This window comes from Clostridium sp. DFI.1.208 (assembly GCF_024463855.1).
Lineage (GTDB): Bacteria > Bacillota_I > Bacilli_A > Erysipelotrichales > Erysipelotrichaceae > Clostridium_AQ.
In genome coordinates, this window is record NZ_JANGCA010000010.1 from 57,672 (window position 1) to 115,342 (window position 57,671).

General features: G+C 42.4%; 57 protein-coding genes, 1 other RNA gene, 1 pseudogene and 1 riboswitch (2 of these 60 cut by a window edge). Of the genes and pseudogenes, 26 read left to right on the top strand and 33 right to left on the bottom strand.

Annotated features, from left to right (window positions below; translation table 11 throughout):
* On the top strand, positions 1-25 hold the final stretch of the coding sequence (locus NE665_RS07205) for a cytidylate kinase family protein (protein ID WP_117443335.1). It extends 1,985 nt beyond the left edge of the window; 25 of the gene's 2,010 nt are visible here — the last part of the coding sequence; its start codon lies off the left edge, out of view; the stop codon is at positions 23-25.
* A gap of 676 nt (positions 26-701) precedes the next feature.
* Here the strand turns inward: NE665_RS07205 and NE665_RS07210 are convergent.
* From NE665_RS07210 to NE665_RS07220, 3 genes are all read right to left on the bottom strand, one after another.
* The gene (locus NE665_RS07210; RefSeq protein ID WP_117443334.1) at positions 702-3,326 is read right to left on the bottom strand and encodes a cation-translocating P-type ATPase; all 2,625 of its coding nucleotides are present in this window, start codon (positions 3,324-3,326) and stop codon (positions 702-704) included.
* A gap of 217 nt (positions 3,327-3,543) precedes the next feature.
* A complete protein-coding gene (locus NE665_RS07215; RefSeq protein WP_117443333.1) occupies positions 3,544-4,644 on the bottom strand; it encodes a helix-turn-helix transcriptional regulator in 1,101 nt (366 codons plus the stop codon).
* A gap of 106 nt (positions 4,645-4,750) precedes the next feature.
* On the bottom strand, positions 4,751-5,551 hold the full coding sequence (locus NE665_RS07220) for a MerR family transcriptional regulator (protein WP_117443332.1): 801 nt from the start codon (positions 5,549-5,551) through the stop codon (positions 4,751-4,753).
* A gap of 471 nt (positions 5,552-6,022) precedes the next feature.
* Between NE665_RS07220 and NE665_RS07225 the strand changes: the two genes are divergently transcribed.
* Entirely contained in the window at positions 6,023-6,391 is a 369-nt protein-coding gene (locus NE665_RS07225) for a PH domain-containing protein (RefSeq protein WP_002605898.1), read from the top strand.
* Positions 6,392-6,571: 180 nt separating this feature from the next.
* Here the strand turns inward: NE665_RS07225 and NE665_RS07230 are convergent, their stop codons facing one another.
* From NE665_RS07230 to NE665_RS07245, 4 genes are all read right to left on the bottom strand, one after another.
* Positions 6,572-7,165 (bottom strand): manganese catalase family protein, encoded by a 594-nt coding sequence (locus NE665_RS07230; RefSeq protein ID WP_008816617.1) that lies wholly within the window; start codon positions 7,163-7,165, stop codon positions 6,572-6,574.
* 3 nt (positions 7,166-7,168) lie between these two features.
* Entirely contained in the window at positions 7,169-7,414 is a 246-nt protein-coding gene (locus NE665_RS07235) for a spore coat protein CotJB (protein ID WP_233104567.1), read from the bottom strand.
* Between the two features lie 2 nt (positions 7,415-7,416).
* Positions 7,417-7,671: a spore coat associated protein CotJA gene (locus NE665_RS07240; RefSeq protein WP_117443331.1), complete on the bottom strand. Its 255-nt coding sequence runs from the start codon at positions 7,669-7,671 to the stop codon at positions 7,417-7,419.
* A 226-nt stretch (positions 7,672-7,897) separates the two neighbouring features.
* On the bottom strand, positions 7,898-10,456 hold the full coding sequence (locus NE665_RS07245; protein ID WP_117443330.1) for a YhgE/Pip domain-containing protein: 2,559 nt from the start codon (positions 10,454-10,456) through the stop codon (positions 7,898-7,900).
* A gap of 135 nt (positions 10,457-10,591) precedes the next feature.
* On the opposite strand from NE665_RS07245, the gene NE665_RS07250 reads away from it, so the two are divergent.
* Complete coding sequence (locus NE665_RS07250; RefSeq protein ID WP_233104568.1) at positions 10,592-11,083, top strand: Rrf2 family transcriptional regulator; 492 nt, start codon at positions 10,592-10,594, stop codon at positions 11,081-11,083.
* Between the two features lie 250 nt (positions 11,084-11,333).
* Here the strand turns inward: NE665_RS07250 and NE665_RS07255 are convergent, their stop codons facing one another.
* The 7 genes from NE665_RS07255 to NE665_RS07285 all read right to left on the bottom strand — a co-directional run bounded on the left by NE665_RS07255 (position 11,334) and on the right by NE665_RS07285 (position 17,626).
* Positions 11,334-11,486, bottom strand: a complete 153-nt coding sequence (locus tag NE665_RS07255; protein ID WP_178759741.1) for a hypothetical protein — start codon at positions 11,484-11,486, stop codon at positions 11,334-11,336.
* Positions 11,487-11,529: 43 nt separating this feature from the next.
* Positions 11,530-11,976, bottom strand: a complete 447-nt coding sequence (locus tag NE665_RS07260) for a VOC family protein (protein ID WP_117443329.1) — start codon at positions 11,974-11,976, stop codon at positions 11,530-11,532.
* Entirely contained in the window at positions 11,973-12,257 is a 285-nt protein-coding gene (locus NE665_RS07265; RefSeq protein ID WP_117443328.1) for a GNAT family N-acetyltransferase, read from the bottom strand. Before NE665_RS07265 ends, NE665_RS07260 begins: the two co-directional genes overlap by 4 nt.
* 345 nt (positions 12,258-12,602) lie before the next feature.
* Positions 12,603-14,375, bottom strand: a complete 1,773-nt coding sequence (gene ade / locus NE665_RS07270) for an adenine deaminase (protein WP_117443327.1) — start codon at positions 14,373-14,375, stop codon at positions 12,603-12,605.
* 49 nt (positions 14,376-14,424) lie between these two features.
* On the bottom strand, positions 14,425-15,759 hold the full coding sequence (locus tag NE665_RS07275; protein ID WP_117443379.1) for an NCS2 family permease: 1,335 nt from the start codon (positions 15,757-15,759) through the stop codon (positions 14,425-14,427).
* Between the two features lie 41 nt (positions 15,760-15,800).
* A riboswitch (purine riboswitch) is annotated at positions 15,801-15,898 on the bottom strand.
* A gap of 59 nt (positions 15,899-15,957) precedes the next feature.
* Positions 15,958-17,178: a Zn-dependent hydrolase gene (locus tag NE665_RS07280; protein ID WP_117443326.1), complete on the bottom strand. Its 1,221-nt coding sequence runs from the start codon at positions 17,176-17,178 to the stop codon at positions 15,958-15,960.
* 97 nt (positions 17,179-17,275) lie between these two features.
* The gene (locus NE665_RS07285; protein ID WP_117443325.1) at positions 17,276-17,626 is read right to left on the bottom strand and encodes a helix-turn-helix transcriptional regulator; all 351 of its coding nucleotides are present in this window, start codon (positions 17,624-17,626) and stop codon (positions 17,276-17,278) included.
* Between the two features lie 358 nt (positions 17,627-17,984).
* On the opposite strand from NE665_RS07285, the gene NE665_RS07290 reads away from it, so the two are divergent.
* Positions 17,985-18,494 carry a membrane lipoprotein lipid attachment site-containing protein gene (locus tag NE665_RS07290; RefSeq protein WP_117443324.1) on the top strand — a complete coding sequence of 170 codons (510 nt, stop codon included), beginning with the start codon at positions 17,985-17,987 and terminating at the stop codon, positions 18,492-18,494.
* Positions 18,495-18,908: 414 nt separating this feature from the next.
* Here the strand turns inward: NE665_RS07290 and NE665_RS07295 are convergent, their stop codons facing one another.
* From NE665_RS07295 to NE665_RS07310, 4 genes are all read right to left on the bottom strand, one after another.
* Complete coding sequence (locus NE665_RS07295; protein ID WP_117443323.1) at positions 18,909-19,748, bottom strand: helix-turn-helix domain-containing protein; 840 nt, start codon at positions 19,746-19,748, stop codon at positions 18,909-18,911.
* Between the two features lie 91 nt (positions 19,749-19,839).
* Positions 19,840-20,343 carry a GNAT family N-acetyltransferase gene (locus NE665_RS07300; RefSeq protein ID WP_117443322.1) on the bottom strand — a complete coding sequence of 168 codons (504 nt, stop codon included), beginning with the start codon at positions 20,341-20,343 and terminating at the stop codon, positions 19,840-19,842.
* Positions 20,344-20,367: 24 nt separating this feature from the next.
* Complete coding sequence (locus tag NE665_RS07305; RefSeq protein WP_117443321.1) at positions 20,368-20,853, bottom strand: GNAT family N-acetyltransferase; 486 nt, start codon at positions 20,851-20,853, stop codon at positions 20,368-20,370.
* Positions 20,854-21,276: 423 nt separating this feature from the next.
* Positions 21,277-21,930 carry a hypothetical protein gene (locus NE665_RS07310; RefSeq protein ID WP_117443320.1) on the bottom strand — a complete coding sequence of 218 codons (654 nt, stop codon included), beginning with the start codon at positions 21,928-21,930 and terminating at the stop codon, positions 21,277-21,279.
* A 288-nt stretch (positions 21,931-22,218) separates the two neighbouring features.
* Between NE665_RS07310 and NE665_RS07315 the strand changes: the two genes are divergently transcribed.
* The 18 genes and pseudogenes from NE665_RS07315 (at position 22,219) to NE665_RS07400 (ending at position 41,443) form a co-directional block, all read left to right on the top strand.
* Entirely contained in the window at positions 22,219-25,992 is a 3,774-nt protein-coding gene (locus NE665_RS07315; protein ID WP_152331228.1) for a VaFE repeat-containing surface-anchored protein, read from the top strand.
* 209 nt (positions 25,993-26,201) lie between these two features.
* On the top strand, positions 26,202-26,525 hold the full coding sequence (locus NE665_RS07320) for a YdcP family protein (protein WP_117443319.1): 324 nt from the start codon (positions 26,202-26,204) through the stop codon (positions 26,523-26,525).
* Positions 26,526-26,540: 15 nt separating this feature from the next.
* Positions 26,541-26,930 (top strand): YdcP family protein, encoded by a 390-nt coding sequence (locus NE665_RS07325; protein ID WP_117443318.1) that lies wholly within the window; start codon positions 26,541-26,543, stop codon positions 26,928-26,930.
* 5 nt (positions 26,931-26,935) lie between these two features.
* Positions 26,936-27,748 carry a hypothetical protein gene (locus NE665_RS07330; RefSeq protein WP_117443317.1) on the top strand — a complete coding sequence of 271 codons (813 nt, stop codon included), beginning with the start codon at positions 26,936-26,938 and terminating at the stop codon, positions 27,746-27,748.
* Positions 27,736-29,130, top strand: coding sequence for an ATP-binding protein (locus tag NE665_RS07335; protein ID WP_117443316.1), 1,395 nt, complete (start codon positions 27,736-27,738; stop codon positions 29,128-29,130). The genes NE665_RS07330 and NE665_RS07335 overlap by 13 nt, the downstream gene beginning before the upstream one ends.
* A gap of 4 nt (positions 29,131-29,134) precedes the next feature.
* Positions 29,135-29,533, top strand: a complete 399-nt coding sequence (locus tag NE665_RS07340) for a hypothetical protein (protein ID WP_117443315.1) — start codon at positions 29,135-29,137, stop codon at positions 29,531-29,533.
* Between the two features lie 53 nt (positions 29,534-29,586).
* Positions 29,587-29,733: pseudogene (locus tag NE665_RS07345) on the top strand (conjugal transfer protein).
* A 22-nt stretch (positions 29,734-29,755) separates the two neighbouring features.
* Positions 29,756-30,961: a MobT family relaxase gene (gene mobT / locus NE665_RS07350; protein ID WP_000398284.1), complete on the top strand. Its 1,206-nt coding sequence runs from the start codon at positions 29,756-29,758 to the stop codon at positions 30,959-30,961.
* A gap of 42 nt (positions 30,962-31,003) precedes the next feature.
* A complete protein-coding gene (locus NE665_RS07355) occupies positions 31,004-31,225 on the top strand; it encodes a hypothetical protein (protein ID WP_001009056.1) in 222 nt (73 codons plus the stop codon).
* Positions 31,226-31,341: 116 nt separating this feature from the next.
* A complete protein-coding gene (locus NE665_RS07360) occupies positions 31,342-31,839 on the top strand; it encodes an antirestriction protein ArdA (RefSeq protein ID WP_000342539.1) in 498 nt (165 codons plus the stop codon).
* A gap of 88 nt (positions 31,840-31,927) precedes the next feature.
* Positions 31,928-32,320, top strand: a complete 393-nt coding sequence (locus tag NE665_RS07365) for a conjugal transfer protein (RefSeq protein WP_000723888.1) — start codon at positions 31,928-31,930, stop codon at positions 32,318-32,320.
* Positions 32,304-34,751 (top strand): ATP-binding protein, encoded by a 2,448-nt coding sequence (locus tag NE665_RS07370; RefSeq protein WP_000331160.1) that lies wholly within the window; start codon positions 32,304-32,306, stop codon positions 34,749-34,751. Before NE665_RS07365 ends, NE665_RS07370 begins: the two co-directional genes overlap by 17 nt.
* Positions 34,752-34,753: 2 nt before the next feature.
* A complete protein-coding gene (locus NE665_RS07375; protein ID WP_000804748.1) occupies positions 34,754-36,931 on the top strand; it encodes a membrane protein in 2,178 nt (725 codons plus the stop codon).
* Positions 36,928-37,929: a bifunctional lysozyme/C40 family peptidase gene (locus tag NE665_RS07380; protein WP_000769868.1), complete on the top strand. Its 1,002-nt coding sequence runs from the start codon at positions 36,928-36,930 to the stop codon at positions 37,927-37,929. Before NE665_RS07375 ends, NE665_RS07380 begins: the two co-directional genes overlap by 4 nt.
* A complete protein-coding gene (locus NE665_RS07385; RefSeq protein WP_001224320.1) occupies positions 37,926-38,861 on the top strand; it encodes a conjugal transfer protein in 936 nt (311 codons plus the stop codon). The genes NE665_RS07380 and NE665_RS07385 overlap by 4 nt, the downstream gene beginning before the upstream one ends.
* A 244-nt stretch (positions 38,862-39,105) precedes the next feature.
* Positions 39,106-39,222 (top strand): tetracycline resistance determinant leader peptide, encoded by a 117-nt coding sequence (locus NE665_RS07390; protein WP_001814923.1) that lies wholly within the window; start codon positions 39,106-39,108, stop codon positions 39,220-39,222.
* Between the two features lie 15 nt (positions 39,223-39,237).
* Positions 39,238-41,157, top strand: a complete 1,920-nt coding sequence (gene tet(M) / locus NE665_RS07395; protein WP_000691751.1) for a tetracycline resistance ribosomal protection protein Tet(M) — start codon at positions 39,238-39,240, stop codon at positions 41,155-41,157.
* 118 nt (positions 41,158-41,275) lie between these two features.
* Positions 41,276-41,443 (top strand): cysteine-rich KTR domain-containing protein, encoded by a 168-nt coding sequence (locus NE665_RS07400; RefSeq protein ID WP_000336323.1) that lies wholly within the window; start codon positions 41,276-41,278, stop codon positions 41,441-41,443.
* Between the two features lie 59 nt (positions 41,444-41,502).
* On the opposite strand, the gene NE665_RS07405 is transcribed toward NE665_RS07400, so the two are convergent.
* Positions 41,503-41,856: a helix-turn-helix transcriptional regulator gene (locus NE665_RS07405; RefSeq protein WP_001227347.1), complete on the bottom strand. Its 354-nt coding sequence runs from the start codon at positions 41,854-41,856 to the stop codon at positions 41,503-41,505.
* 504 nt (positions 41,857-42,360) lie between these two features.
* Between NE665_RS07405 and NE665_RS07410 the strand changes: the two genes are divergently transcribed.
* Positions 42,361-42,783, top strand: coding sequence for a sigma-70 family RNA polymerase sigma factor (locus NE665_RS07410; RefSeq protein WP_000804885.1), 423 nt, complete (start codon positions 42,361-42,363; stop codon positions 42,781-42,783).
* On the top strand, positions 42,780-43,010 hold the full coding sequence (locus NE665_RS07415) for a helix-turn-helix domain-containing protein (RefSeq protein WP_000857133.1): 231 nt from the start codon (positions 42,780-42,782) through the stop codon (positions 43,008-43,010). The genes NE665_RS07410 and NE665_RS07415 overlap by 4 nt, the downstream gene beginning before the upstream one ends.
* A 225-nt stretch (positions 43,011-43,235) precedes the next feature.
* Here NE665_RS07415 and NE665_RS07420 read toward each other — a convergent pair whose 3' ends face one another.
* Entirely contained in the window at positions 43,236-43,487 is a 252-nt protein-coding gene (locus NE665_RS07420) for a hypothetical protein (RefSeq protein ID WP_001845478.1), read from the bottom strand.
* Between NE665_RS07420 and NE665_RS07425 the strand changes: the two genes are divergently transcribed.
* Both NE665_RS07425 and NE665_RS07430 read left to right on the top strand, forming a co-directional pair.
* Entirely contained in the window at positions 43,471-43,674 is a 204-nt protein-coding gene (locus NE665_RS07425) for an excisionase (protein ID WP_000814511.1), read from the top strand. The two genes, NE665_RS07420 and NE665_RS07425, sit on opposite strands and share 17 nt — an antisense overlap.
* Positions 43,675-43,755: 81 nt before the next feature.
* Positions 43,756-44,973 carry a tyrosine-type recombinase/integrase gene (locus NE665_RS07430; RefSeq protein WP_001291561.1) on the top strand — a complete coding sequence of 406 codons (1,218 nt, stop codon included), beginning with the start codon at positions 43,756-43,758 and terminating at the stop codon, positions 44,971-44,973.
* 153 nt (positions 44,974-45,126) lie between these two features.
* Here the strand turns inward: NE665_RS07430 and NE665_RS07435 are convergent, their stop codons facing one another.
* The 13 genes from NE665_RS07435 to secE all read right to left on the bottom strand — a co-directional run.
* Positions 45,127-46,374 (bottom strand): hypothetical protein, encoded by a 1,248-nt coding sequence (locus NE665_RS07435; RefSeq protein ID WP_118654560.1) that lies wholly within the window; start codon positions 46,372-46,374, stop codon positions 45,127-45,129.
* A complete protein-coding gene (locus NE665_RS07440) occupies positions 46,335-46,796 on the bottom strand; it encodes a hypothetical protein (RefSeq protein ID WP_117442244.1) in 462 nt (153 codons plus the stop codon). Before NE665_RS07440 ends, NE665_RS07435 begins: the two co-directional genes overlap by 40 nt.
* Before the next feature lie 280 nt (positions 46,797-47,076).
* Positions 47,077-47,458: a transfer-messenger RNA gene (gene ssrA / locus NE665_RS07445) on the bottom strand.
* 77 nt (positions 47,459-47,535) lie between these two features.
* Positions 47,536-47,991 (bottom strand): SsrA-binding protein SmpB, encoded by a 456-nt coding sequence (gene smpB / locus NE665_RS07450; protein ID WP_117442243.1) that lies wholly within the window; start codon positions 47,989-47,991, stop codon positions 47,536-47,538.
* A 14-nt stretch (positions 47,992-48,005) separates the two neighbouring features.
* Positions 48,006-49,169, bottom strand: a complete 1,164-nt coding sequence (locus NE665_RS07455) for a CapA family protein (protein WP_117442242.1) — start codon at positions 49,167-49,169, stop codon at positions 48,006-48,008.
* Positions 49,170-49,187: 18 nt separating this feature from the next.
* Positions 49,188-51,320: a ribonuclease R gene (gene rnr, locus NE665_RS07460; RefSeq protein ID WP_117442241.1), complete on the bottom strand. Its 2,133-nt coding sequence runs from the start codon at positions 51,318-51,320 to the stop codon at positions 49,188-49,190.
* A 73-nt stretch (positions 51,321-51,393) separates the two neighbouring features.
* Positions 51,394-51,624 (bottom strand): preprotein translocase subunit SecG, encoded by a 231-nt coding sequence (gene secG, locus NE665_RS07465; protein WP_002605970.1) that lies wholly within the window; start codon positions 51,622-51,624, stop codon positions 51,394-51,396.
* A gap of 585 nt (positions 51,625-52,209) precedes the next feature.
* Positions 52,210-54,045, bottom strand: coding sequence for an APC family permease (locus NE665_RS07470; protein WP_117442240.1), 1,836 nt, complete (start codon positions 54,043-54,045; stop codon positions 52,210-52,212).
* Between the two features lie 322 nt (positions 54,046-54,367).
* Complete coding sequence (gene eno / locus NE665_RS07475) at positions 54,368-55,666, bottom strand: phosphopyruvate hydratase (RefSeq protein ID WP_117442239.1); 1,299 nt, start codon at positions 55,664-55,666, stop codon at positions 54,368-54,370.
* A gap of 102 nt (positions 55,667-55,768) precedes the next feature.
* Entirely contained in the window at positions 55,769-56,533 is a 765-nt protein-coding gene (locus NE665_RS07480) for an HAD-IIA family hydrolase (RefSeq protein WP_117442238.1), read from the bottom strand.
* A gap of 60 nt (positions 56,534-56,593) precedes the next feature.
* Positions 56,594-56,785 (bottom strand): hypothetical protein, encoded by a 192-nt coding sequence (locus NE665_RS07485; RefSeq protein WP_117442237.1) that lies wholly within the window; start codon positions 56,783-56,785, stop codon positions 56,594-56,596.
* A 282-nt stretch (positions 56,786-57,067) separates the two neighbouring features.
* Positions 57,068-57,619 carry a transcription termination/antitermination protein NusG gene (gene nusG / locus NE665_RS07490; RefSeq protein ID WP_008816599.1) on the bottom strand — a complete coding sequence of 184 codons (552 nt, stop codon included), beginning with the start codon at positions 57,617-57,619 and terminating at the stop codon, positions 57,068-57,070.
* 10 nt (positions 57,620-57,629) lie between these two features.
* Positions 57,630-57,671, bottom strand: partial view of a preprotein translocase subunit SecE gene (secE, locus tag NE665_RS07495; protein WP_002605976.1) — the end only. The gene runs 138 nt beyond the window's last position; 42 of the gene's 180 nt are visible here — the last part of the coding sequence; its start codon lies beyond the right edge, outside the window; it ends in the stop codon at positions 57,630-57,632.

Genomic DNA, 57,671 nt, shown 5'->3' on the forward strand with positions numbered 1-57,671 from the left:
CATAAAAAAACGCAAAGTTCTATAGATCCTTTTGAATGATTATTTAGAAGTAAGATGTGTATGTTGAAGTGTCATTCTTCAGCAAATCATTGAATGGTTATCCAATAAACCGATATGTATAATACAAGTTACTGGATATCAGCTTTCCCTTATACCAGAGCCTTCTGCTTTGAGCATGGAGAAAACATATAATATTTCTCATAAAGGGCAAGGGTTCACTAAAATATAATGGTACGTAATGTGTAGGAATATGGTTCTGAATAGATACATATTCTCATTCGTCCGAAATTTAAGAAAGAAAATATTCCTACTACATTCTGACTTCAGAAATGACGATTTTAAATTCAGCGAAGAAAAAGCGTAGGCTGCATATCACTGTTCAGTGAGCTACATCTCCTACGCTTTTTTACTTACATAATTTTAATCGTTGCTTCCTATTAAGACTCATTCCTATGTGCTAAATCAAGCTCTCAAAACCAATGCTATAATTTATTCCTAGTAATTAAGCAATATTCAGTATTTCTATGAATGCTGCACAGGCTCTCAGACTTTTCATCACCAAAGCAGGAAAACTGAATCATACTGCAACCATACAGCAGAATGTTCCAACACAGCATTGGCTAATAACAGCTTTTCCATAGCTTTGTACATCCTGTTGAGGACCGCAGGTTTTCTTATGCTCGCTTCCCCCTGCTCTCAACTTATCCTTGCTTTCGCTGTGCGGCTCTGTGCACCCATTTCTCAATTTCCACGATTGGAATTATAGAGGCAGACATGATAAGCGCAACTGCAAATTCGATGATGGAGATATGTTCAAATTCAAACAGCCTTGATAATACAGGGATATAAATGACAGCAATCGTCAGCATAAGTGCACATGCGACAGAAGCCATGAGATACCAATTTTGCTTTTTCATATGCACCACGGACTGCCGCAGGGAACGCATATTGAATGCATGAAACATTTCCGTCATTGACATTGTCAGAAAAGCCATTGTCATACCGTCTGCACTCTGTGTGATTTCCCAGACACCGGCTTCCATATAATGACCAACGATGTAGGAAAGGAAGGTGATCAGTGTAATAACACAGCCCTGAAATATGATTTGTATATGCAGCCCATTGGCAAACAGCCCCTCACTGCTTGGACGTGGAGGCCTTCGCATCAGATCTGCATCGCCCTCCTCCATGCCCAGCGCAAGAGCAGGGAACGTATCCGTCAACAGATTGACCCAAAGTATATGCACCGGCTTTAATATCGTAAAGCCCATCATGGTAGCCAGAAAGATAGAGAGTACCTCACTGATATTGCTGGACAGCAGAAACTGAATGGCCTTACGTATATTATCATAAATCTTACGACCTTCCTTTACTGCCGATACAATGGTCGCAAAGTTATCATCCGCAAGCACCATATCTGCCACATTTTTTGTAACATCTGTTCCTGTGATTCCCATGCCGACTCCGATACTAGCCCGTTTGATGGCTGGTGCATCATTGACACCATCCCCACTCATCGCAACAACATATCCCCTGGACTTCCATGCATCCACAATACGTACCTTATGCTCCGGCTTTACACGGGCATATACAAATGTCTGTTCAACCCGGTCAATCAATTCCTCCTGTGACAGTGTATCCAGCGTACTGCCGCTCATCGCCTGCGAGCTATCCGTTATGATATGCAGAGATTTCGCAATCGCCGCCGCAGTATCAATGTGATCACCGGTAATCATAACCGGACGGATGCCTGCCTTTCGGCACTGAGCAATCGCCGGCTTCACCTCTTCACGTACCGGATCCATCATACCGCACAGACCGAGAAATACCAGATCGGATTCTGCTGTTTCCATGTCCAATTCCATATGATCACTCCATTTGCAGGCAGCACAGAGTACACGCAAAGCTTGATCGGCCATTTGCTTATTCATCTGCCGCAGTGCTTCGCGATCCTCTTCCCGCATCGGTTCTATTTTCTTATTTCGCCATATTCCCGTGCAGCGCTGCAAGACCACATCCATTGCCCCCTTGGTAAATTGCAGAACAACACCGTCAGACTCCCTGTGCATCGTGGTCATCATCTTCCGCTGCGAATCAAACGGATATTCATGGATACGCGGATACTTCCGTATTTCCTCATTGACATGTAACAGGGTTTCCCCATAAGCACTCAGCGCCATTTCTGTAGGCTCTCCCTGCAGGGTACCATCCGCATGCACCTGCGTATCATTACAAAGACTCATCGCCAGTGCAAGCAGATACTCATCATCACCGGCATGCTCCACCACACGCATACAGTTCTGTGTCAGGGTGCCGGTTTTATCCGAGCAGATCACCTGTGTGCAGCCCAAGGTTTCCACAGCGGTCAGCTGTCGTATGACTGCATTGCGCCTTGCCATACGAGTAACACCGATTGCCAGCTGCACAGTTACTACAGCAGCAAGCCCCTCCGGGATAGCCGCAACAGCCAGCGATACAGCCAGCATAAAGGTGTCCAATAGGGCTTCCGGACGCAGATCACTGCTATTCAGCAGTTCAAATAGAAACATAAAAACGCAGATCGCCAAAACCAGAAAGCTCAGTATTTTGGAAAGCCGATTCAGCTTCTGCTGCAGAGGTGTTGCTTCCTCCCTGCTTACGAGAATAGCATCCGCAATCTTTCCCATCTCCGTATGCATACCGGTTGCAGTTATCAGTACACGCCCTCTGCCATATACCACACTGCTTCCCATATAGACCATATTTCTTCGATCGCCAAGTGGCGGATTATCTTCCTGTAAAGTATCTGTTTGCTTTTCCACCGGAAGGGATTCACCCGTTAATGCAGACTCCTCCACCTTTAAACTGGCACATTCCAAAACCCTGCCGTCTGCCGGCACAGCGTCTCCGGCCTCCAAAACAACAACATCCCCGGGAACAAGGTCTTCACTTGCTGTAACTCGTATTTCGCCATTACGCATGACCTTGCAGGCAGGCGCATTCATATCCTTTAAAGCTTCAATCGCCGCCTCTGCTTTCCCCTCCTGATATAAGCCGAGTATCGCATTCACCATAACGACAAACAGGATAATAAAGGTATCCGCATAGGACTCATGCGCATATGCAGAGGTGATTCCGGAAATGAGTGCAGCTCCAAGCAGCACGATGATCATCGGATCGGAAAGCTGCTTTGCCAGGCGTTTCAAGAGGGATGCCTTTTTCTCCTCCTGCAATTTATTCAAACCATATACACGGCTTCGCTCCTGTACCTGTGTTTCACACAATCCGCTCCTGCTGCTGTGCTGTTCCTGCAATGCTTCATCCACTGTTCTCTGATGAGCTTCCATAATGCCTGCCTCCCTTTAAAAAATTCCTATACAGCTGCTCTGTATAGGAATCGTACGTTTATGCAGCCAGCCTGTGACTTCATATTATGCAGATATTCACAAATTGCGACAGACCTTCTGCATTTATTTTTCATGGTTATCTCTACCTGTATTGTAAAGCATAAGGCTTCTTCTGTAAACAGCCGTCTTTGCAATTCAGACAAAGTCCCGGGATTGTCTAGCGAAGCAGCGTCCCCTCCTCACGTATTCCCCACACAGCCTGTGGATCTGTCTGTGTTTTCTGAATGGAAAATACGACCTGTGTATCCTGAAAGGTAAAGGTTCCTGTTCCCTGCGTGCCATATCCATCATCCGTAAAGCTGAACGATGCCGTATCACCGTTGCGCTGTGCCGTGCCGGATATGGAGGCAACCTGCTGTGCATCCAGCGGGTTCAGACTTGTCAGCGTATAGGTAAAGGTGGTATCCGTCACATCGGATACGACAAGAGTACTATGACTGCCACTGTAAGTTCCGGCGATATCCTCTTGCTTCTGCGGTTCCTCTTCCTGCTGGAAAGGTTGTCCGCCGGCAGCTCCACGAATAAAGACATCGCTGTTGTATGGACCACAGCCAATCGTTTCCCCCTCATACTTCAGCTGATTGCTGCTGCGAATCGCAAAGGTATAGGTTCCCTGCGCACTGCTCGCTTTTATGCTTTGATCCGCAATGCTCCACGTTCCACGCACATCCTGCATACCCTCACAGCTGTTTTGTGTGAATACAAACGATCCATCGCTTTTCAGTGCAAGTGCTGCTGCAGCACCATTGCGCGTGTTTTCATCTGTAAAGGTACCGGCCATATCTTCCATACGGTATGTCTTCTTCTGTGAAAACAGCGCATCTCCATACTTCCAATACAGATATCCGCCTCCAGCAGCAAGACCAGCCACTAGCAGCAACAGTATCAGAAGCAGCGGCCATATTCTGCGCTTTTTGACAACGGTTTGCTTCTTCGTCTTATGATTGGTTTTATGCTTTGTTTTTCGTCTGGTTTTCTTTTTGGTTTTTCCTTTTTTCGCTTTCTGCTTCTTATTCTTTTTATCAGAAGTATTCGGCTGTCGCTGCTTTTTTTCGACTGTTTGCTTTTGCATACCACACAGCTCACTTACATCGACTTGAAACAGCTTTGAAAGTCGCTGCAGCTGTTTCTCATCAGGAACACGAATTCCCGCTTCCCAATCGCGTAATTCCTCCTCCTCGATGCGCATATATTCTGCCAGCCGCTGTGTGCTGATTTCGTATTCCATGCGCAGCGTTTTGATATGTTTACCCAGCATATGGTTTCACTTCCTATCGTATGCCAATATTATCCCCGAGACGGAAGAAGAAAGTCAAGAAAACCGACAGAATCGTAAGAATCTGCCATGAGAAAAAAGACTCCTTTTATTCACGAATATAAGGAATCATAAGCATTTCTACAAGGTTTGCGTCCTTGTGGTCTTCAAAGGTGCGGTATACAAGACGCTGGAAGACAGGTCCCTTCTGAATGAGATGCTCTCTTTGAAAAAAGGCACAGATACGTTCCCGTGTCAAGGAGGAACGCTTGTCACTATGCTCAAACGCATAGATAACCGCAGCACCTCCGGGAAGAAATGAGAAGCCGAATTCCTCACTCACACCGATTTCGGCGGCGCAGTCCTCATAGATTCCAAACCCGTTCATTCTTATGCAGTCATCGCCATCCTCTATTGTTATGAGCGTACATTGGAAAAACATATCCGCATTTTTTTGAAACAGATTAAACTGGATGGAGTCGTGCGCGTCCTCTTTGATATTCAGACAGTCCTCCTGTGAGATGAAGAAAATTCCGGGTCTCTGGATATAAATACAGTTGTATAGACAATAGGCTGTCATTTTCAATATGCTGATATAGTGATCCATGTTCATCAGCTTTTGCTGCAGTCGCTGAATCTCCTGTACATAGTCATTGCGTTTCTGCTGTACCATTTCCCGATGCGTTTGTACATTGCCGCGAAGAATATTTTCACGGATATTGGATAGTGAGATTCCCATATGGGAAAACCGCTGAATATATAGCAGCTGATCGATTTGCTCACTTGTATAATAGCGATAATTTGTTTCCGGATCTTTAAAAGGAACAATCAAGCCCAGTCGTTCATAGTGCCGGATCGCCTCCGGTGTAACCCCCATGATTTTCGCAATCTTGCCGATTTTATATTGCATATCATCACCCCGCCCTTTGTATTATACTATACAAAAAGAATTTGTAAAACAGAGATTTAAAGAATACGAAAATGGCATACGCTTTTCTGTTTTGTCATACTGTTTCTGTTATGAGTTTCCATATATTTCTAAATTCTGATTGAGAATTGCATTCCTGCTAAACTTTATTTGAATATTTTTAATTTTATATATAATTTGGAATCCAATACTGTTATAATCAAACCGTAGGGGTCTCATACTTGTAAGGCTGTGTTCATCTGAAAGCATGGAAACTGATTTTTCACAGCATTTATGATAAAGTAATAGAGAATACAGAAGGATTGCAGCAATATGTAGTTCCAGTTTGTGTTCTGCAAGGTGGCATTTCATCATACAATGCTACATACAGCTATTGTATATGCAGATGGTGCAAAAAAGATAAGATATAAATACCGAAGGGTACTTATATAGATACTTAGGAGGAAAAAAATTATGGCAGAAGAATTTAGAAGAATATGGTCCTTCATTGAAAAGGCGGAGCCTGCACAGGAGATGCTGTCCGTTCTGGTGCCTGGTGAGGAGATTCTGCAGTGCTATAAGACAAACCGAGATATGTCTGCACTGACGAACAAAAGAATTATCATTTTTGACAGACAGGGACTGACAGGCAAGAAAATCGAGATTTATTCCATCCCTTATCGTTCTATTGACATGTGGTCTACTGAGAATGCAGGTAAGCTATTTGATATCGATGCTGAGCTGGAGCTGTGGACAAAAGCAGGGCATTTTAAAATCAATGTGGATAAAAAATGCAATATCCGTGAATTTGATACCATATTGGGAAATGCGATACTGGATTAGCCTTGCATACCCCTTTTATTTCGCAAAAAGAATTAGCTATCCTTTGATATTGTCTAACTGGCAATATCTTTTTTATTGCTTCTGTCGATGTCGCTTTGTGTGAAGGCAGCAGGACGTTTGACAGGTCTGAAAAGGATGAAGTAGATTTTTATGTAACGGATGGAAGACCATCCGCTGGTATTAGTCGAAGGCAGGGTTGCACTGATAATAGTTTTCAGCATCCAACTGACTTTGCACGTAGGCAAGGGCTTCCCCAAATCTCTGGAAATGCACGATTTCACGTTCTCTTAAAAAGCGCAGAGGCGCAATGACATCGGGATCGCTTGCGGCACGTATCAGATTTTCATAGGTTGTACGTGCCTTCTGTTCTGCGGCCATGTCCTCAAACAAATCGGTGAGGGGATCGCCTTTGGATTGGTAATATGCAGCTGTAAACGGTGCTCCGCTGGCTGCCTGTGTCCATATGCCGGTTGTATGGTCGACATAATACGCGTCAAAGCCGCCTGCTTTGATTTCCTCAACACTGAGATTTCTGGTCAGCTGGTACAGAATCGCGGATACCATTTCCAGATGAGCGAGCTCCTCCGTCCCGATATCCGTGAGCATCGCACGCACACTGTCATACGGCATTGCATAGCGCTGGTTCAGATAACGCATAGAAGCAGCCAATTCTCCATCCGGACCACCAATCTGCGAGATTACAATTTTTGCAAAAGCAGGATCCGGCTTTCTGATATTTACCGGAAACTGCAGCTTCTTTTCATATGTCCACATAGGTCAATCCTCCCTTTCCCATGGCCAGGGGCCCTTGCTATACTCCCAGCTATCCGATAAATTCTGCCGATTTGTCAATGGCCCGCAAAGCTGTTCATATTCCTTTGCGACCATCTCGCGTTCCTTTACTGCCGTCTGATAATACTGCATCGCCTGCTGGTCATCGGGATGTGAATTTAAAAATAATGCTGTTTCCTGAATCGCGAAATCCAGCACTTGAAGCCTTCTAAGCAGTTGTTTTCTGTTCATTATCAACACGCCCCCTCATCATTGAGAAACGGTTTATCAAGAGCATGAAAAATCGTTCCTCTTTGAAACCCTATCTCCTTTTCATACGGCTTTTTCCATACCTGCATCGGTACATACGCCATACCGGGTGTCTGCATTTGCTGCTGCCGGTGTTTGGGCTTCAGTTCCATAAAATCCACATCATCATAGCAGTATTCATCATCATTGACCCGCTCTTCGGGAATCCATGGACAGCACGCTCCATTTGCATACTTCATATAAGTTCCTCCTAACCTGAGGTATTCACCTCACTGCATAATATGAGAGAACTGATAACACGCATAGGGCAGACATATAGGAAGCCGCTATATGAGATGAAAATCCTCTTTTCTAAACACAGGAAAGACAGAAAAAAGACCTATCAGCCGCAATGGAAAGATTACATTGCTTTGATAAGCCTTTTTCAACCTGCTTATGAATTCGTTTACCACTTCATGCAAGCACTTAATGAAATTGCGCCAATACCGTCTTTTCAAAATGCTCGTCACTGACACTCACTTTCCAACGATAAAACAAAATGGAAAGGGCAGAGAAAACCAGAAGCATTCCTGCAAAAACAAGGGCATCCGCACCTATAGATCCGCCAATCGCCAAGGTATTACGGAACGCATGCACGCTGTAGCTGAATGGCATAAACGGATGAATCGCATTGTAGAAGCCGGAGGAGGTCTCGATCGGATAGGTACCTGCCGCTCCTCCCAGCTGCAAGACCATGAAAATCAAAACGATGAAGCTTCCGATTTTCCCACAGGTGATGTTGAAGAAAACAATCATCGCCATAAAGCCTGCGGAAACCAGTGCCGCCATGGCAAAGGTAAGCAGCGTCTGATAAGGCGACAAGCCATTGACCAGCATCAGCACACCAATCATAACAATCGCCATCAATGTGGAAACCGTATACATAACGGAAGCCTTGCAAGCCCACATTCGCAAGCCGGATGTTGTTTTGCTTGTATTTTTCAAAAGCGGGTACATAAGGGTAAAGGCCATGCAGGCAACATACAGCCCGACAGACATCATATAAGGTGCCATCGCCGTACCGTTGTTTTCCACATTGCTCAGCTCCTGATGGTTGGTGACAATCGGCTGTGCCAGCATTTCCTTTGTTTTTTGCGTTGCTGACACAGAGCTTTCATCAGCCCCCTTATGCAGCGAGCTTGTCAACGTGTAGGAACCATCCTTCAGCTGCAGTAATCCGCTTCCCAGCGTCCCGGAGCCCTGTGCAAGCTGCTGAGCACCGCTGCTGATTTGTGAAGCGCCGGTATACAGCTGAGCAGAACCATTTAACAGTGCAGGGCTGTTACTGCTTAACGCTGAGGCTCCCTGATAAAGTGTATCACTACCCGTGAGAAGCTGCGTAATGCCGTCCTGCAAAGCCGGGATGGAGGAATTCAGCTGTTCTGTTCCCGTCTGCAGCTGCTTCGCTCCGTCTGTTAAGGCAGTGGATTTCTGAGCCAAGGTGGAAAGGCCGCTTCCCAGCGTATCCGCTCCCTCTGTATATGCGTGTATCCCAGAAGCCAGACCCTGCTCCCCGGATATTGCAGTATCAGCACTTGCAAGTCCATCTTCAATCTGCTGCATACCCTGAATCAGTCCCATGGTATCCGGTGTGGACCTCTGCGCATCCAGTGAACGCTGTACAGTGGAAAGTCCCTGCTGCAGCTGCGTTAGAGCCTGATCATTTCCATTGAGAAGAGCAGTCATATCCCCGGTTCCCTTGGAAAGCTGTGAAAGACCTGTCCCAAGCTCTGCATATTGCTGGTTCGCATCATGCAGATCCGCTGCCGCTGCAAGAACCTGATTCACAGTTTCCTCGGGAGCATTCACATCCTTCAATTTCTGTGCGGCTGCATACAGCTTTTGGCTTGCAGCTGTATTCTTCGTAATAATCGCTTGCAGCTGTGCGTTCAGTGCCGAAGCACCCTGTGATAGCTGCTGCAAGCTATTTGCACTGCCGGAATTTTCTGCATGCAAATACGCAAGCATACTGGCATGATCACGCGTACTTGATGTCAACGCGGAGGATAGCTTTTGCAGTCCGGACAAAACGTCGGAGCTTCCCGTATGCAATGCAGCAGTTCCCTGCGCCAGAGTATCGATTCCCTGATTCAATGCCGCTGAGCTGTGCATCAGCTGCTCGCTCCCCTGTTGCAAAGCAGCTACTCCGGCTGTGTACGTCTGCACCCCCTGCTGCAGTGCCGCACTCCCTGTGTGCAGCGTGGAAGCACCATTGACAAGCTGTACACTTTTTCCATTCATCGTTCGTATACCGGTACGCAGCTGAGCGCTTCCCTGCTGCAGCTGTGCTACTCCGTCGGTATAGTCCCGCAATCCCTGTTTCAGTGTTTCGCTGCCGCTTTGAAAGGTTAATGTGCTGGAAGCAAGGGTGTTCAGATTATCTGTAATTGTCCGGTTTCCCGCAATACTGTCAGATAGTCCATTCTGGATTTTCTGACTTCCCTTCCCTGCTGTTTTCAAACCACTGCTCAGCACCTGAACGTTGGAGAACAATGTATCGGCATAGGTTTTCGTCACGGTAGCGGAAATCTGTTCCCGTATCTTTGCTATCGCTGTCTCATCCATTTTTGAGGCGATATAATTGGTACCCGGATTCGTCGTATACATCAGCTCCATTTTCCTTGGATTCTGATCCATGAGAGTCGTTGCATTTGATGAGAAATTTTCAGGAATCGTTATGATCATATAATAAGAGCCATCCGTTAAACCCTGCTGAGCTTTTTCGGCATTCACAAAGCGAAAATCCATCTCCTTCGCCTTTTTCAAATTCGCAACCAGATCCTCTCCGATATGAAGGCTGGAGCCGTTATAGGAAACCTTATGGTCTTCGTTTACCACAGCAACCGGTATCTTATCCGCATTTCCGTAAGGGTCCCACATAGAACCCAGAAAAATACCTGAATACAGCATAGGAATCACAATAATTGCTGCCAGTACAACCTTAATCCATGTACTGCCTGCTATATTCTTCCATTCTTCCTTCATAATATCCTCTTCTTTCTTTTTATATCCATGGATACCAAATATCCACGGAACACTGGAATTATAGTACATTATATGCGCATGTCAACGCTATTTACAGAAAGTTTAGAATTGTTATGAAAAATTCAGGAGGAAAAGATGGATGGATTCAAAGAAAAGGCTTGCAAAGGAAAAGAAGAAACAGCTATACTATACATGATAGAAGGTGAGATTATGAGAATACGCGGCAGTCTGGAGCAGGCAATCTGTATTGTACTGCTGATTAGCACAAGCAGTCGGCCTGTGAAAAGCAGCGAGCTTAGCAAAAAGCTGCATGTGTCGGATTCCTACTTAAAAAAAATCATGCGGCAGCTGGTTAAAGCGGACATCGTTTCCTCGATCGCCAGCAAAAACGGCGGTTTTGTATTGCTGCGAACACCTTCTCACATAACCTTTCTTGACCTGTTCAATGCCATTGAGGGACAGGAGGAATTCGCCGTGAGTACAAGCCTTGTTGATCGGGTTTTTGATTCCAGAAAGCAGGTTAAAGAAAAAGAAGAAAAAATCATGCGGTATCTGCATGAAGCCGAGCTGGAATATCGAAAAAAGCTAAAAGAAATTACGATTCAGCAAATTCTATCCGATGTTTAAGCATCGCAGCCACAGGACTTTTATGCCGACTGGCTGCACAGCGAGGGCTGTCATATCGCTTCTTGCATCAATGATTTTTAACGCAATTTAAAACGCCGGTCAGCCTCTTAGCTGTGTGAAAATAAGCATCTTATTTTCTGATCAGGTATAAGAAAATAGCCGATTTCTATAATGAAAAGGTTGGATTTCCTTTGAACAGGCATAAGAAAAAAACGATTCCTCCAATGGAAGAGTCGGCCTTTTTCTTTTCTCAGTTTCCTCCGGGACCATCCTGACGATCTCTTTCGTCCGGATAATACTTTAGGTTATTGTTTGTCCACTGATTGTTTCCAGCTGTTTTCTTTTCTTCCTTTTGATGCAGCAGCTCTTCGCTGTCATGGCAGGATTTTTTCTTCTGTTCCATATTCATCACACTCCATTTCTAGTATGTGTGTTGATTGGACAGGCTATACCGTTTCTTTACTCGGATCATACGGTCCGGTTATTTCCAATACATTTCCCTCGGGATCACTGATATTGAAATACCAGTAGGGCATCGTGATCGAAACATAATAAAGGGGGGACAGCGAAGAAACCTGCAGGCTCTTCAAACGCTCATATTCCATATGCAAATCCTCACACACATAATTTTGAACCATGATATCATTTCCCTGATTCACCGTCTGTATGCAATCTCTGACGTATGCGTCATTATAGTGTTCCTTCACATTCTGCTTTTGCTTTGCAAATTCCGCATCATATTCCGCATGCAGGACAGCAAGAGTATGCCCGCACGAAAATTCCACCCATCGCTGCGGCGTAATTTCTCTCCCCTTTTGCTGGAGCAGTTGTTCATAGAAGTCTACCGTGTCATGAAAATGCTGTGCATTGATATATACACACTCCAGTCTCATAACGTTTCCTCCATCGTCCAGATATCCTGTTCCTTGATATGCTTTTTCATCCAGCTATATGCATAGGGACAGGTTGTAACGCATTTCCAGCCCTGCGCTCTTATTGCGATGACTGCTTCCTTCATAAGTACGCCTGCAATCCCTTGTCCACGCAGTGATACGTCAACAAATGTGTGATCGATATCCACAAGCTGTTCATCTACAAAAGGAAATGTAATCTCAGCAAGCAGTTGTCCCTGCTTATCTATAAATATACGGTGTTCCTCTCTGCTTATGTCCATGATAGCCTCCTTCTCCATGCCATACGCACGGCTATTACAGCTTCATTGTACCATAAATCATTTCCTGCATACCTGTAATTGCAGTCATTTATAACACCGTATTCACACAGCTTTCGTTATACAGAAAACCTTTATAAAATAAAGGCTGATCCGCTTTATTTATCATAAACAAAGGAATCAGACGCATCAGCTTTATGCGATGCTCCTGATTCCTTATTTCTCAAGCTGTTTTGATTTCGCTGCTTCAACATACGAAGTGGCAAGCTACCCCCTATAGCCTGCTTCCTCTGTGTGTAACAGCGCGATCGTTATTACAAAGCTAAGTGTATTTCCATACTTCTTGCTTTATGCAAACAGCGGTACGATTTCTTTCTTCAAAACATCAATCAAACCAAGGTCAGACATTTTGGCCTCAGGAATTACCGGCAATGCCAGGGTGACGATTCTCAGCAGTGGATTTTCCATATCCACAAGACCAAGCGCGCGATTCGCATCCTTCATCAATGCATTATCAACCGCCAGCTCTTCCGCAGGCTTCAGCGATATCAGTCCGGCAAGCGGCAGCTGCAATGTATGCAGAACTGCACCATCCTTTACTGCACACATGCCGCCTCCGCAGGCAATCAATTCATTTGCGGCAAGCAGCGCATTCTCTGCATTATCGTATACGATTGTCAAGTTATGAGAATCATGGGAAACCGTCGATGCCAGAGCTCCTGTTGTCGTACCAAAGCCACGCACTACGCCCAAAGCCACGGTATCATGCCCTGCATGACGGTTGACAACAGCTACGAATTTCAAGTCATCATCGTTCAGCTTCAGATACCCGTTCTCCACCGGAAGCTCCTCACAGGAAACCAGCGTACTGGATAACAGCAAATCCTTGTACTCCATCAAATGCACCTTAACAGTACCGTTTTCCACCGGTGCCTTGATACGGAAATCCTCTGCGCACAAGCTTTTTACATGCATGGAATTGCGATGCTCGATCGCATAGCTTTCCTCCTTGATATCGGCCAGCAGCTTTCCGTTTTTCGCGACCAGCTCTCCATCAAAGAACACATGACTCGGCTTCAATTCCTCCAGGCTTTCAACAATCAGCATATCTGCCACAAAGCCCGGAGCGATCGCACCCAGATTTTCAATCTTGATTTCACGTGCCGTATTATAGGTAGCACTCTTAATTGCTGTTACCGGGTCCATACCACAGCGAATGGCGTTACGCACTACATCATTCATATGTCCGTTATTCAAAATATCATCCGCTTCGCGATCATCCGTACAGAAGCACAGGTGATCGAAGAATTTCACCTGCTTAACACCCTCCCAGATGTCCTTTACATTCTTTGTGATAGAGCTGTCTCTGGCATCCACATACATTGCACTGCGCAGCTTTTCCAGCCCTTCCGCAGATGCCCGTGTTTCATGGCAGGTATTCGGACCACCGCACAGATAGGCTGACAGCATTCGTCCGCTAACATATGGCGCATGCCCCTGCATATACAGACCGCGCTCTTCCGCAACCTTCAGAATATCCATCATGCGATCTTCTCCATGAATCACGGCAAGAAAATCCATAACCTCTGCAAGACCGATTACCCGCTTTAAACCGCAAAGCTCTTCAATCTGTTCAGCCAGAAAATCCGCACCGGCATTCTCCAGTCCCGGAACCGCAGGCACACAGCTTGGAATATCGATCAGCTGACGCATGGGAAGATTTTCTCCGCTGTCATGCATATAGCGGACACCCTCCATCCCCCATACATTGGCAATTTCATGCGGATCGGTAATTACAGTTGTCGTCCCATGCGGAATGACTGCCTTTGCGAAATTGCGCGGTGTCATCATAGAGCTTTCGATATGCTCATGCGCATCCAGAAAGCCGGGAATCAGATAGTGTCCCTGTCCATCCACAACGGTAGCTGCCTTGTCCAGATCTGCATTCAAATCCTTATATTCCACATGTGCAATCATACCATCATAAACAAATACATTGGCCGGATAGATTTCTCCGGTAATCACATTGACCAGCTGAACGTTTTTGATCAGCAGATCGCTTGGAATTTCACCAAGAGCCGCCTTCAGCAGCTGTTTTTTATCCTTTGGCTGTAGCTTCATATACAACACTTCCTTTCTCAAAAAGATGCACTCTCATGCATCTTTTGCTTTACCCGTATATAAAATAGCAAATTAAAGGGATCGCCATTACATACATGATCGGATGTACTTCTCTGAATTTTCCGGTCGCTGTTTTAATAAGTACAAATGCCAGAATACCGGCAGATATCCCGCTGGCAATAGAGCCTGTAAACACGGTAAACATAATCATAACAAACGGTCCGAAGGATTCTGTGAAATCTGCGAAATCAATATCCTTAAAACCGCTGATCATCAAGAAGCCCACGAAAATCAGAGCCGGTCCGGTTGCCGCATTTGGAATCATCAGAACCAGTGGGGAGAGAAATACCATAATCATAAAGATAACGGATACCACAACACTGGTAAAGCCGGTGCGTCCGCCAGCTTCCACACCTGCACTGGATTCCACAAAGGTCGTAATGACCGTATTACCGGTTAGTGCACCGATACAGGTTCCGATGGCATCTACCAGAAACGGCTGTTGAATATTCGGCAAATCCCCATTTTCATCCAGCATGCCGGCTTTTGCACTGACACCGAGAATTGTCCCCAGCGTAGAGAAGAAATCCCCGCAGAACGCCGTAAAAATCAGAATAACGGATGAAAAGCTGAATACGGATTTGAAATCAAGATTAAACATGACATTGCCCAGTCCGGTGAAATCAGGAACCTTGGCAAATGTTGACGGGACTGTGGTAACCCCTGCCGGTATTCCCAGCAGGGTAACGATAATGATACCGATCAAAATTGCGCCGTTTACCTTATACGCTGTCAGAATAGCAATGATGACAAGCCCCAGAACGGCCAGCATAACAGCAGGGTCGGTAAAGTTTCCCATGCCCATACCGCTTTCCGTAAAGGACGCAATGCCTGTATTTTTAAATCCCAGATATGCGATAAAGAAGCCGATTGCGGTACCGATGGATATTTTAATGTTCTTTGGTATCGCCTTGACAATCAGATCACGGATACCGAATATTGTCAGCAACAGAAAAATCAGACCGGAAATCAGGGTCATTGCCATAGCGCCTCCAAAGGAAAGCTGCTGGCTCTGAATCAGTGCGCCAAACATGAAATTGCTTCCCATACCGGTTGCCAATGCAAATGGCAGATTTGCATATAACGCCATCAGCAGGGTAATGAGTCCGCTGATAATAGCACAGGTGACAACGATCGCCTCCTTGGTGATCATAACACCGTTGGCATCAATGATAAATGCGGCATCCCCATAGCCGACGATTGCCCCGGGCTGTACGACCAGCACATATGCCATTGTCATAAACGTGGTGATTCCGGCGATAAGCTCTTTTTTATAGCTGGTATTGCGTTCCTTGAATTTGAAAAAATCTGCGATTTTGCTCATATTTTCCTCCTTAACCATGTCCTCACCATATTCCATGATATCCATGAAAGAAGAAGCACCATAGTATCTCATTTACGGTGAGATGTAGAGACTGTCGGCCATATCCCGACATTATATGGTGAGCACAACAGAGTTCATTATACCAAAGTGAAAGCAAAATTGTAAACGTCTATGCATAGGTAATTGTTTCCTGAATGTTTACAAATACTTCCGCAATGCCTCCAGCAAAAGCTGACACCCGTCTGCGCAATCCTTTTGTGTACTGTATTCCTCTTTACAGTGGGAGGCACCTTCATGCTGAGAACGAACGAAGATCATCGCCATAGGACAGACGTCCTGAAAGTTCATGCAGTCGTGTCCTGCACCGCTGGCAAGTCGCAGGATGGGCAGCTGCAGTGTTTCACAGCAGCTCTCCAGCTCCTGCTTCAGCTGTTCATCGCACATTGCCGCCGGCAGCTGCTGTTTTAAGCAGCGTTTCACCCGTACTCCCTGTTCCCGCTCAAGCGTCTTTTCAAACTCCTGCATTGTATGCAGTATATGTGAAAGAATGGAATCATCAAGAGAGCGAAGATCCAGAGAAAAGCTCACATGATCACAGATAATATTGCAGGCCCCGGGATAGGTATGAATTTCCCCAATCGTCGCTACCGTATGCGGCTGCTGCTGTGCAAGCTCTGTCATACGCAAAATCCAGCGGGACATCGCGGTCACCGGATCATGACGCCGATGCATCGGTGTTGCCCCCGCATGTGCGCTCCTGCCATGGATCGTGATTGTATATCGCACCAATCCGGCAATCCCCTCAACGATTCCTACAGAGAGCCCTTGTGCTGCCAGAACATCGGCCTGCTCGATATGCACTTCATAGTAAGCCTTTAGTGGTGTTATGCGACAGGCAGCATACTGCTCGGGATGATAGCCTGCCTGTTTCATTGCCTGTGCAAGTGTGATTCCATCCTGATCCAGAGTCTGAAGTCCTTCAGCATCCACTTTCCCGCAAATGGAGCGGCTGCCGATCATACCATAGCCGAATCGGTTTCCCTCTTCATCCCGAAAGCCGATGACCATCAGGGAACGCTGCGGCTGCATTCCTGCTTCCCGTATGGTCTGCAATACCTCAATACCTGCCAGTACCCCCAGACAGCCATCGAATATCCCACCTTCCTTTACCGTATCAAAATGGGAACCGCAGACAACAGGCGGCAGGGCTGGATCAGCTCCCTTTAACGTCCCGATGATATTACCGCAGGCATCTGCAGCAACGCTTAGACCGGCATCCTGCATCCATTTCTTCAGCTGGACAGCGGCAGCCTCATCCTCTTTTGTGAACGGAAAGCGTGTTACACTTCCATCGCTTGCTTTTCCTATCTGCCCCAGTTTCTGTATATGATTCCATAAACGCTTCTCATTGATTTTCATAGGCTACCTCCCGATTATGAACATTATAGCCGATTGCATCAAAAAAGCCAAGAAAGCAGAAAAGACACCATCAAAACGGTGTCTGCTTTTTTCTGTACTAACGATGACTGGAGTTGAAGGATTTTGTTATACTGATGAAATCCAGCGTCAGACGCACCTGCGAGGTTTCATCTTGGATACTGCGCAGCTCCCGCATCAGATTCAGTTCAATCGGCATCAGCACCTGCTCTGTCTGAATCCCGCATATTCTGCTGATATCCATATTCAGATAATTCGCTATTTTCAAAGCGACATGCAAGGGCATCGTTCTCTCTTTCTTCAGATATTTGGTCACTGAATTTTTATCCAGTCCGACACTTCTTGCGAGTGAGGATTTTGTCATATCCAAATCCTCAATTCTGTCATTTACATAATCGATAAATTTATCAGTCATAACGTCATTTTGCATACTATCACCACTTATATGTTCATTATAGTATAAGTGTTACCATAACATTTGAATTTAAACTTATATTATGCCATATGTAATCTTTATCCACCATTTTAGAATCTTTTTCGTTACTATATTATAAATAAATAATTGCATTTTATGCAAAATTCGTTTATAATAACGATACCGTCATCAGAATACCTGACATTTAACTTCATTCTCACAAATCAGTTATCTGATGACGGCCTGCCTAGGTATCTGACAGTAAAAGCTGTCGGATTTTTTTATTCTCTGGAAATATTTACATGCAAAGCCTTCTATTTTCATGCACCAATTCACACAAAACGTGATATGATAGTCTAAAGGAGGCATAACTATGAAAAAACTATTATTTGTCTTACTCGCAGGAATGCTTATGTTAACCGGGTGCAGCAAAGGAAATGATGACAAGAGCGGAGAAGCACCGAAAAGCAGTGAAAGTTCATCTGAAATGTCCACAGAGGAAGTGACGGCGAAGCTGCGTGAAATCAATGACTGGTATGTCACAGATATCTGGAATATCGGTTTATGTGATATTGGGTATTACACTACCAGCGGTACTTCTGCGACAGGGGAGGAGCTTGACATCGAGCTGACTTTGAAGCAGTATAACGAAGCAGTCTCAAAGCTTGAGGAATATAATACATTTGTGAACGGATTGAAGGATAAGAAGTACGATGATGTGAAATTCGCCTGGGAAAAGCTGTACAAGGGCATCAAGGAATCCGATAAAATCGTTCAGAGTAATGAAATTAAGGCGAATTCAGGTCTGGATCTGAAAACAGACAAGCTGAGTCAGTATCAGAGTGCATTCCAGAAGTATATCAATGCCCTGAGTGAAAGCTGATATTTACAAATGCTGTAGCATGCAATGGGGTTTCAGCAAATTCTCCACCGTCTGTGCATTGGCACATCGAAGAGCTTATGTTTGTTAGCATTTTGGCATTTCTCAATATATTGAAGACACATAAGATAAGCCTGGAATTTCTCATAGACAAATAGAGGATCATTCCCTGTCGCGTTTACCGGCAAGGGGAAATCCTCTTTTTTGTATCCATTATATAACGGCAAACGTTATTGTCCCATCCACACAGAAAAAGGGTATCCCTACCCATTGCACTGCTGCAAGTATGCGTACCCCGTTTTCTGTATGCTTATTTTTCAATTAACGGCTGCGTTTCTTCCTGATGCAGCGCAGTGCGTCGTTTGCCATAGAGTGAGCATCGTATAGTGAATTTTGTGCAAGCGTGACTGTGAAGCATCACCGACGAAGGATCGGAATCCATATTTCCATGTGATAATCTGTTGCCTCACACGATCCTTCTCCATACAGTTCTACGGTTGGCATATTCTCATTTCGGTCATAGCCGCTCACTGGCAGCACTTCAGCATAGATAGTTTTCCACAATGCAGGCAAACCTATGGATACAGGGCCGGTATTCTGAAATATCATCCACTCTGCCGCTGGAAGCTCAAAGGCTTCATATTCCGCAGACAGCTCCCCTTCCACCGCAATCATATAGCGGTTATCGCCATACCTATCATACCCAAAACACAATCCGTAGGAAACTGCTGTAGCTGCTTCCTGCATCATACGCTGCAATGTACCATCTGCCTTTACATCCGACCAAAATGTTATTGAGCGATTTTCATTTTGTGAAGAAATCACAGAATGTCCGGACAGATGCATACCGGCTTTCCTTTTTATTTCATATTTCATTTCTGTATTCCCATGCACGGTGATAGCAAAGGTTCTTGGCAGAAACAGCTGGAGCTGCAGCTGCTGTTTTCTGGCCTGGCTCGGTGAACATCCAAAAGCTCTTCTAAATGCTGCCGCAAATACATCTGCACTCTCATAGCCGTATTCCAGTGCGATATCCAGGATTCGTTTCCTGCTGTGAATAATTTCCACTGCAGCCTGTGATAGCCTTCTCGCTTTGACATATTCCAGATAACTCATATGATTCAGTAATGAGAATACTCTTTGAAAATCCGCATAGGAGCATCCGCTAAGCTGCGCAAGCTTATCACTATCCAAATTCTCCTTCAAATTTTGCTCCGTATAAGCCATAACCCTGTTGATTCCTGTGATCAGTTCCATCACCATCCTCCTTTCATCCCAAGTATAACCTGCATCGTATAAGAAAACCCGATGTATTGAGAATTGATTTTATCGGGTTTATATTTTATATTTACAGCGCCTTTTCCATTAGGTCAACCTGATAATCTGCAGCCTGTGTTTGTTCTCCTAGCGTATAAAATCCATTGTGTTTCCAAAAGGAAGCGGCTTCCTCATTCCCACGTATACAGCCAAGCCGCACACAGGTGATTCCCTGATTTGCGAGCTGTTTGCATACACCCTTCATGATTTTGGAGCCTGTTCCTTTCCCCTGTTCTGAAACATGCATCATGAACAGACCGATATATGCAACTTGTGGTTTCGGATAATCGAAGATCAGATCCAGAATAGCAATAAGCGTCTGATCCTTTTGAAAGAATCCAAGGAAATATTTATCATCTGTTGTCTTACCCGGCGGTGTGCGGTATAAGTCCTCTATGATATTTTCATATGTTGGCGCAGTTTTAAAGTATTTGTAATAGGTTTTATTTGCATTGCATAGCGCATATATGTTTTCCACATCATCTGAACATAGTCTGCGAACGTAAAATGTATCAGAAAAATCTGTGAGCTTCATAAGCATCCTCCTTATCGCATGGTATTATTTCGACAATATGTACCGGCTCTTGACCGGATCCTGTAAGGTAAAGCCGCAGGATAGCAATGTTTTTTCAGAAGCGTGATTCTCCCTATCGATGTCAGCAGTAATTCTATAGGCGTCCGGAAAAGAAAATATCCTGTTTACAAGCAATTTCAGCATATCTTTTCCAAGGCCTTTACCGATACAGTCTTCTTCACCGATAAGATAATCAATGCCATATGTTCCAATGCGTGGTAGTGTACCAAAATCTTCATCACTATCTGTGGCCTTGTAATACTGGCATAGACCGATCGGTTTTTCTTGCCACATAACAATGAGATGTGTGATCCATTGATATTTTCCGTTTCGCTCTTTATATTCCATCATCCAGTCTTCGAGCGTAACACCAAGCTGTGGAATTTCATACCATTTTCTTACATGAGCCTTATGCAGCCAAGCCTCTGCCAGTGCAAGGTCGCTTTCTGTGAATTCTCGTAATTGCAACATGGTTTTTCCCCCTTTTTTCTGTAATTTATATATATGTAATAGATAATAACCCCATGATTTATCTCTTGTGAAATTAGCCATGTGCATGCTGTTTTTAGTGTTTTGATAAGGTAGGCACATCCCGTCCTATTCCCTTATTATCCTGATAAAAATATCATAGCATACTCTGTGCTTATCTACAATGAAAGATGGATGTCATCAAATCCTGCTTCGTTTTTTATCGTGGGAGAGAATCTTAGTATCTAGAAATGACACTGGGTACCGTGTTCCGCATGAGGAGAAGTATAGAAGCCGCTTCTAATCAAAAAAATCATGCTTTTACCCTACAAGCTAGATATATATTTCTATTAATGAGCAGCGATTATGTTTTGTACACTACCCAAACAATTCATCAAGTTCCATTTTGTCAGTTCGGACTCAGCTTTAAACTGTATTCATTTGTTCTTCACTAATCTCAAAAAATATATTCCACTCTTCTTGGTTTTTCTCTAATAATCTTAATTCATTATCGCAAAGCAAGAGCAATTTTCTTATATTCCACATATAAGATTCATACTGTATAGTTTTCCCTGCAAAAGTTAATTTTTTGAAGTAACTGTCCATAGAATCTTGCATTAATTTAATAAACACTCCATCTTGCCTCAAAAAATCGAGCAAATCTGTATGCGAATATTTTTCTTTCTTCCAAATACTCCATTTTGCAAATGGTGAACTTATTTCGCCATTAGTTAGTATCATATCCAATTCATATATATTTCTAATAGGATGTCTCACCCCTGACCAAATAGAAAATAATCTATTCCCTAATACAGTACAGGTATAAACATTTCTACGTTTTCCGTCTATATGAAGACTATCTTTAAAAAAATTATTTCTAAATCCATCATCCTCAAACGCTTCTTTAGATAAGTCTAACTGTTTCTGCGACTTTTCAATGTGTTCAAACGTGGCTCTCATTTCAAAATTGCTAGTTGGCACCAGTGGTCCTTTACATTCAATTATGATTAAATCCAAATCTGAAACAACTAAAACATCTATTTCGCCTTTTTTTCCTTTATATTTGAATTTTTTATTCATAAAAACACAGCAAAAACTTGATTATCCCCTAAAACACTGTATCTATCGCAATATCTAAGGATTAGAACTACTCATTTTACTACTTATTTACTACTGACGAATGAGCCTTGATACGCTGATATTCTTAGTTTCGCAAAGATATGGTACAGCACATCAGTATTGAAACATCAAAATTGAATAAAGCATTTAGACTACGGAACGCCCACAATGAAGCGTTCCTTTTCTATTTCCAGCCGTTCAGAAATGGACGGCTATTTTATTACCCAAAACGAAAGGAGCATTAAGAACATGAAAAAGAAATTAAAGCGATTGCTTACAGGTATGCTTACCCTTGCAACCGTGTTTACTACCCTGCCAGCTTCGACAGTCCATGCGTCAGAAAAGCAATACTGGACAGACGCAGAGGAAAAGGCAGGATATGTAGAAAAGGTTATGAATGACGGCAGTATCGGTTCTACATTCCATGAGGGCATTATGACCGTAGAGGGCGAAACAGCATACTGTGTTGACATCAACACGGACTTTCAGTCTGGCTATAAGACACGTTCAGACGCAAGTTCACGCATGAGTGCCGACCAGATAGCGGACGTTGCTTTATCCCTTGAATATGTCAAGCAGTACGGGGCAAGACATACAGGACTGAACCACAAACAGCTTTATCTTTTGGAACAATGCGTTGTATGGCAGAGGTTAAGCGTTCATCTGGGCTGGCAGTGTGATAACGTCCGTGCTTCCTATGATGAAATCTCAAAAGCCATACAAGATGAAGTCTACGCTGGTGCAAAGGCTTTTGTGAAAGCCAACAAAGGACGCTATGAATGTGGCGGTTATATCTACACTGGCAAGGGGCAGGATATCGGGCAGTTCTGGGCGAAGCTGAATGTAGGAAACGCAAAGTTACAGAAAGTTTCCTCCAATGCCAGCATTACAAACGGCAGTGATGTGTATTCCCTTGCTGGGGCGGTCTACGGTGTCTATTCTGATAAGAATTGCCAGAATGTCATTACCACCCTTACGACAGATAGTAACGGGAATACCGAAGCCGTAGAAGTCAAAGCTGGCACAGTATATATCAAGGAACAACAAGCTCCTGCTGGCTTCAAGTTAGACAAGAATGTTTATCCGCTGACCGTGGAAGCTGGCAAGACTGCCACTTTGAAAGTGAGCGACACGCCAAAAGTCACAGAAACCTTGCTGGAACTTTTCAAGATTGACTTGGAAACAGGACAAGACAACCCACAAGGGAACGCTTCCCTTGCAGGTGCAGAATTTACATGGAAGTATTATGACGGTTACTACAACAAGGGCAATCTTCCAGCAGAAGCCACAAGAACGTGGACAACACAGACGCTTGCTGAAAAAGATAGTGACGGCACAGTACACTACGTTACCCGTTTAGCTGACAAGTACAAAGTAGCTGGGGACAGTTTCTATTCACAGAACGGTATCAACTGTCTGCCTTTAGGAACGATAACCGTTGAAGAAACCAAAGCCCCAACAGGTTACTTGTTAGAGGGTGCATATATGCAAGCCAATGGAAGCACGGAACAGATTAAGGGCATGTATGTAACACAAATTACAGAGGACGGCGACCTTGCCGTATTATCTGGAAGCAACCAGCACTCCGTATCTGACAAGGTTATCCGTGGCGGTGTCAAAGTACAGAAACGTGACCTTGAAACAAAGGACGCAACCCCACAAGGTAATGCGATACTGGAAAATACAGAGTTTATCATAACTTCCTTGAATGAAAGCCCTGTTCTGGTTGAGGGTTCATTCTACAAAAAGAATGATGTGGTAAAGACGATCAATACAGGCATTGACGGTATCGCTTTCACTGCTTCCGACACGCTCCCTTATGGAAAGTACCGCATTGACGAAAGCAAGTCGCCACAGGGCTATCTGGCAACAGGCGTGCTTTCCCGTGAATTTGAAATCACAGAGAATGGGAAAATCGTTGACCTTACAGGCGAGGAAACCGCCATTTTCAACCAGATTATCCGTGGCGGTGTGAAAATTCAGAAGCGTGACCTTGAAACAAAGGACACGAAACCACAAGGCGGTGCGACACTAAAAGATACAGCGTTTAGTATTACTTCCTTAAATGAAAATGCTGTCTTGGTTGACGGGAAATTATACGGCAAAGACGAAGTGGTAAAGACAATCCATACAGGTGTTGACGGTATCGCTTCCACTGCTTCTGACACGCTTCCATATGGAACATACCGCATTGACGAAACCAAAGCCCCAGAGGGCTACTTGACAACAGGTGCGGTTTCCCATGAATTTACAATCACAGAGAACGGGAAAATCATTGACCTTACAGACAAGGAAAACTCTGCCTACAATCAAGTTATCCGTGGCGGTGTGAAGATACAAAAGCGTGACCTTGAAACCAAAGATACAAAGCCACAAGGCGGTGCGACACTAAAAGATACAGCGTTTAGTATTACTTCCTTAAATGAAAATGCTGTCTTGGTGGGCGGTAAACTGTTCGGTAAAGACGAAGTGGTAAAGACAATCCACACAGGCATTGACGGTATCGCTTCCACTGCTTCTGATACGCTCCCATATGGAAGATACCGTATTGACGAAAGCAAAGCCCCAGAGGGCTATCTAAGAACAGGTGCGGTTTCCCGTGAATTTGAAATCAAAGAGAATGGGAAAATCGTTGACCTTACAAGCGAAGAAAGCTCTATCTATAACCAGATTAAGCGTGGCGACATTGAGGGTGTGAAGATTGGTGCTGGCACTCATAAGAGATTAGCAGATGTGCCTTTCAAGATTACCAGCAAGACCACAGGCGAAAGCCACATTGTCGTGACAGACAAAAACGGGCAGTTCTCCACTGCTTCGGATTGGGCTTCCCACAAGCACAATACCAATGCAGGAAAGACCAGCGAGGACGGCGTGTGGTTTGGTTCATCAGAGCCAGACGACAGCAAGGGTGCATTGCTTTACGATACTTACGAGATTGAGGAATTACGCTGTGCCAGCAACAAAGGCTTCAAGCTCATTCCTGCTTTTGACATTGTAGTGTCAAGAGATAGAACCGTCATTGATTTAGGTACTTTGACAGATGAATACGAAAAAGAAATCTCTATCCATACCACAGCTACCAGCAAGGACGGGGAAAAATCTATCCTTGCAGGAAAAGAGGTCACTATTGTTGATACCGTCAAGCTGGACGGGCTTGTAAAAGGTACTAAGTATCAGTTAAAGGGTTGGCAGATGTTAAAGGAAGAAAACGCAGAGCTTGTCATTGACGGCAACCGTGTGGAAAGTGAATATACCTTTACTGCTGACAGTGAGGAAATGAAAATTGAGATTGAATATACGTTCAATGCTTCTGAACTTGGTGGAAAGAACCTTGTAACTTTTGAGGAATTGTACGACCTGTCCAATCCGAAAGAGCCTGTCAAGGTAGCAGAACACAAGGACATTGAGGATGACGGACAAACGGTATTGATTACTGAACGTATCATCAATATCCACACCACTGCTACCAGCAAGGACGGCGAAAAAGTCGTGGAAGCTGGAAAGGAAGTAACTATCATTGATACGGCTAAGCTGGACGGTCTGGAAATTGGTACAAAGTATCAGCTAAAGGGCTGGCAGATGATTAAGGAAGAAAATGCAGAGCTTGTTATTGACGGCAAGCGTGTGGAAAATGACTATTCATTTGTCGCAGACAGTGAAACAATGGAAGTCCAGATTGCCTTTACCTTTGACGCTTCCGAGCTTGGAGGAAAAGACCTTGTAACCTTTGAAGAATTGTATGATTTAAGCAATCCAGATGAACCGAAAAAGGTTACAGAACATAAGGACATTAACGACAAAGGGCAGACGGTAACGGTCAAAGAGAAACCAGAAACACCTGCTCCAGAAGAACCAGAAAAGCCGTCCACACCAGATAAGCCAGATACACCAGTGCAAAAGACGGACAGTCCAAAGACAGGCGATACAACAAATATTATCGGTCTGCTTGTTCTGTTGGGTGCTTCTGGCATTGCATTAGCTGGAACATACTTCTTGAAGAAACGCAAAACTAAGAAGTCATAGGGCGGTATCACTATGGCAAGAAAATATATACAGGAGCAGTCCCGTTCCCCTCCGCAATAGAACGCCTACCGCAGAACACAACTTCAAACTGTTTCTTTTCTGTCAATCGTCTTTTTGATTGATAGAAAAAAACAGTCCACTAGGGGCATGGGGAGTGTAGCTCCCCATATAAACAATAACTATCAAAAGAAAGAAACGAGGTAAAACATATGGAACTTAAATTTGTAGTGCCGAACATGGAAAAGACATTCGGCAATCTGGAATATGCAGGAGAAAGTGAGGTTGTACAGCGCAGGATCAACGGACGCATGACGGCAGTGTCCCGAAGCTACAACCTTTACAGTGATGTGCAGAGGGCAGACGATATTATCGTGGTGCTTCCTGCTGAAGCTGGGGAAAAGCATTTCCAGCCAGAACAGAAAGTGAAGCTGATTAACCCACGCATTACCGCAGAGGGCTACAAAATCGGCACGAGAGGGTTTACAAACTATATCCTGCTGGCAGATGATATGTTACCAGCAGAGAATAAATAAGGAGGACGAAAGCATATGAGATTAGCAAACGGTATCGTGATTGAAAAAGAAAAGACATTCGGGCAGTTGAAGTTTTCGGCATTAAGACGTGAGGTGCATATCCAGAATGAGGACGGAACGGTTTCAGATGAAATCAAAGAACGCACTTATGACCTTAAATGCCGTGGACAGGGACGCATGATACAGGTGTCCATTCCTGCCACTGTTCCGTTAAAGGAATTTGACTACAACGCAGAGGTGGAGCTTATCAACCCTGTTGCGGATACGGTAGCAAACGCCACCTTTCAAGGGGCAGACGTGGACTGGTTTATTAAGGCAGACGACATTGTGTTAAAGAACAGACAGGGACAGCCTATAAGCTCACAGAACCAGCAAGCAAAAAAAGATATGCCTAATGGGAAATAGACACTATGACCCACAAGGATATGTCTTTATCAATCAAGGAACTCCCGAAAGAACAGGCAGTCGCATTTATCCGCAGGTATCACTATTCAAAAGTGGTACCTCGGTTATGCCGTTACTTCTTAGGGATATACCAGCATGAGAAATTATTGGGTGTGGTGGAATTAGGATGGGGTACACAGCCCTTGCAGACGTTACACAAGTTGTTTCCGTCACATAATCTTGTTACGGCAGATTATCTGGAAATCGGCAAAATGTGTTTTCTTCCAGAAATGAACCATACACAGTATTTCGGCAGTCTTACACTTTCGTACCTAATCAAATGGTTGCAAAAGTATACAGACTGCCTTTTCTTATACACATTGGCAGACGGTATCGAGGGAAAATGCGGTTATGTCTATCAGGCTTCCAATTTTTATTATTGCGGAAGTTTTAAGACAAGTGTATATCGTGACAGCCAGACGTTGGAAAAGATACACCCTAGAAGTGCAAGGATTTTGCTGGAAGAAAATGCAGTTTATGACGGAGTGGAAAAACGCCACTGGCTGACACACGAATTTTGCGAACACAAGAAGATAGAAAAAATCAACGGTCTTATGTTTCGTTATATCTACCCTTTGACACAGGAAGCAAGGCATATTTTGAAAAAATATCCAACTTATACTCAACATAGCTATCCTAAGAATAACAGCCTGTATTTTGAAAGGCGTATTGCAAACAGGAGATACGAAAAAATATTACAGCCACATTTCAATAAAAATGTCTGTCAGTACAATACCCAGCACTATAACAACCAACAGGAGGTCTTATGTCTATTCTGAAATATAAGGGGAAGCGTATCAGAGCCAGCGATAAGTCCCTTGTGTACCGCTTCTGTGGCGGTTCGCTCCTGTTTCTGTTCGTGGCGGTCATACTGCTTTTGAACTTGGGACAGATTATGCGTACCGATTGGGACACGTTTAGCTTAATCAGAAATGACGGGCTGGCGTTGTCGCTCTCCCCTTACAACTTCATAACAATTATTATAGCGACTGGTATTTGTATACTGGTCGCTTTTCTGTATTACCGCTTCTGCTTTGACCGTTATAAACAGCTTATACACCGCCAAAAGCTGGCACGTATGGTCTTGGAAAACGGCTGGTATGAAGCAGTGACGATACAGGGAAACAGCTTCTTCACTGACCTGCAATCTGGTAAGTCAAAGGAGAAAATCAGCTACTTTCCCCGAATGTATTACCGCATGGAAAAAGGCTTGCTTCATATCCAGTGTGAAATCACGCTGGGGAAGTATCAAGACCAGCTCTTGCAGTTGGAAGATAAGCTGGAAAGCGGTCTGTATTGCGAGTTGACCGACAAGCTGTTGTATGACGGCTACGTGGAATATACCCTGCTCTATGACATGATAGCAAATCGCATTTCCATAGAGGAAGTACAGGCAGAAAACGGGGGCTTGCGCTTGATGAAAAACCTTGTCTGGGAATATGACGCTCTCCCCCATGCCCTTATCTGTGGTGGAACTGGTGGCGGTAAGACCTACTTTATCTTAACTATCATTGAAGCCCTGTTGCGGACAAATACCGTCCTCTATATCCTCGACCCAAAGAACGCCGACCTTGCGGACTTGGGAACGGTCATGGATAAGGTCTACTACAAAAAGGAAGATATGATTGATTGCGTCAATGGCTTTTATGACGGCATGGTGGCAAGAAGTGAAGCAATGAAGCTCATGCCAAACTACAAAACAGGACAGAACTACGCCTATCTGGGGCTTGCTCCGCACTTCTTTATCTTTGACGAATACGTGGCGTTCATGGAGTGTTTAACCACAAAGGAAAGCGTAGCCATATTAAGCCAGCTAAAGAAAATCGTCATGTTAGGCAGACAGGCTGGCTACTTCCTTATCCTTGCCTGTCAGCGTCCAGACGCAAAGTATTTCAGTGACGGTATCAGAGATAACTTCAACTTCCGTGTGGCATTAGGGCGCATGAGTGAGCTTGGCTACGGCATGATGTTTGGAAGCGATACGCAAAAGAAGTTCTTTCAAAAGCGTATCAAAGGGCGTGGTTATTGTGATGTGGGTACAAGCGTCATATCAGAGTTTTACACCCCACTTGTACCAAAAGAACATGATTTTTTACAAACTATTGGTACGCTTGCTAATGTAAGAAAAGCTGTACCAGAAGAACAACCAATGGAGGACTAAATACATGAAATATAAAGAAATAGAAGTGTTTCACACACCAACGGGAAAAAGGATGAAATATATCTGTTTGAATTATGAACAATTTCTTTCAGACTGTGACGTATTGACAGCAGACAGATATAAACCATTTAGTATCAATCCAAAAAATCGCTTTGAAGCAAGGATAGATAAAATCACAGATGAAATTATTTATAAGGTGCGTAACTTGCCGTGTCGTTTCTGTATACGCTTGGATAGCCGACATTCTATCTGTAACAGCCGTATTGACTATGCTTTTGAGCTTGTGGGAAAGGACTTTCTCAAAGAAGATATTCGTGGAAGTGAAATTCCAGAAGATACGCTGAAAGCCTGTCTTAAATCAGATATTGATTTTATAGTGCTTTATATCGGCATGAACAGATAGACCAATAGGAACGGTGCTTTGCGGTCAACAAGACCGTAAAGTGCCGTTCCTGTTTGGCAGGGCTTGCCCTGCCAAACGATTAAGCCCCTCGGTATCTAACAGGGGGGTACAAATCGACAGGAAACAGTCAAAAAAACATTAGAAAATCCTTTGGTTACAAGGGATTTACAAAATTTCAGCGTATGTCAAATGGGCTTTAAAAGTTGACATACGCCTTTTTGATTGGAGGGATTTTTACTGAATGAACAAACTTGGTTACAGCATTTAAAAGAAAAACGCTTGGCTTATGGACTATCTCAAAACCGTTTAGCTGTTGCGACTGGTATTACAAGGCAGTATCTAAGCGATATTGAAACAGGAAAAGTCAAGCCATCAGAGGATTTACAGCAGTCCCTTTGGGAAGCTCTGGAACGCTTCAATCCCGACGCTCCCCTTGAAATGCTGTTTGATTATGTAAGGATTCGCTTTCCGACAACAGACGTACAGCAGGTGGTCGAAAACATCTTACAACTGAAACTGTCCTATTTTCTTCATGAGGACTATGGTTTCTATTCTTATTCAGAGCATTATGCTTTAGGCGACATATTCGTCCTTTGCTCCCATGAACTGGACAAAGGAGTTCTGGTGGAATTGAAAGGTCGTGGGTGCAGACAATTTGAAAGCTATCTTCTGGCACAACAAAGAAGCTGGTATGAGTTCTTTATGGACGTTTTGGTGGCTGGCGGTGTGATGAAACGCCTTGACCTTGCCATTAACGATAAGACAGGGATTTTGAATATCCCTGTACTCACTGAAAAGTGCCAACAGGAAGAATGTATCTCCGTCTTCCGCAGTTTTAAAAGCTATCGCAGTGGCGAACTGGTACGCAAAGAGGAAAAGGAATGTATGGGAAACACCCTCTATATCGGTTCATTACAAAGTGAAGTTTATTTCTGTATCTATGAAAAGGACTACGAGCAGTACAAGAAAAATGATATTCCCATTGAAGACGCAGAAGTAAAAAACCGTTTTGAGATTCGATTGAAAAATGAGCGTGCCTATTATGCAGTCCGTGATTTACTCGTCTATGACAATCCAGAGCATACCGCCTTTAAAATTATCAATCGGTATATCCGTTTTGTAGATAAAGACGATTCCAAACCTCGTTCTGATTGGAAACTGAATGAAGAATGGGCTTGGTTTATTGGGAACAATCGTGAACGATTAAAACTAACCACAAAACCAGAGCCTTACTCCTTCCAAAGGACGCTGAACTGGCTATCTCATCAAGTTGCCCCGACCTTAAAGGTTGCGATTAAACTTGATGAAATCAACCAGACGCAGGTTGTAAAAGACATTCTCGACCATGCGAAACTGACAGACCGACACAAGCAGATTTTGAAGCAACAGTCAGTAAAAGAACAGGACGTGATAACAACAAAAAAATAACTCAAATACAAATTCATTGAATATAGAGAGGAGAACATTTTTATGAATTTTGGACAAAACCTTTATAACTGGTTTCTATCAAACGCTCAATCACTGGTGCTTTTAGCAATCGTTGTGATTGGCTTGTATCTTGGCTTCAAGCGTGAGTTTAGCAAACTGATTGGCTTTTTAATTATTGCGATTATTGCGGTTGGCTTAGTCTTCAACGCTGCTGGAGTAAAAGACATTTTACTAGAGCTATTCAATCGCATTATTGGTGCTTAAATAAAACCGTTCTTTTGTGGAATATAAGTGGTTTTCTTATGTTCCGCAAAGGAATGGTACACCAAACGAAGTGCGGTAGGGATTTTTGAATCTCTACAAAGAAAGGACGTGAATATATGGACGATATGCAAGTCTATATTGCGAATTTAGGCAAATACAATGAGGGCGAATTGGTCGGTGCGTGGTTTACCTTTCCCATTGACTTTGAGGAAGTCAAAGAGAAAATCGGCTTGAATGATGAATATGAGGAATACGCCATTCATGACTACGAGTTACCCTTTACGGTTGACGAATACACTTCCATTGGCGAACTCAATCGACTATGGGAAATGGTATCGGAATTACCCGAAGAATTACAATCGGAGCTATCTGCTCTGCTCACTCATTTTTCAAGCATTGAAGAACTAAGCGAACATCAAGAGGATATTATCATTCATTCCGATTGTGATGATATGTATGACGTGGCACGCTACTACATTGAAGAAACGGGTGCTTTAGGCGAAGTACCAGCTAGTCTTCAAAACTATATTGATTATCAAGCCTATGGTCGGGATTTAGACCTTTCAGGAACGTTTATCTCAACCAATCATGGGATTTTTGAAATCGTCTATTAAATCTGTCGGTACATTACTACTGGCAGATTTTCTATTTTACGGGGTGGCTCAATCAGCTACCCCTATTTTTTATGAAAGGATTGATTACATGAAGAAAATACGAAGCTATACCAGTATCTGGTCTGTGGAAAAGGTACTGTATTCTATCAATGATTTTAGACTTCCGTTTCCCATAACCTTTACGCAAATGACATGGTTTGTCGTGTCACTCTTTGCAGTGATGATACTTGGCAACTTGCCCCCTCTTTCCATGATAGAGGGAGCATTTCTCAAATACTTTGGGATTCCTGTGGCTTTCACATGGTTTATGTCTACAAAAACTTTTGATGGTAAAAAGCCTTATGGATTTTTGAAGTCTGTCATTGCTTATGCACTGCGACCAAAGCTGACCTATGCAGGAAAAAAAGTAACGCTTGGCAGAAACCAGCCACAAGAAGCCATTACAGCAGTTAGGAGTGAATTTTATGGCATATCCAATTAAATACATTGAAAACAATCTCGTCTGGAATAAAGACGGGGAATGTTATGCTTACTATGAGCTTGTTCCTTACAATTACTCATTTCTAAGTCCAGAACAGAAAATACAAGTGCATGATTCTTTCAGACAGCTTATCGCACAAAATCGTGATGGCAAAATTCATGCTTTACAAATCAGTACAGAATCCAGCATACGTTCTGCACAAGAGCGTTCCAAAAATGAAGTCACTGGCAAGCTCAAAGCGGTTGCCTATGACAAAATCGACCAACAGACAGACGCTTTAATATCCATGATTGGCGAAAATCAAGTGAACTACCGTTTCTTTATCGGCTTTAAGTTGCTTCTCAACGATCAGGAGTTTTCTATGAAAAGTCTTACCGTTGAAGCAAAAAATGCTTTGTCTGATTTTGTCTATGATGTGAACCATAAGCTGATGGGCGATTTTGTTAGTATGAGTAATGATGAAATCCTGCGTTTTCAGAAGATGGAAAAGCTCTTAGAAAATAAAATCTCTCGTCGTTTCAAAATCCGCAGGTTAGATAAGGACGACTTCGGCTATCTGATTGAACACCTTTACGGACAGACAGGCACTGCCTATGAAGAGTATGAGTACCATCTATCAAAGAAAAAGCTGGATAATGAAACGCTGATTAAATACTATGACTTGATTAAGCCTACTCGCTGTTTGGTGGAAGAAAAACAGCGATATTTGAAAATCCAGCAGGAAGATGAAACCGTCTATGTAGCTTACTTTACCATTAACAGCATTGTCGGAGAACTGGACTTCCCGTCCTCTGAAATCTTCTACTACCAGCAACAGCAATTTACATTCCCGATTGATACGTCAATGAATGTGGAAATTGTAGCGAATCGTAAAGCCCTATCTACTGTCCGCAATAAAAAGAAAGAACTGAAAGACTTGGATAACCACGCTTGGCAAAGTGATAATGAAACCAGCTCCAATGTGGCGGAAGCTCTGGAAAGTGTGAATGAGCTGGAAACCAATTTAGACCAAAGCAAGGAATCTATGTACAAGCTGTCTTATGTGGTAAGGGTATCAGCAAATGATCTTGACGAACTCAAACGTCGTTGTAATGAAGTGAAAGATTTTTATGACGATTTAAGCGTAAAACTGGTACGACCATTTGGGGATATGCTCGGCTTACATGAAGAATTTTTACCTGCCAGCAAGCGTTATATGAATGATTATATTCAATACGTGACCTCTGATTTCCTCGCTGGTTTAGGTTTTGGTGCTACTCAAATGCTGGGGGAAAATGAGGGGATTTATGTTGGCTACAGCTTAGATACTGGACGCAATGTCTATCTGAAACCTGCTCTTGCCAGTCAAGGGGTTAAGGGTTCAGTAACCAATGCGTTAGCGTCGGCTTTTGTTGGTTCGCTGGGTGGTGGTAAATCCTTTGCGAATAACCTTATCGTCTATTATGCGGTGCTTTATGGGGCACAAGCAGTGATTGTAGACCCAAAAGCAGAACGTGGCAGATGGAAAGAAACCTTGCCAGAGATTTCCCATGAAATCAATATCGTCACTCTGACTTCTGATGAGAAAAACAAAGGCTTACTTGACCCTTATGTGATTATGAAAAATCCCAAAGATTCTGAATCACTGGCTATTGATATTCTGACATTCCTTACGGGGATTTCCTCTCGTGATGGGGAACGCTTCCCAATCCTTAGAAAAGCCATTCGTGCAGTAACCAATAGTGAAGTACGAGGGTTGATGAAAGTGATTGAGGAATTACGGGTTGAGAATACGCCACTAAGTACCAGTATAGCCGACCATATCGAAAGTTTTACAGACTATGACTTTGCACATTTATTATTCAGTAATGGTTATGTGGAGCAGTCTATCAGCTTAGAAAAACAACTGAACATTATACAGGTTGCGGACTTGGTACTTCCCGACAAGGAAACTTCCTTTGAGGAATATACCACTATGGAGCTTTTATCCGTTGCTATGCTGATTGTCATTAGTACCTTTGCTTTAGACTTTATCCATACAGACCGAAGCATTTTCAAGATTGTAGATTTAGACGAAGCATGGAGCTTTTTACAGGTAGCACAAGGAAAAACACTATCTATGAAGCTGGTTCGGGCTGGTCGTGCTATGAACGCTGGGGTATATTTCGTGACCCAAAATACAGACGACCTCTTAGATGAAAAACTGAAAAATAACCTCGGCTTAAAATTTGCATTTCGTTCCACTGACCTTAACGAGATTAAAAAGACCTTAGCCTTTTTTGGTGTAGACCCAGAGGACGAAAACAATCAGAAGCGATTGCGTGATTTGGAAAACGGGCAATGCCTTATCAGTGATTTATATGGTCGTGTCGGTGTGATACAGTTCCACCCTGTATTTGAAGAACTGCTCCATGCCTTTGATACCAGACCACCTGTGCGAAAAGAGGTGTAAATGTGAAACCATCAATAGTAAACAGAATAAAATCAAACTGGACGCTGAAACGTCTAGGTAAAGTGGCAATGACAGTGGCTTTCACACTTGTGATTGCCATTTTTCTTTTAGCCATGCTGGGAACGGTGGTTCAAGCTGCGGGCTTGGTAGATGATACGGTCAATGTGGCAAATGAATACAGCCGATACCCACTTGAAAACTATCAACTGGATTTTTATGTGGATAATAGCTGGGGCTGGCTTCCGTGGAACTGGTCGGACGGGATTGGAAAACAGGTCATGTATGGACTATATGCCATTACCAATTTTATTTGGACAATCAGTTTGTATGTTTCCAATGCGACAGGTTACTTAGTACAGGAAGCCTATTCCTTAGACTTCATTTCCGCTACAGCAGATTCCATTGGTAAGAATATGCAGACCTTAGCTGGTGTGAGTGCAAACGGATTTTCAACAGAGGGTTTCTATGTTGGATTCCTCTTACTCTTGATTTTGGTTCTTGGGGTTTATGTTGCCTATACGGGACTGATAAAGAGAGAAACCACAAAGGCAATTCATGCCATTATGAATTTTGTGCTGGTGTTTATCCTATCGGCTTCCTTTATTGCCTACGCTCCCGACTACATTAAAAAAATCAATGACTTTTCATCAGACATCAGTAATGCCAGTTTATCACTTGGCACGAAGATTGTCATGCCCCATTCCGATAGTCAAGGCAAGGACAGCGTGGACTTAATCAGAGATAGCCTGTTTTCCATACAGGTTCAGCAACCGTGGCTACTGCTTCAATACAACAGTTCAGACATTGAAAGTATCGGTATTGACCGTGTGGAAAGCCTGCTCTCCACCAGCCCAGATTCCAACAATGGCGAAGACAGAGAAAAAATTGTTGCGGAAGAAATTGAAGACAGAAGCAATACCAATCTAACCATTACAAAGACCATTAACCGTTTAGGTACAGTCTTCTTCCTATTTGTCTTCAATATTGGGATTTCCATATTTGTATTCCTATTAACAGGAATCATGATTTTCTCGCAGGTACTTTTTATCATCTATGCTATGTTTCTGCCTGTGAGCTTTATTTTAAGCATGATTCCATCATTTGATGGTATGTCAAAACGAGCCATAACAAAGCTCTTTAATACCATTTTGACACGAGCTGGAATCACATTGATTATTACGACAGCATTTAGTATTTCAACCATGCTCTATACCTTATCGGCTGGTTATCCGTTCTTTTTGATTGCTTTTCTACAGATTGTGACCTTTGCAGGAATCTACTTCAAGCTGGGCGATTTAATGAGTATGTTTTCTCTACAGAGTAACGATTCTCAAAGTGTGGGAAGTCGTGTGATGAGAAAACCTCGTATGCTTATGCACGCTCACATGCACCGTCTACAGCGGAAACTTGGACGTTCCATGACTACTCTAGGGGCTGGGTCTGCCATTGTTACAGGTAAAAAAGGACAGTCGGGTTCGGGGAGTTCTGCAAGGACACAAGCAGATCACTCCCGACCAGACGGAAAGGAAAAATCAACACTTGGAAAACGTATCGGTCAAACCATCGGTACAGTAGCTGATACCAAAGACAGAATGGTAGACACTGCTAGTGGTTTGAAAGAACAGGTTAAAGATTTGCCGACCAATGCAAGATATGCAGTATATCAAGGAAAATCCAAAGTAAAAGAGAATGTCCGTGATTTAACCAGTAGTATTTCTCAAACCAAAGCGGACAGAGCCAGTGGACGCAAGGAACAGCAGGAACAAAGGCGAAAAACCATTGCGAAGCGTCGCTCTGAAATGGAACAGGTCAAACAGAAAAAACAGCCTGCTTCTTCTGTTCATGAAAGACCGACTACAAGACAAGAACAATATCATGATGAACAGACCTCAAAACAGTCTAATATTCAGACTTCATATAAGGAATCTCAACAAGCCAAACAAGAGCGTCCAGCAGTTAAGTCCGATTTTTCAAGTCCAAAAGTGGAACGCCAAGGCAATACCGTTCAAGAAAAAACCGTTCAAAAGCCAGCAACTTCAACCACTACAGCAGATAGAACTTCACAACGTCCAATCACAAAAGAACGTCCGTCTACTGTTCAAAGAGTACCACTACAAAATACAAGAAGTAGACCACCAATCAAAACCGCCACCATTAAGAAAGTCGGTAAGAAACCATGAAGTTGAAAACTTTAGTGATTGGTGGTTCTGGATTATTCTTGATGGTCTTCTCACTGCTTCTGTTTGTTGCCATTTTATTTTCAGATGAACAGGACAGCGGAATTTCCAATATTCATTATGGAGGTGTGAATGTTTCCGCAGAAGTGCTGGCTCATAAGCCTATGGTAGAAAAATATGCCAAAGAATATGGCGTTGAAGAATATGTCAACATACTTCTTGCGATTATACAGGTGGAATCGGGCGGTACTGCGGAAGATGTTATGCAGTCCTCGGAATCCCTCGGTCTTCCACCTAATTCATTGAGTACAGAAGAATCCATTAAGCAAGGTGTGAAGTATTTCAGTGAATTATTAGCCAGTAGCGAAAGGCTCAGTGTAGATTTAGAATCGGTTATCCAGTCCTACAATTATGGTGGTGGTTTCTTAGGGTATGTGGCTAATCGTGGAAATAAATATACCTTTGAACTGGCTCAAAGTTTCTCAAAAGAGTATTCAGGTGGCGAAAAAGTGTCTTACCCCAATCCCATAGCCATACCTATCAATGGGGGCTGGCGATACAACTATGGCAATATGTTTTATGTGCAACTGGTAACGCAGTATCTTGTCACAACAGAGTTTGATGATGATACGGTACAAGCCATCATGGACGAAGCACTGAAATATGAGGGCTGGCGATACGTTTACGGTGGAGCTTCCCCGACTACTTCTTTTGATTGTAGCGGACTGACACAATGGACGTATGGAAAAGCTGGAATTAACTTACCACGAACCGCACAACAGCAATATGATGTGACCCAGCATATCCCACTATCGGAAGCACAAGCTGGCGATTTGGTTTTCTTTCATTCTACCTATAACGCTGGCTCTTATATTACTCATGTTGGGATATACCTTGGCAATAACCGTATGTTTCATGCAGGCGACCCAATCGGTTATGCCGACTTAACAAGCCCCTACTGGCAACAGCATTTAGTGGGAGCAGGACGAATCAAACAATGAGAAAGGAAGATTTAATGATGAAATTTAGAAAAAATCAGAATAAAGAAAAACAGATACCAAAGGAAAAGAAACCTCGTGTCTACTATAAGGTCAATCCTCATAAAAAGGTTGTGATTGCCTTGTGGGTACTTTTAGGGCTTAGTTTCAGCTTTGCGATATTCAAGCACTTTACAGCTATAGATACTCATACTATTCACGAAACAACTATCATAGAAAAGGAATACGTTGATACTCATCATGTAGAAAATTTTGTAGAGAACTTTGCGAAAGTCTACTATTCATGGGAGCAATCCGATAAGTCCATTGATAATCGAATGGAAAGTCTAAAAGGCTATCTGACAGATGAACTTCAAGCTCTCAATGTTGATACAGTACGCAAAGATATTCCTGTATCGTCTTCTGTAAGAGGATTTCAGATATGGACGGTAGAGCCAACTGGCGACAATGAGTTTAATGTAACCTACAGTGTAGACCAGCTCATTACAGAGGGAGAAAATACAAAGACCGTCCACTCTGCTTATATAGTGAGTGTCTATGTAGATGGTTCTGGAAATATGGTACTGGTTAAGAATCCGACCATTACCAACATACCTAAGAAATCAAGTTATAAACCAAAAGCCATTGAAAGTGAGGGGACGGTTGATTCCATTACAACCAATGAAATCAATGAGTTTTTAACGACGTTCTTCAAGCTCTATCCTACAGCGACAGCCAGTGAACTTTCCTACTATGTGAATGACGGGATATTAAAACCAATCGGAAAAGAGTACATCTTTCAAGAACTGGTAAATCCTATTCACAATCGTAAGGATAATCAAGTCACGGTATCGCTGACAGTGGAGTATATCGACCAGCAGACCAAAGCAACGCAGGTATCTCAATTTGATTTGGTACTTGAAAAGAACGGGAGTAATTGGAAGATTATAGAATAACAAATATTGGTACATTATTACAGCTATTTTGTAATCACGTACTCTCTTTGATAAAAAATTGGAGATTCCTTTACAAATATGCTCTTACGTGCTATTATTTAAGTATCTATTTAAAAGGAGTTAATAAATATGCGGCAAGGTATTCTTAAATAAACTGTCAATTTGATAGTGGGAACAAATAATTGGATGTCCTTTTTTAGGAGGGCTTAGTTTTTTGTACCCAGTTTAAGAATACCTTTATCATGTGATTCTAAAGTATCCGGAGAATATCTGTATGCTTTGTATGCCTATGGTTATGCATAAAAATCCCAGTGATAAGAGTATTTATCACTGGGATTTTTATGCCCTTTTGGGCTTTTGAATGGAGGAAAATCACATGAAAATTATTAATATTGGAGTTTTAGCTCATGTTGATGCGGGAAAAACTACCTTAACAGAAAGCTTATTATATAACAGTGGAGCGATTACAGAATTAGGAAGCGTGGACAGAGGTACAACGAAAACGGATAATACGCTTTTAGAACGTCAGAGAGGAATTACAATTCAGACGGCGATAACCTCTTTTCAGTGGAAAAATACTAAGATAAACATCATAGACACGCCAGGACATATGGATTTTTTAGCAGAAGTATATCGTTCATTATCAGTATTAGATGGGGCAATTCTACTGATTTCTGCAAAAGATGGCGTACAAGCACAAACTCGTATATTGTTTCATGCACTTAGGAAAATAGGTATTCCCACAATCTTTTTTATCAATAAGATTGACCAAAATGGAATTGATTTATCAACGGTTTATCAGGATATTAAAGAGAAACTTTCTGCGGAAATTGTAATCAAACAGAAGGTAGAACTGCATCCTAATATGCGTGTAATGAACTTTACCGAATCTGAACAATGGGATATGGTAATAGAAGGAAATGATTACCTTTTGGAGAAATATACGTCTGGGAAATTATTGGAAGCATTAGAACTCGAACAAGAGGAAAGCATAAGATTTCATAATTGTTCCCTGTTCCCTGTTTATCACGGAAGTGCAAAAAACAATATAGGGATTGATAACCTTATAGAAGTGATTACGAATAAATTTTATTCATCAACACATCGAGGTCAGTCTGAACTTTGCGGAAAAGTTTTCAAAATTGAGTATTCGGAAAAAAGACAGCGTCTTGCATATATACGTCTTTATAGTGGCGTACTGCATTTGCGAGATTCGGTTAGAATATCGGAAAAGGAAAAAATAAAAATTACAGAAATGTATACTTCAATAAATGGTGAATTATGTAAAATCGATAAGGCTTATTCCGGGGAAATTGTTATTTTGCAGAATGAGTTTTTGAAGTTAAATAGTGTTCTTGGAGATACAAAGCTATTGCCACAGAGAGAGAGAATTGAAAATCCCCTCCCTCTGCTGCAAACGACTGTTGAACCGAGCAAACCTCAACAAAGGGAAATGTTACTTGATGCACTTTTAGAAATCTCCGACAGTGACCCGCTTCTGCGATATTATGTGGATTCTGCGACACATGAAATCATACTTTCTTTCTTAGGGAAAGTACAAATGGAAGTGACTTGTGCTCTGCTGCAAGAAAAGTATCATGTGGAGATAGAAATAAAAGAGCCTACAGTCATTTATATGGAAAGACCGTTAAAAAAAGCAGAGTATACCATTCACATCGAAGTTCCACCGAATCCTTTCTGGGCTTCCATTGGTCTATCTGTAGCACCGCTTCCATTAGGGAGCGGAGTACAGTATGAGAGCTCGGTTTCTCTTGGATACTTAAATCAATCGTTTCAAAATGCAGTTATGGAGGGGATACGCTATGGCTGTGAACAAGGATTGTATGGTTGGAATGTGACGGACTGTAAAATCTGTTTTAAGTATGGCTTATACTATAGCCCTGTTAGTACCCCAGCAGATTTTCGGATGCTTGCTCCTATTGTATTGGAACAAGTCTTAAAAAAAGCTGGAACAGAATTGTTAGAGCCATATCTTAGTTTTAAAATTTATGCGCCACAGGAATATCTTTCACGAGCATACAACGATGCTCCTAAATATTGTGCGAACATCGTAGACACTCAATTGAAAAATAATGAGGTCATTCTTAGTGGAGAAATCCCTGCTCGGTGTATTCAAGAATATCGTAGTGATTTAACTTCCTTTACAAATGGACGTAGTGTTTGTTTAACAGAGTTAAAAGGGTACCATGTTACTACCGGTGAACCTGTTTGCCAGCCCCGTCGTCCAAATAGTCGGATAGATAAAGTACGATATATGTTCAATAAAATAACTTAGTGTATTTTATGTTGTTATATAAATATGGTTTCTTGTTAAATAAGATGAAATATTTTTTAATAAAGATTTGAATTAAAGTGTAAAGGAGGAGATAGTTATTATAAACTACAAGTGGATATTGTGTCCTGTATGTGGAAATAAAACACGATTAAAGATAAGGGAAGATACTGAATTAAAAAAATTCCCCCTCTATTGTCCGAAATGCAGACAAGAAAATTTAATTGAAATAAAGCAGTTCAAAGTAACTGTGATTACAGAGCCAGACGCAAAGACGCAGAGCCGATAAAATGAGATTAATACAATCTCATTTTATCGGCTCTTTCCGTTATGTATGGATTCTTTTAATTAGTCTTCGATGTTTCTTGCTTCGTTGATACCGCTGGCTAAAGATTCCATTAAGGATAGTTCTTTGTCTGTAAAGCTATCCATGTATTTCTCTATCTGTAATCGTCGGGTGCTTTTTACCAAGTTATTAGCAGGTAAGAAAAATTCATCAACGGAAACATGAAGTAACGATACAAGGTCATAAAGAACTTGTATGCTGGGGTGTTGCCCTTTATTTTCAATATTAGTTAAGTACCGTGGGTCAATTTCAATCAATGCTCCCACTTGTTCACGAGTTAAACCTCGTTTCAATCGAGCTTCTTTAATGGCTAAACCAAAGGCTCTAAAATCATATTTATCTTCTTTTTTACGCATAGTAGACCACCTCTATACATTTTATTGTTCCTACTGAATTAAAAACAGGTATAGAAAAACGTGTTATATGGTTTATAGGTTTATATTTAATAAAAAGCACTACTAAACGCCAATAAAAAAAACCGTTATATGGTAGTGCTATTTACGCTGTTAAAATATTGTATATTACTTCCAAATGGCGGTTTGTTGGAGGTCAACGTCGCCATGAAGTACATCATATACAATAAATTTCCTTACATTGGGTTCTTGTCAAAAAAAGTCGTCTATCTGCAATAGATAAGTACGTCCACCAATGTGGTTTTATAAATCATATAGATAGAATAACAGAAGCATGTAAACAGAGAAATAAATCTGTTTATATGCTTTTTTGGCTATTCAGAACTTTTTTACAAAGTTTATTTATCAGTAATGCAACAAATCCCCCTTTCACATTGGGACTAAGAGTGAAAGGAGATAAACGAGCAAGGCTCACTTCCTTTCCTAGACAGAAAGGGGGTGAGAAACATGAAACCATCTTCTTTTCAGACCACAATAGAAAATCAGTTTGACTATATCTGTAAACGTGCTATGGAAGACGAGCGAAAGAATTATATGCTTTATCTTTCAAGGATTGCAAAGCGTGAGGTGTCCTTTTCGGATGTTGGCGATTATCTTGTTAGCCAGTTTGCGACAACAGATAACTATTCAACTGACTTTCAGATTTTTACACTCAATGGGTTATCAGTAGGCGTTGAAAATGATTTGTTGAGTGAAGCATTACGTGAGTTGCCAGACAAGAAACGTGAAATTCTACTGCTGTTTTACTTTATGGACATGAGCGATTCAGAAATTGCAGACCTGTTGAAATTGAACCGTTCTACTGTCTATCGGCATAGAACCAGTGGACTAGCCTTAATTAAAAAGTTTATGGAGGAATTTGAAGAATGAAAACACAATATCCTATGATTCCCTTTCCTCTCATTGTAAAGGCAACAGATGGCGATACCGAAGCGATTAACCAGATTCTACATCATTACAGAGGGTACATAACGAAGCGTTCCCTACGACTTATGAAAGATGAATATGGCAATCAAAGTATGGTCGTTGATGAAGTCTTACGTGGAAGAATGGAAACCAGACTGATTACAAAGATTTTGTCATTTGAAATTAAGTAATATCCTCTCTCCTTTCGTGGAAGCGTGCTAAACCATTCCACGCTTCCCGAACAGGGAGGTTTGTTATTCCACCAAAGCATATTGAGCTTTCAATGTGTTTTGATAGGCTAACGAGCCATTGTTCTTTGAAAACTGAATAAAAGTAATCGAATACGTTTCGATAAGAAAAGAGCCAACGGAACTAACCGCCATGACCTATCTTATAAAGATAGCGAGCGATTCATGTTAGTGATCCGAGAAGCAATCTTTAGCAGGATTGCCTGCAACGACATTCTTATCGTGATAATGATACTCCCATACAGTCAATAGTCCGAGCGTGATAAAACCGTCGCAGGCAATGAGTATGGCTACATGAGAACCATGCAGGGGTGGAACTCCCGTGAGCTTTGCTAAAGCTGTTCGATTGCTGGTAAAACAACTTTTATGAAATCCAAATAAGTGATTTGGAAAGGAGGATTTTATGAAGCAGACTGACATTCCTATTTGGGAACGTTATACCCTAACCATTGAAGAAGCGTCAAAATATTTTCGTATTGGCGAAAACAAGCTACGACGCTTGGCAGAGGAAAATAAAAATGCAAATTGGCTGATTATGAATGGCAATCGTATTCAGATTAAACGAAAACAATTTGAAAAAATTATAGATACATTGGACGCAATCTAGCGTCGCCAAAGGGTCTTGTATATGATAAAATAGTATTAAGTCGTATCAAGGCTCTTTCCATAAAGGAAAGGAGCAAATGCCATGTCAGAAAAAAGACGTGACAATAAAGGTCGAATCTTAAAGACTGGAGAGAGCCAACGAAAAGACGGAAGATACTTATACAAATATATAGATTCATTTGGAGAACCGCAATTTGTTTACTCGTGGAAACTTGTGGCTACAGACCGAGTACCAGCAGGAAAGCGTGATTGTATCTCACTTAGAGAGAAAATCGCAGAGTTACAGAAAGACATTCATGATGGTATTGATGTTGTAGGAAAGAAAATGACACTCTGCCAGCTTTACGCAAAACAGAACGCTCAAAGACCAAAGGTTAGAAAAAACACTGAAACTGGACGCAAATATCTTATGGATATTTTGAAGAAAGACAAGTTAGGTGTAAGAAGTATTGACAGTATTAAGCCATCAGACGCTAAAGAATGGGCTATTAGAATGAGTGAAAATGGTTATGCTTATCAAACCATCAATAACTACAAACGTTCTTTAAAGGCTTCATTCTATATTGCTATACAAGATGATTGTGTTCGGAAGAATCCATTTGACTTTCAACTGAAAGCAGTTCTTGATGATGATACTGTCCCTAAGACCGTACTAACAGAAGAACAGGAAGAAAAACTGTTAGCCTTTGCAAAAGCTGATAAAACCTACAGCAAAAATTATGATGAAATTCTGATACTCTTAAAAACAGGTCTTCGTATTTCAGAGTTTGGTGGTTTGACACTTCCAGATTTAGATTTTGAGAATCGTCTTGTCAATATAGACCATCAGCTATTGAGAGATACTGAAATTGGGTACTACATTGAAACACCAAAGACCAAAAGTGGCGAACGTCAAGTTCCTATGGTTGAAGAAGCCTATCAAGCATTTAAGCGAGTGTTAGCGAATCGAAAGAATGATAAGCGTGTTGAGATTGATGGATATAGTGATTTCCTCTTTCTTAATAGAAAGAACTATCCAAAAGTGGCAAGTGATTACAACGGCATGATGAAAGGTCTTGTTAAGAAATACAATAAGTATAACGAGGATAAATTGCCACACATCACTCCACATAGTTTGCGACATACATTCTGTACCAACTATGCAAATGCAGGAATGAATCCAAAGGCATTACAGTACATTATGGGACATGCTAATATAGCCATGACGCTGAACTATTACGCACATGCAACATTCGATTCTGCAATGGCAGAAATGAAACGCTTGAATAAAGAGAAGCAACAGGAGCGTCTTGTTGCTTAGTAGTACAAATGAATTTACTACTTATTTACCACTTCTGACAGCTAAGACATGAGGAAATATGCAAAGAAACGTGAAGTATCTTCCTACAGTAAAAATACTCGAAAGCACATAGAATAAGGCTTTACGAGCATTTAAGAAAATATAAAAAGATAATTAGAAATTTATACTTTGTTTATTCATAAAAATTTCATATCTATTAGAACATCGCCTAAAACAATTCACACACACTTTTACAAGCGGTTCTACCCCACCGTCATCATTTACTATTTTATTTTTTGAAAGATATGAATATGCAATTGTATTTCTCATCAAATTTGAACATGCCAATACAGATATAGGAAATATTACCTTGCTACCGATTTCCAAAAATGGCGTATATTGAATATCAAACTTATAATCTATATTATACAATAACAAATCATATACTTCATCAACCTTTTGCTGATTTTTTAATAGCATAAAAAGAAAATCTTTCAAGTTTTCTTTATCCATTGAAGGAATTAAAGATTGAAGAATAACTTTTATATCTTTCTCGTTTTGATAAATGAATTTCTGAATATAATACATTATTCTAAAGAAACGTTGACAAAGAAGAATATCATAAGCATTACAATTTTGAGTTAGCTTTTTTTCATATAATTCATTCATATTCATACACATTTCCTTAGAGAAATGTTCTAATTCTACTGCTTCTTCTTTAAATAATTGAACTTTCCCTTCAACCTTTTGCTCAGCTATCATATCCAGTAAAACGGTAGGAATTTCAAATCTATAACGAGTCAACATTCCGTTACTTATACGTTTGTATATTTTATCATCTAATTCATCCACTATTAGTTTACTCACTGTTTCTAAATAGACATCTTCCTCATGGCTACTATATCTTTTAGCAAAAAAACGTATCCCTTGCATCTCCTGCTTGATATATCCTAGTTGAATGCTCTTTTCAAGTGTTTCATCCTTGCTTCTTAGAATAATATTCTTACCTTCATTGTATATATCATAATCATAAAAATCAACAAGCAGTTCCAATTCCAAAACATAATTAATTTGACAAGCAAATAAAATAAGATTATCCATTTTATCTGAAATTATATATGATGCATCTACACAATAATTTTTTTCTGTTGATATCCCATATTTCTCAATATATTTATATAATAAATACGAAACTCCTTCCGCTATTTCTTCTTGTGAAAATGTACTTAATATATTGTAATCGTATCCTGTTTGAGTTTGTCCTCCTGAGAAAAAAAGCATATCAATATAGGCAAACAACTCCTTATGAAGGGAGGATTCAATACCAATACCCTGTATACGCTTTCTAATTCTCCCTTGATAATGATTTGCGATCTCCGTATCTATTTTTTTTCTGTTTTTTTGTAAAAAGACTCTAGCCACTCTAACTCATATTTCTGTTTTAAATATTTATTATTTTTTTCTGAAAAACCGAGTACTTCTTTCTTAGATATTAGATAATCTAAATAATATCTAGCTTTAGTTTTTCCTTTATTTCCAAATACTTTATAGCGAAATATTCCTTTTCTTCTAGCTTGACGAATTGCTTCATCTGGTTGCCAAATTGCAAAACAAATTATCGCTTTTAATACATTTTCTTTTGATTCCAATTTAGAATTAGTAAGGACTTTCAATATATATTTTTTATCTCTATTAGATAATACGTTTTTTTGAGTTTTTAACTCATTATACATTTCTTCATTAAACAGACCCAAATCTATTTGATTCATTAAGTCTTCTATCTTCAAAATTTCACCTTCCTTAATACCTCTTCTCAAACCTGATATTTTAATTTCATTCTTCACTCGAAAGATCCAACTCGCCCTCCGTAGTCATTCTTGCAACCTTTCTAAAAGCCAAATTCTAATCTCTATATCCATCATAGCATAATTTCTCAAACTTAGATACCATGGTGACATCCGACTTGGCACAGTTCTTTGAATTTCAGCACTTAAAAATAGCTCTTTTTTCGTAAAATTCTGATGACATCACGGTGAAGGGGTAAATAAAAAAGTTGGACAAATCATCGAATAAGCCTTTATTTATCGGCTTTTTTTCGATGACATCCAACTTGGCACTTTTATTTGGTGGAGGTGAGGAGAGTCGAACTCCTGTCCAGAAACAGCCCCACGTACAGACCTCTACAGTTTAGTCCATGATAATTAAGACATCAGCAGGTCATGAACATCCGCTGATGAATGTGCCTGAAGAATTTTCGTGAATCTGATCTCAGGCAAACCAGATTCCTTATCCCTTGCGTCTTACGCGCACATCCACATGGTCAAGGAAGAAGCATGCAGAGGCGGCTGCGAACCTATATCGGTTATTAAGCAGCGAAAGCCATTCTCTGGTTTCCACCAAAGAGGTTAGCTAATTTAGTTTTTCCGTTTAAATTTAATTGGTTATTACGTAACCACTCGACTGCAGTCTGTACCAGACATATCCCTGTCGAAACCAGTACACCCCCGGTTTTCAGGCATTGATAGTTTACCACAAAATACCGCAAACTACAATGCCGTTTGCTTTTTTGGCGAAATTCACAAGCTAATACTGATTCTTCATCGCCTTTTCAATCTCACGCTTGGCATCTTTTTCCTTTTGAACATTGCGCTTATCATGAAGATCCTTTCCCTTTGCCAGAGCAATCTCCATTTTCGCCATTCCTTTTTCCAGATAAACAGAAATCGGAATCACCGTGTAGCCCTTCAGCTTGACCTTTTGCTGAAGCTTACGGATTTCTTCCTTATGCAGAAGCAGCTTTCGGATTCTGGTTTCATCATGATTGAACCGATTGCCAAACTCGTATCCCAATATATGCATTTCCTTCACAAACGCTTCATCATTTGTAAAGCTGATATACGCATCACGAATTTGCACATGCCCCTGACGAATGGATTTGATTTCCGTTCCCTGCAAAACCAGTCCGGCTTCAAAGCGTTCCTCTAGAAAATATTCATGTGAGGCCTTTCGGTTAAATACAATAATTTTTCTTCCTGCCATGCCTGTGTTCCTTTCTAATATACAATCTTCACTTTATCATTCATAACCTTGTTCACAAGATTTATGTAAAATTCCCTTGTATTATCCTGCTGATACTGCGTCGTCAGTGTGTGACGTGCAGCCAGTTCATTCGTATAGTCCTTCAGAGTATATGTGCGAAAGAATGAGAAATTTCCTTCAATATGTGTAACAGTTGGAAGAAATTCCACATTTTTAAAGCTCACATCCCCATTCGTCCTATTGTAGGACAAGGTCCAGCTCGCCATCCCTCCCAGCATATTCTCGTGGTCATCCTGTGCAGACAGGAAATTGCCAAGTGAATAGATTACAAGGGTTTGATTACCGTCTTTTCCTGTCACATAATCCATCGGCTGTATGACATGCGGATGCTCACCGATAATGACATCAACACCCAGATCACTCAGAAGCTGCGCAAGCTCTTTCTGTTCCTCATTCGGCTCGAAGGAATACTCCGTTCCCCAATGCATACTCACGATCTGGACGTCGCTGACCTTCTTCAGCTTTTCCACATCACGCTTTATTTTATCCTTATCAATCAGATCAACCATGAACTCCTTTCCGCTTGGAAGCACATAGCCGTTTAACCCATAGGTATACCCGAGGATTCCAAAGCGGACATCCTTACGTGTAATTACCTGCAGCTGCTCACTTTCCTCTTTTGTCGCATGACTACCGGTCACCTTAATATCCGGATGGTGCTTTTTCATGTAAGCCAGCTGATTCAAAATCCCCTGTACACCGGCATCCAGTGTATGGTTGCTGGAGGCTGCCATCCAGTCAAAGCCTGCATCCGCAACGGCATCCAGCACCTCATAAGGTCCGTTAAAGGACGGATAATGACTCAGCCCCAGCTCCGTGCCGCCGCAAATCGTTTCCTGATTGATATAGGCGATATCCGCCTTACGTGTATAACGGTTTGTATGCTCGTAAATATCCTTGAAATCATAGGTGCCATCACCCTTGGCATTATAATGAAAAATTGCACCGTGAATCAGATTATCCCCCACAGCGACAAAGGACACATCGCGAATATCATCTGCTTTTTCTGTCTTTACGACAGGTGCGGCCTCCTGTTTCTGCTTTTCCTTCGCACTGCTTTCCCCCGAACAGCCTGCTATAAGCAGCACACACCCCAAAACAATCCATAATTTTTTCATACGCTTTCCCTCTATACGCTACCGGGATGCCTTCTTACGCTGCCGCTTTTTCTTCTCTACAACCTCAAAGTCAACCTCTCGTTTGAAACGATCCGCTCCACTGCACTTTACGCGCACCTTTTGCCCCATTTTATACACCTTGGCAGTATGTTCGCCAATCAGTGATTTCGTCATTTCATCGTAATGATAATAATCATCCGTAAGAGATGTCACATGCACAAGACCCTCTACCGTATTTTCCAGCTCCACAAACATCCCGAATTTGGTGATACCACTGACAACACCGTCAAATATATGTCCGACATAGCGCTCCATGTACTGCGCTTTTTTCATGTCGTCCACTTCCCGTTCCGCATCAACCGCATTGCGCTCCCGCTCACTTGCCTGATTTGCAGCAGCCTCACACCAAAGCTCATCCCGCTTCATGCGTTCTGCATCATCACTGGAAGTAAAGATATAACGTCGAAGCATACGGTGAACTACCAGATCCGGATACCGACGAATCGGTGATGTAAAATGCAGATAATTTTTCAATGCCAGACCAAAATGTCCAATACAGCGATTATCATAGCGTGCCTTCTGCATGGCCCGCAGCATAAAGCTTGATAAAACAAAATAATTTTCCTGACCTCTGGCCTCATTCAACAGACTCTGCAGCTGTGCAGGGTAAACATTCTGTATACCACCCTGAAAATTATAGCCGAGTGACTTTGCAGTAGCAGCGAAATCACGCATTTTCTTAGGCTCCGGAGCTTCATGTATACGATACATGGAAGGAACCTCCATCCATTTCATATGCATTGCGACACATTCATTGGCAGCTATCATGAAATCCTCAATGATCCGCTCACTCTCACCGCGCTCCCGCAATACAATATCTGTCGGATTTCCTTTTTCATCTACAAGGATTTTCGCCTCTCTGGTATCAAAATCAATCGCTCCAAGACGCTCTCTTCGCCGCCGAATGATACCGGAAAGCACCTTCATGTCCAGACACATGTTCAAAAGATGCGGATATTCCTTCTGTGCCTGCATATCTCCCGCAAGAATCGCATTGACCTTTTTATACGTCATTCGCTCATCACTGCATATAACGGAGGGGTAAATTTTATAGCTTGCGATTTCTCCCTTTTTATCAATATCCATACAGCATGTCAGCGTTAGACGGTCCACTCTTGGATTCAGGGAACAGATACCATTGCACAGTGCATGAGGCAGCATCGGCACCACACGGTCAACCACATAAACTGAGGTTCCCCGCTCATAAGCCTCCTGATCAATGGCACTTCCCGCCCGTACATAATGAGAAACGTCCGCTATATGAACATACAATCGATAGCCTTTATTGTTATTCAGCTTTTCCACAGATATGGCATCGTCTAAATCCTTGGCATCCTCTCCATCTATGGTAATGGTCAGCAGCTTTCGCAAATCCTCGCGCTGCGCGATTTCCTCCTCATGGATGGTTTCCGGTATCCGCTGTACCTCCTGCATAACATCCTCAGGAAACTGCGGATCGATATCCTTTTCCAGTAAAACGGATAAAATATCAATCCCCGGATCATATTTATAACCGATTTCTTTTTCAATATGACACTTCAGTACCGTGCCATAGCTGTCAATTCCAAGCAGAACCTTGGAATCATTCACAAGACGGAAATCATCGAAGTTTGTTATTCTAACCTTGCGGTAATTCAAAAATGCATCTGACAGAAAATATTTTCTGCCCTCTTTGATTTTTACGGTTCCCACCAGCTGCTTGACGCTGTGCTCTAGAACCTCAATTACTTCGCCTTCAACACTCTTGTCATTGTTTGTCCATGTCTTTGCATAAACAACATCCCGATCCATGCCGAGTCCCAGATGGTCTCTTCCTATATAGAAGCTGGTCTCCGCTGTCTCCACAAAGCCGAAGCCTTTCGGATTGATGCGAAGCGTACCTGTAACATATCCCAGCTCCTCACTTGTGAAATAACGCTCCTTGGCGTCTCTTGCGAGTATATGCTGTGCTTCCAGATCATTTAACAGCTTCATCAGCTGTGTGAAGGATGCACTGTCTTCCATATCCAGGGCTCTTGAAAGCTGCGCCGCATGCATACCTCGATAGCCGTTTCCATGGATCAGCGCAAGCAGTTCTTCTTTTTTATTCATAGCTCATCAGCCCTCCTTTTTTCCTATATCAATATTATACCATTAAAAAAAGACCTTAGACGGTCTTTCTTGCTTACTTAACAATACGAATGATTATAACAAGAGCGAAAAACACGATTCCTGTCACTAAAGTGACATTGGACATGACTTTTTCAGAGCCACGTTCCTTAACGTTTGCGAACAGGTTCAGCCCTTCACTACCACCGAAGGCGCTTCCCAACCCGTCAGATTTTCCGCTTTGTAATAAGGAGAGTATTATTAAAACGACCGCTGCAATCATCAGTAAGGTGTCTAAAATGCCCATAATAATCCTCCTTTCTCAATACGTTCTTAATCATTATAACAAACACTTGCCCAAAAAACAATTTATTTTTTTGGAAAAGGATAGGATTCTGCTTACTGTAAATGCCCCTATTCATCAATATAGCATAAGATACATCATAAAATTGCCATATTGCAAAGAAGAAATCGAATCATGGCAAACAACAGTCATGAGATTTTTAATGCTTTGTGCAGGCTCTCCTAGAGTATAACCGACGAATTGTAAAGGATTCTTATAATCACAAAGATCAGTGGTACAAGGTCATGTAGAATGGATTATCATATGCTGTTATGAGGAGGAAGAAATAGTGCAGCAGCGCCTTACGCTTTGATCTTGCACCGCTTTATTTTATACGTAACAGAGTATCTTTCCATAAAGAGCAATCGTGCGTACATACAGCACATACCTCAGGAAGCTCGTTATGAACCTACCATTTTACAAGCAGAGTAATTGGCGAATGCCGCTGTGTCTGCCGATGGAGCAATTTCTTCCTCAAGAACATTCTAGACAGCTTGTTAAAGAACGTCTTAAACAAGGCTTTCGCTGATATTCAAAAGCTTCCACTGCTCACATAATGTAGGGAACACTGACGACGGAGACATTCCGTTTTTTGCTCAGCTGCAGTTTCAGCTGCATGGAGGTCTGGTTATGAAGCGCATGGAACCGTTTCTTCTTCATAACAAACTGCGGCAGAATCACCGTTACACTCTCCTTCTTTTTCAGGTTCTTCTGTGCCTCCTCAACATGCTGTACAATCATTTCATTCACATTACGATAAGGGGCATCCTCAATAACAAGAGGTATATCCAAATGCATCTGCTGGTACAGCTTCTTCAGCTTAGCGGTCGCCTCAGCACTTGTGTTCACATGATAGAATTCCATCTGCTTCACCTGCAATGAGCAGGCATAATGATATGCCTTTAGGAAGCTGCGGTTTATAGTACCAACAGGCAGTATAACTTTTCCACCACTCTGCATTCCATATGGCTGCAATTCATCAGCAGAGCGGATTTTCAGACTCTCCCGAACGTAATGATAATGCCGGTGTATCCGCTCCATGATATACACTAGAATCGGAATACAAAGCAAGACGATCCATGCGCCATGCAGAAATTTACTAGCCGCAATAATCACACAGGTGATGCCGGTAATCATCATGCCGGTACCGTTGATCAGTGCCTTATGCCTCCACTTTCCTTCCTTTCGTTTGATCCAGCGCACAAACATTCCGGCCTGAGACAAGGTGAAGGAAAGAAACACGCCAACCGCATACAGCGGCATCAGAAGATGTGAGGATGCATGGAAATAGACAACCAGGGCAGCAGACAGGAAAAACAGCAGCAGAATACCATTGGAGAAGCTTAAGCGGCTTCCCCTTGCCATAAATTGTCTGGGCACAAATCCATCTCTTGCCAGTATGGACAGCAGCAGAGGCAAATCGGCAAAGGCTGTATTCGCAGCCATCGTCAAAATTACAGCCGTCGTAATCTGAACCAGATAGAATAGCAGGGTACCGTTTCCAAATACCGCTTCCGCAATCATGGCGATAACTGTCACGTTTGCATTCGGTACGATATGGTACAGGGACGCAAGAGCAGAAATTCCCAGAAAAATCACAAAAACCAGACCAGCCAGAAGATACAGCACTCGCTTCGCGTTTTTCTGTGCCGGCTCACGGAAATTCGGAATCCCGTCACTCACTGCCTCCACACCGGTCAGTGCCGTGCAGCCGCTGGAAAATGCCTTCAAAAACAACAGCAGACTTAAATTCTCCACGGTCTGCGGCATCGTTGTCGAAACCGCCGGGACTTCATGAAAAATCAGCACCTTTACAAATCCGGTAATAATCAGCAGCAGAATCGTAAAAATAAACAGATAGGTCGGAATACCGAACAGAACACTGCTGTCTTTCATCCCTCGCAGATTGCCAATCGTAAGTAGTGTGATAATGAGCAGCGCAATCCCAGTACGAACGGACAGCAGCTGCGGAAAAGCAGAGGTGATGGCTGCTGTTCCTGCACAGACACTGACAGCTACCGTCAGAACATAATCTATGGCCAGAGAGGATGCGGCAATCAGGCCGAAAATTTTCCCCAGATTATCACTGGCAACTATATAGGAGCCACCACCCTGCGGATAGCAGCTGATTGTCTGCCGATAGGAAAACACAAGGATAAAGAGCAGGAATACAATGGCAAAGCCTACCTTCATCAGCGGGCCATAGGAAGCCATGCCCATAACCGGGATCAACACCATCAGAATTTCCTCACAGGCATAGGAAACAGATGAAATCGCATCACTTGATAAAACAGGAAGACCCCATATTACGCTAAATTTCTCATGATCAAGCGCATCACTGCGCAGGGATTTTCCCAGCACAATATGCTTTATTTTTTTTAACATAGCTACTCCCTCGATTTCTATAAAACAGGCAGAGATATATCTGCTGACATCATTTTATGCTTCCTGCAAAAATAGTCAATTCGTACACAGGTTTATTTAGATAAACTTTAGATACGATAGATTTTCACAAAAAAAGATAGAAATTTATTATAGAAAAGCTAGAAATCCTTGTGATATGCGTGTATGAAGCTATGCATTCATACGATGAGGGCGATCGTCTTTTGAAGCCTTCTGTCCTTTGTTTTATCGTTTGGGATACAAAAAAGGGCATCCCCTTGTATGCATACAGTAGGGACACCCATTGATTTATGTACAGCGCAGCTTAGTGCTTGTAGATATTATAGAACGCTGATTTACCATTGAAGACTGCCACATCTCCCAGCTCTTCTTCGATACGAAGCAGCTGATTATATTTTGCGATACGATCCGTTCTGGACATGGATCCGGTCTTGATCTGTCCTGCATTGAAGGCAACTGCAATATCCGCAATCGTTGCATCCTCTGTTTCACCGCTTCGATGAGATACCACAGCAGTATAGCCGTGCTTCTTTGCAAGCTCCATCGCATCAAAGGTTTCTGTCAGGGTACCAATCTGATTCACCTTGATCAGAATGGAATTTGCGATATCCTTATCAATTCCCTCCTGCAGAATTGCCGGATTGGTAACGAACAGATCATCACCAACAATCTGAATTTTCTTCCCAAGATGCTCTGTCAGCTTCTTCCAGCCATCCCAGTCACGTTCACCAAGTCCGTCTTCGATGGAGATGATTGGATATTTCTCTACCAGCTCATCATACCATGCGATCATTTCATCCGTTGTTTTTGAGCCCTGTCCGGATTTTTTCAAATCATACATCTTTGTTTCTGCATTATAGAACTCACTAGCCGCAACGTCCATAGCAATGCAGATATCCTCACCGGCACGGAAGCCGGCTGCCTCGATTGCTTCCATTATGCATTTTAACGGTGCTTCATTATCCTCCAGATTTGGTGCGAATCCACCCTCATCACCTACAGCGGTAACCTGTCCCTTACTCTTTAGAACCTTCTTTAGAGCATGGAAGGTTTCAGCGCCCATACGAATTGCTTCGCGGATGCTTTTTGCACCTACCGGCATAATCATAAACTCCTGGAAATCCACAGAAGAATCCGCATGACTTCCACCATTTAGTACATTCATCATCGGTACCGGCAGTGTCTTCGCATTGATACCGCCTAAATAGCGATACAGTGGCAACCCATAGTAATCCGCAGCAGCATGTGCAACCGCAAGAGAGATACCAAGAATGGCATTTGCTCCATATTTGGATTTATCCTTTGTCCCGTCAGCATCAATCAATGCCTTGTCAATTCCGGCCTGATCTGTAACATCCATTCCCAGAACCACATCAATCAGAATATTGTTAACGTTCTCCACTGCCTGCAGAACACCCTTACCTCCATAACGGGAAGGATCGCCGTCACGCAGCTCAAGCGCTTCTCTTTCTCCGGTGGATGCCCCGCTTGGCACCATAGCACGTCCTACAAATCCGGAAGCTGTTTCCACTTCCACCTCAATCGTAGGATTTCCTCGAGAATCCAGAATTTCTCTGGCATGAACATTTGTAATCAATGACATAACCTATGTCCTCCTTTATCTACACTTTTATACATGCTCAGTATAGCACAAACCACCTGTTGTCCAAAGGAGTTTGCCCAAACTAACACATTTTCACACAATCTATTCCACAAGCAATTCTCTGAGATCATCGATGGTACGCGTTGGGTGAATGTTCAGCCTTTCCACATCCTCACGCTGGTGTACACCACTGGTCACGAAAATCGTATCCACATGGTTCTCAACCCCCAGAAGTATATCCGTTTCCAGATTATCTCCCAGAATCACAGCCTCCTCAGCACGCAGCTGAAAATATTTCAATGCTTCCTCCAGAATCGGAGCATGCGGCTTTCCGATTTTTGGAGAGGTCTGCCCGCTCGCATATTCAAACATTGCCACAATGGAGCCATTGCCTACCGCAAATCCACCCGGCTGTGCAAGCAGGCGGTCATTGTTCGTACCAATCAGCTTTGCACCGTGCAGAAGGAAATCCAATGCCTTGGAATACTTCTCATAGGTCCCGGTATTATCCAGACCGACAAAGACCAGATCAACATCCTGCTCCGTAACGGTAAATCCGTTATCCTCCAAGGCCTCTTTCAGTCCATCCTGTCCGATATACCAGACGTTTTTTCCTTCATAATGCTCTGCCGCATATCTTGCCGCCGCCATACTGGAGGTAAAGAAATGTTCTTCCCGGATGCCGGTAAAGCCCATCTTTTCCATATGCTCCACATTCTGCCGTTTCGTTCTCTTGGCATTGTTTGTCAGAAAAACAAAGCGTTCACCCCGTTTTAACAGCGTATCGATAAACTCCTTAGCGCCTTCTATGATCTGAGATCCGCGATACATCGTTCCATCCAGATCAATTAAATATGTTTTTTTCATACTGCCACCTGCTTTCTACTCCTTAATGATATAGAAAGCACTGGTTTTGTCAAGTGGCACTCATCTGCTTTTCCCTCTTGTTTTCTTCTTTCTCGGATTGACTAGGAGCAGGCCGACGATAATCAGAATAGCTGGCCAGTAATTCCCCACAAGGTAATTGAAATACATTGCCATTTGATCCGGATCAAAATTTGGCTTGAGAAGAAGCACAACACCACTGATTCCAATGATAAATCCTGCCCGTTCCCGCATTTTTATCACTTCCTGTCTCTATTATAGGAAGATACTGCGACGAATTTTGTCAGTTTCACACCATGCCTGCATATTTTTTTAAACAGCTGCATATGCACGCAGCGATCAGTTCTTACCACATAATTAAAGAAATAAGTTTCCATACACATACCGCTCTATCGGGTGATGGACAAGCTTTACTGCCGAGCTTCTTGCATGTGCTTGAAATCATCAGACATAAAAAGAAAAGACGCAGAATCTCTGCATCTCAAATAATTTATACGGATCAATGCGATTCAGGCATTACAGCTCTACTTTTTCAAGCTCACCATAACCGATTTCGGTCGGCGTCTCACGACCAAACAAAATGGTCAGTACAACCGCAGTCTGGGAATCCTCGTGCAGCTCCTCAACAGTTCCTTCCACATTTGCGAAAGCACCGCTCAGAATACGCACACGGTCTCCTACAGCAAAATCTATCTGTACCTTACGCTCACTCATACCAAGACGGCGCAGAATGCTCTCCATTTCCTCTTCGGCAACCGGGAACGGCTTTGCACCACCACCACTGGAACCGATAAATCCGGTAACACCCGGTGTATTACGTACGATATACCATGCTTCATCTGTCATAATCATTTCAACAAACAGATATCCGCTGAACAGATTGGTCGTCTTTTCCACTTCCTTACCGTTCTTGTATTCAATTTCTTTTTCTTCTGCGACAATTACACGGAACAGATAATCCTGAAGTCCCATGGATTCCACACGACGCAGTAAATTTTCTTTTACACGATTTTCATGTCCGGCATATGTATTGACCACATACCACTGCTTTTTATTTTCCTCAGCCATGCCTTACCTCCTACACGATTCCAATCAGTTTCAAGAAACCGGATGATACAAC

What these genes read in the sequence shown, in the direction of transcription:
- NE665_RS07210 (WP_117443334.1), bottom strand. Translation starts at nt 3,326, where the DNA reads ATGGAAGCTCATCAGAGAACAGTGGATGAAGCATTGCAGGAACAGCAC.
- NE665_RS07215 (WP_117443333.1), bottom strand. Translation starts at nt 4,644, where the DNA reads ATGCTGGGTAAACATATCAAAACGCTGCGCATGGAATACGAAATCAGC.
- NE665_RS07220 (WP_117443332.1), bottom strand. Translation starts at nt 5,551, where the DNA reads ATGCAATATAAAATCGGCAAGATTGCGAAAATCATGGGGGTTACACCG.
- NE665_RS07225 (WP_002605898.1), top strand. Translation starts at nt 6,023, where the DNA reads ATGGCAGAAGAATTTAGAAGAATATGGTCCTTCATTGAAAAGGCGGAG.
- NE665_RS07230 (WP_008816617.1), bottom strand. Translation starts at nt 7,165, where the DNA reads ATGTGGACATATGAAAAGAAGCTGCAGTTTCCGGTAAATATCAGAAAG.
- NE665_RS07235 (WP_233104567.1), bottom strand. Translation starts at nt 7,414, where the DNA reads ATGAACAGAAAACAACTGCTTAGAAGGCTTCAAGTGCTGGATTTCGCG.
- NE665_RS07240 (WP_117443331.1), bottom strand. Translation starts at nt 7,671, where the DNA reads ATGAAGTATGCAAATGGAGCGTGCTGTCCATGGATTCCCGAAGAGCGG.
- NE665_RS07245 (WP_117443330.1), bottom strand. Translation starts at nt 10,456, where the DNA reads ATGAAGGAAGAATGGAAGAATATAGCAGGCAGTACATGGATTAAGGTT.
- NE665_RS07250 (WP_233104568.1), top strand. Translation starts at nt 10,592, where the DNA reads ATGGATGGATTCAAAGAAAAGGCTTGCAAAGGAAAAGAAGAAACAGCT.
- NE665_RS07255 (WP_178759741.1), bottom strand. Translation starts at nt 11,486, where the DNA reads ATGGAACAGAAGAAAAAATCCTGCCATGACAGCGAAGAGCTGCTGCAT.
- NE665_RS07260 (WP_117443329.1), bottom strand. Translation starts at nt 11,976, where the DNA reads ATGAGACTGGAGTGTGTATATATCAATGCACAGCATTTTCATGACACG.
- NE665_RS07265 (WP_117443328.1), bottom strand. Translation starts at nt 12,257, where the DNA reads ATGGACATAAGCAGAGAGGAACACCGTATATTTATAGATAAGCAGGGA.
- ade (WP_117443327.1), bottom strand. Translation starts at nt 14,375, where the DNA reads ATGAAGCTACAGCCAAAGGATAAAAAACAGCTGCTGAAGGCGGCTCTT.
- NE665_RS07275 (WP_117443379.1), bottom strand. Translation starts at nt 15,759, where the DNA reads ATGAGCAAAATCGCAGATTTTTTCAAATTCAAGGAACGCAATACCAGC.
- NE665_RS07280 (WP_117443326.1), bottom strand. Translation starts at nt 17,178, where the DNA reads ATGAAAATCAATGAGAAGCGTTTATGGAATCATATACAGAAACTGGGG.
- NE665_RS07285 (WP_117443325.1), bottom strand. Translation starts at nt 17,626, where the DNA reads ATGCAAAATGACGTTATGACTGATAAATTTATCGATTATGTAAATGAC.
- NE665_RS07290 (WP_117443324.1), top strand. Translation starts at nt 17,985, where the DNA reads ATGAAAAAACTATTATTTGTCTTACTCGCAGGAATGCTTATGTTAACC.
- NE665_RS07295 (WP_117443323.1), bottom strand. Translation starts at nt 19,748, where the DNA reads ATGGAACTGATCACAGGAATCAACAGGGTTATGGCTTATACGGAGCAA.
- NE665_RS07300 (WP_117443322.1), bottom strand. Translation starts at nt 20,343, where the DNA reads ATGAAGCTCACAGATTTTTCTGATACATTTTACGTTCGCAGACTATGT.
- NE665_RS07305 (WP_117443321.1), bottom strand. Translation starts at nt 20,853, where the DNA reads ATGTTGCAATTACGAGAATTCACAGAAAGCGACCTTGCACTGGCAGAG.
- NE665_RS07310 (WP_117443320.1), bottom strand. Translation starts at nt 21,930, where the DNA reads ATGAATAAAAAATTCAAATATAAAGGAAAAAAAGGCGAAATAGATGTT.
- NE665_RS07315 (WP_152331228.1), top strand. Translation starts at nt 22,219, where the DNA reads ATGAAAAAGAAATTAAAGCGATTGCTTACAGGTATGCTTACCCTTGCA.
- NE665_RS07320 (WP_117443319.1), top strand. Translation starts at nt 26,202, where the DNA reads ATGGAACTTAAATTTGTAGTGCCGAACATGGAAAAGACATTCGGCAAT.
- NE665_RS07325 (WP_117443318.1), top strand. Translation starts at nt 26,541, where the DNA reads ATGAGATTAGCAAACGGTATCGTGATTGAAAAAGAAAAGACATTCGGG.
- NE665_RS07330 (WP_117443317.1), top strand. Translation starts at nt 26,936, where the DNA reads ATGACCCACAAGGATATGTCTTTATCAATCAAGGAACTCCCGAAAGAA.
- NE665_RS07335 (WP_117443316.1), top strand. Translation starts at nt 27,736, where the DNA reads ATGTCTATTCTGAAATATAAGGGGAAGCGTATCAGAGCCAGCGATAAG.
- NE665_RS07340 (WP_117443315.1), top strand. Translation starts at nt 29,135, where the DNA reads ATGAAATATAAAGAAATAGAAGTGTTTCACACACCAACGGGAAAAAGG.
- NE665_RS07355 (WP_001009056.1), top strand. Translation starts at nt 31,004, where the DNA reads ATGAATTTTGGACAAAACCTTTATAACTGGTTTCTATCAAACGCTCAA.
- NE665_RS07360 (WP_000342539.1), top strand. Translation starts at nt 31,342, where the DNA reads ATGGACGATATGCAAGTCTATATTGCGAATTTAGGCAAATACAATGAG.
- NE665_RS07365 (WP_000723888.1), top strand. Translation starts at nt 31,928, where the DNA reads ATGAAGAAAATACGAAGCTATACCAGTATCTGGTCTGTGGAAAAGGTA.
- NE665_RS07370 (WP_000331160.1), top strand. Translation starts at nt 32,304, where the DNA reads ATGGCATATCCAATTAAATACATTGAAAACAATCTCGTCTGGAATAAA.
- NE665_RS07380 (WP_000769868.1), top strand. Translation starts at nt 36,928, where the DNA reads ATGAAGTTGAAAACTTTAGTGATTGGTGGTTCTGGATTATTCTTGATG.
- NE665_RS07385 (WP_001224320.1), top strand. Translation starts at nt 37,926, where the DNA reads ATGAGAAAGGAAGATTTAATGATGAAATTTAGAAAAAATCAGAATAAA.
- NE665_RS07405 (WP_001227347.1), bottom strand. Translation starts at nt 41,856, where the DNA reads ATGCGTAAAAAAGAAGATAAATATGATTTTAGAGCCTTTGGTTTAGCC.
- NE665_RS07410 (WP_000804885.1), top strand. Translation starts at nt 42,361, where the DNA reads ATGAAACCATCTTCTTTTCAGACCACAATAGAAAATCAGTTTGACTAT.
- NE665_RS07415 (WP_000857133.1), top strand. Translation starts at nt 42,780, where the DNA reads ATGAAAACACAATATCCTATGATTCCCTTTCCTCTCATTGTAAAGGCA.
- NE665_RS07425 (WP_000814511.1), top strand. Translation starts at nt 43,471, where the DNA reads ATGAAGCAGACTGACATTCCTATTTGGGAACGTTATACCCTAACCATT.
- NE665_RS07420 (WP_001845478.1), bottom strand. Translation starts at nt 43,487, where the DNA reads ATGTCAGTCTGCTTCATAAAATCCTCCTTTCCAAATCACTTATTTGGA.
- NE665_RS07430 (WP_001291561.1), top strand. Translation starts at nt 43,756, where the DNA reads ATGTCAGAAAAAAGACGTGACAATAAAGGTCGAATCTTAAAGACTGGA.
- smpB (WP_117442243.1), bottom strand. Translation starts at nt 47,991, where the DNA reads ATGGCAGGAAGAAAAATTATTGTATTTAACCGAAAGGCCTCACATGAA.
- NE665_RS07455 (WP_117442242.1), bottom strand. Translation starts at nt 49,169, where the DNA reads ATGAAAAAATTATGGATTGTTTTGGGGTGTGTGCTGCTTATAGCAGGC.
- rnr (WP_117442241.1), bottom strand. Translation starts at nt 51,320, where the DNA reads ATGAATAAAAAAGAAGAACTGCTTGCGCTGATCCATGGAAACGGCTAT.
- secG (WP_002605970.1), bottom strand. Translation starts at nt 51,624, where the DNA reads ATGGGCATTTTAGACACCTTACTGATGATTGCAGCGGTCGTTTTAATA.
- NE665_RS07470 (WP_117442240.1), bottom strand. Translation starts at nt 54,045, where the DNA reads ATGTTAAAAAAAATAAAGCATATTGTGCTGGGAAAATCCCTGCGCAGT.
- eno (WP_117442239.1), bottom strand. Translation starts at nt 55,666, where the DNA reads ATGTCATTGATTACAAATGTTCATGCCAGAGAAATTCTGGATTCTCGA.
- NE665_RS07480 (WP_117442238.1), bottom strand. Translation starts at nt 56,533, where the DNA reads ATGAAAAAAACATATTTAATTGATCTGGATGGAACGATGTATCGCGGA.
- NE665_RS07485 (WP_117442237.1), bottom strand. Translation starts at nt 56,785, where the DNA reads ATGCGGGAACGGGCAGGATTTATCATTGGAATCAGTGGTGTTGTGCTT.
- nusG (WP_008816599.1), bottom strand. Translation starts at nt 57,619, where the DNA reads ATGGCTGAGGAAAATAAAAAGCAGTGGTATGTGGTCAATACATATGCC.